Raw genomic sequence first — 57,057 nt, 5'->3', positions numbered from 1 at the left:
CGGAGTCCGGGACACGACGGAGCCCCGGCCGGGGACGTCGACCCCGAAGGTCGTCCGTCCCCGGCCGGGGCTCCGCGCGCGCTCGGCGGCGGTCCGGCGGGCGCCCCGCCTACCGCGCGAGCTCCCGGTCCACCAGGGCCGGTGCGGCGCCGGTGTACCCCTCCGGATCCAGCAGCCGCACGATCTGGGCGTCCGTCAGGTGCCGCTTCACCTTGGGCATCGCGCCCAGGACCTCGGCCAGCGAGCCTCCCGTGCGCTGCGCCTCGGCGGAGGCCCGGGTGAGCAGCTCCTTCGCCTCGGCCTTGCCGAGGCGCGGCGCCAGCACGGCGGACACCCTCTCCGACACCACTTGGCTTCCCGTCAACGTGAGGTTCTCCCGCATCCGTTCGGGCCGTACGACCAGCCCCTCGGCCAGTTCCACGGCGGTGTGCGCGGCGCCTCCGGCCAGCCGCAGGCACTCGCGCAGCAGCTGCCACTCGGCGTGCCACACCCCGGCCGAGCGTTCGTCCTCGCACACCAGGCACTGCGTCACCCCCGCGGCCAGGAACGGCACTTGGAGCGCGGCGCTGCGCATCAGGGTGGCCAGGACGGGATTGCGCTTGTGCGGCATCGCCGAGGACGCGCCGCGCCCCTCCACCGCGGGTTCGCCGACCTCGCCCACCTCGGTCCGGGTCAGCGACTGCACGTCCACGGCGATCTTGCCCAGGGCGCCCGTGACGAACGCGAGGGCCGCCGCGAGGTCGGCCATCGGGGTGCGCAGCGCGTGCCACGGCAGCGGCGGGCGGGCCAGGCCGGTCTCGGCGGCGTAGGCGTCCAGGAGGCGCTCGGTGTAGTCGCCGTGGTCACCGCCTTCGCCGGGCGGGGCGAACTCCAGGTATCCGGCGAGGGTCCCGGCGGCTCCGCCGAGCGATACGGGCAGCCCTCCGTCGAGTACGGCGGCCACCCGGTCGCGGGCGTCCAGCAGGAGCCTGCGCCAGCCGGCCGCCTTCAGCCCGAAGGTGGTGGGTACGGCGTGCAGGGCCAGGGTGCGGCCCGCCATGACGGTGTCGCGGTGCCGGGCGGCGTGGACCGCCAGGGCTTCGGCGGCCCGTTCCAGGTCGGCGCGGATCAGCCGCAGCGTGCGGTCGGCGACCAGCATGGCGCCGGTGTCGAAGACGTCCTGGCTGGTGGAGCCGTGGTGGACGAACTCGGCGGCCTCCGGGGACTCGGCGGCGACCAGCCGGGTGAGTTCGCGGACCAGTGCGACCACCGGGTTGGCGGTCTCGCGCGCGGCCAGCGCCAGGGCCCGCACGTCCAGGCGTTCGGCGCGCGCGGCGCGGCCGATGGCGGCGGCCGCCCCGGCGGGCACGGAGCCGACCTTGGCCTGGGCGCGGGACAGGGCCGCCTCCGCGTCGAGCATGGCCTGCAGCCAGGCCAGGTCCGAGGTGGCGGCCTCGGCGGGCGTGCCGGCCCGGACCGGGGACAGCAGCCCGGAGTCGGGGCCGTACCCGGGCGGCGCCGTGTCCGGCGCGCCCGCTCGGTGGTCGGCGCTCATGCGTTCACCTCGACGGGATCGGTGGGCGAGGACCGGTACCGTCCGGGCGGACCGGCGTGGGCGGGCGGGGCGGGCGGGGCGGCGTGGGCGGGCGGGGCGGGGAGGGCGAGTACGGCGCAGGCGATCGCGTCCGCGTCGCCCAGGGTCTGGGAGTTGACTCCGGGGCGGCTTCCGGCGGCGGTCACCCAGTGCACCGCCTCCGTGGGCACGCCGTAGGCGAACCGGCGCGGGTGGGCACGGCCTGCGGGGTCGAGGAGCCGGTAGGGGCGCTCGGTCACGGCCAGCCCCTTGGTCTCGTACGCGGTGCCGCAGGCGCCCTCGATGCGGTGGCGGGCGGCCTGGCCGCTCTCCAGCAGGTTCCGCAGCAGCGGTTCCGCGGTGCGCGGCAGGTCCGGCTCCGGCAGCCGGGCCTCGACGAGGGCCGTGGCCTCGACGGGGGGCCCGGGAACGGCGTCGGAGGTGACCGTGAACACCGCGGGACCGGCGTCCGCGCCGTCCGCGGCCGGGACGCGCACCCGCACGCCGGGGCCCATGACCTCCACGACTCCGGACTCGATCAGCGCGATGAGTTCCTCGATGCGCGAGGCGGGCGGTCCGATGGAGAGGAACGCGTTGAGCGGGGTGTACCAGCTCTGGAGGTCGTCCCGGTAGGAGGCGCCCTCCAGCTTTCCGTGGTCGACGGCCAGGCGTATCTCGTTGCGCAGATCGCGCAGGACGTCCAGGGCCGCCTTCAGCGGGCCGCGGACGTTGCCGGCCCTGGCCTGGCGGACGTCCTCGGCGAGGTGGCCCAGCAGCCAGGCCCGGTGCTCGGCGCGGCCCGGCAGGGCGCGGCCCCGGTAGGGCCGGGCCAGCGTCTCCCAGTCCCAGCGGTCCCGGGGGGCGATGCCGGCGGAGTCCAGCAGCCGGTCCTCGGACCCGGGGTCCGGGGCGGCGAGGTAGTGCTCGGTGAAGGAGGCGCGCTGCCGCTCCCGGCCCATGGCGCTCAGCAGGGCCCCGTAGTAGACGGCCTCCACCTCCTTGGCGATCAGCGGCCACAGGTCGGTGAGGAAGTGCAGCCGCTCGCCGTCCACCGCCCGCCGGTGCATCCGGTCGATGGCACCGGGGGTGAGCAGCCGCGGCTCGTGGCGTTCGTACGGGCCCTTCTGGTTCTCGCCGCGCGCGTGGTACGGCACCCCGCGCCGGGAGCCGGCGACGATCTTCGGCTCCCGGCCCGAGGGCAGGTAGCGCACCGCGTCGCCCTCGCGCGCGAAGGTGCCGCCGCGGCCCTCGGTGAGCAGCGCGAGCACGTCGAAGCAGTTGAGCCCGAGGCCGCGGACGAAGACCGTTTCGCCCGGCGCCACCACGGAGAAGTCCACGTCCGCGGGGTTCGCGGGGGCGATGTACGTCAGCCCGTGCGCGGCCGCGGCCTCGGCGAGCGCGCGCTCGCCCCGGGTGGGGCCGGCCGGGACGTGGCCCAGGGAGAGGACCACGGCGTCCAGGCCGGTGAGCCGTGTGCCGTCGGCCAGCTCCAGGGTCTGCGGACCGCCGTACGCGGCCGCGTCGGTCAGGGCCACGGCCCGGGTGCGGTGTTCGACGACGGTGACGTGCCCGGGGGCGGCCGCGGTCACCGCGCGGTAGGCGTCCTCGAGGTAGGCGCCGTAGAACGCGCGGGTGGGGTAGTCGTCCGGGCCCAGCCGGCGGGCCTCGGCCAGTGTTTCGGCGGGGAACCGGCCGCGTGAGCCCGCGTCTTCGGCGGTGCGGGCGAGTTCGGCCGCCCACTCGTACAGGCTGGGTCCCTCCTCGACGGGGCCGTCCATCACCACGCTGTGGTCGGTGTAGACGGTGACCTGCGAGGCCACGGTGTTCATCAGCAGCTGGCGCGGCTGCCCGGTGCGCCACACCCTTCCGGGGCCCGGCGCGTACGGCTCGACCACGTGCACGGTCACCGCCCGGTGGGACGGGGACTTGCGCTCGTTGGCACAGAGCCGCTCCAGGACCGCGAAACCGCGCGGCCCCGCGCCGACAAGGGAGACCGTAAGCACCAACACTCCTCACACACAGGTTCCGGCTCGGCCGGGGACGCAGGACGGCGCTTCGTGGGGACGGCGCTTCGTGGGGACGGCGCGGCAGCAGCCGAGTCCTGCTGCCGCGCCGGGGGTTCAGCGGGCGCGCGCGTGGGTGCGCAGCTCGGTCCGCAGGACGCTCACGACCCGCTCGACCTGCGCTTCGGTCAGTTCGGCGTGCATCGGGATGGCCAGGTTGCGCGCGAAGAGGTCGGCCGAGACGGGGCACTTGCGCTTGGACTGGTACACCGGCTGCACGTGGGTGGCCCAGGTGCCGTGTCCGCAGCCGATGTCCTGGGCGCGCAGCGCGGCGGCGAGCCCGGCGCGGTCGACGCGCGGGTCCAGGGTCACCATGTAGGACTGCCAGGCGTGGGTGCGGTCCCCGGGCACGTGCGGGAGCGTCACCAGCTCCTCCCCGGCGAGGAGTTCGCCGTACTGGGCAGCGATGGCGGCGCGGCGCACCAGCAGTTCGTCGATCCGGCCCATCTGCACCCGCAGGATCGCGGCGGCGATGTCCGACATCTTGTAGTTGTAGCCGATGTCGGTGAACTCGGGGATCGGCAGCCCGACGACCTGCGACTGGTCGAAGATGCTGCCGATGCCGAAGGAGGACCGCAGCCGCGCGTCCTGCCCGATGACGGGGTCGGCGGAGAGCAGCGCGCCGCCCTCGCCGCTGCTGGCTCCCTTGCGTCCGTGGAAGGACAGGCAGGCGACCGGCGCCAGCGTGCCCGCCTGGCGTCCCTTGTAGGTGGCGCCGACCGAGCAGGCGGCGTCCTCGACCACGAAGAGTCCGTGGCGGTCCGCGATCGCGTTCAGCTCGTCGTAGTCGGCGGGCAGGCCGACGGTGTCCACGGCGATGATGCCGACGGTCCGCGGCCCGATCAGGCTCTCCACCGCCTGCGGGTCCACGGTGCCGGTGTCGGCGCGCACGTCGGCGAAGACGGGGACGGCGTCGACGTAGCGCACCGCGTGGGCGGGGGCCGGGAAGGTGTAGTCGGCGACGATCACCTCGTCGCCCGGCTCGACGCCGAGGGCGAGCATCGCCAGGTGGAGCGCGGCGCCGCAGTTGCTGAGGGAGACGGCGTCGCCGACGCCGTAGCGCTCGACGAGCTGGGCCTCCAGCGCCTTGCCCTGGGGGCCCTGGCCGGCCGGCCAGCCCGAGGAGAACACCTCGGCGACGGCCGCCAGTTCCTTTTCTCCCAGACTCGCGTGAACGAGGGGAATCCTGTCCATGGTGGTCACCTCTCGTTACGCCGTGCGGTCGGTCGCGGACCGGAGAACCGGAAGGGCGGGCGGTTCGAAGCGCAGGGGCGTGATCTGGTTGACGTCATTGCGTTCGCGCATCGCCTGGATGGCCTCGATGTCCACCGAGGGGCCGGAGGAGAGGATCTCGATGATCTCCTCGAAATAGTGCTCGTGATGGGGCGAGGGGTAGCTCTGGAAGAGCATGCGCGCCGGGGCGTCCGACGCGTTGCGAAATGCGTGCGGGGTGTTCGGGGGGACGAACATGCAGGCACCCTCGGTGGCCCGTACGGCCTTGTCCCCGGCGGCGGATTCCCAGGTGCTCCAGCCGTCCGGCGTGCGTTCGGCAGGCTCGAACGCCAGGAGCTCCAGCTCCCCTTCCAGGACGTAGAAGAACTCCTGCGAATGGGTGTGCGTATGCGCACCGACATCGAAGCCCGGTGGCACGATCACTTCGAATATCGAAATGGAGGAGCCGTCCGCCGCGGTGACCTTGAAGGTCACGTCCTGCGCCTTCGTGACCAGTTTGCGCCCCTGGCCGGGGGGAACGATGAGCCCGCTCATGTGATTGATTTCCTCATAGTCTGTGCGAATTCCCGCTCGGGCACGAGCGGCCCGACGACCTGCGGCAACGCGGAGATTCGCCCCCGTCCCCCGCGAGGCGCCGCCTCTTTCGATTCATGAGTTGCACGAAGAGGATCACGGGGCCGGAACGGATTCGTCAAGGGGCCTTTTCCCTGCGCCTAGAATTCCCCAAGTCGAAGGGGAAGGCCTGCGGGCCGGCCCCGGCCGGTCCTGGTTCCGCCCGGCCCGCCCGGCCCCGCACCATGTATTACAGCCGACGGCCCGCACGCCCGGCAACCGGCGACTTGGCTGCGACTGTTCCCCGGATTGGAATCGGCTTGCGCCAAGCCAATACCAATCCGCCCCTCAGTCCCCGGCAAGCCATTTGACCGAAGATGACCGTCGCAGCTCGGAAAGCCCGAAATCCTGCGGCCTGAATTCACGAGTTCCCGGTGGCCGGATCGGTGACGGCTGCCGCCCGACGAAGTGACTGCCAAGGAGAACGTCTTGTTGAAACTTCCCGCGGAACCAGACCGGCGTGCGCCGCAGGCCCCCACCGGGAGCGCAGACGTGGACCGTGACGCCTGCGACAGGCTCCTGGCCCGGGTCGGCGTGGCGATCGACGGCCTCCTGGCGGCCGAGGCCGAGCACTGGGGGGCCGTCGACGCCCGCGTCGCGGTGCCGGTCGAGGCGGTCGCGGACATCGTGAGGGCGGGCGGCAAGCGCCTGCGGCCGGCCTTCTGCGTGAGCGGCTACCTGGCGGCCGGCGGCGTGGCGGACGAGGGGGCCGCGGGGTACGAAGAGGGCGCGGCGACGGTCGTCGCGGCGGCCGCCGCGCTGGAACTCCTGCACGTGTTCGCCCTCATCCACGACGACATCATGGACAACTCCGACACCCGGCGCGGGACTCCCACCGTGCACGCCAAGCACGCCGCCCTGCACGCGGAGCGCGGCTGGGCCGGCGAGCACCGCCGGTTCGGGGAGGGCATCGGCATCCTCGCCGGTGACCTGGCGCTCAGCTACGCCAACCGGCTCGCCAGCGGGCTGACCGGCCCGGCCCTGAAGATCTGGAACGACCTGGTCACCGAGGTGATCATCGGCCAGCAGCTGGACATCGCCCTCGCCGCCGAGCTGACGGCCGACCCGGCGCTGTCCCGCTGGGTCGCCGTCTGCAAGTCCGGCCGCTACACCATCCACCGGCCCCTCGCGCTCGGCGCGGCCATCGCCGGACGGCCCGGACTCCAGGTCCCGTTCGAGGAGTACGGGGTCGCGGCGGGCGAGGCGTTCCAGCTCCGCGACGACCTGCTCGACGCCTTCGGTGACGGGGCCGCGACCGGCAAGCCCGCCGGGCTGGACCTGGTGGAGCACAAGATGACCCTGCTGCTGGCCCTGGCGGCCACCAAGGACGCGCGGGTGGCGCGGCTCGTGGAGGACGGCAGGAGCGGCGGCTGGGACCCGGCCGAGCTCCGCGATGCGCTGCTCGCCTCCGGCGTCCGCCAGGAGGTCGAGGAGCAGATCGACCAGCTCGTCAGGGCGGCCTGCGCGGCGCTCGACGACGCGCCGCTGGCGGACGACTGGCACAAGCGCCTGGTGCGGATGGCCGAGCAGGTGGCCTACCGCGACCGCTGAGCCGGCGGCGTACCGCGCGAAGGGCCTCCCGGCCGCTGCCGGGAGGCCCTTCGCGCATGCGGGGTCGTGCCGTGCGCCTACTTCCCGCCGAGGGCGGGCTCCAGGTCGGGGGTCTCCACCCGGGGCGCGGGGTCGTCCTCCCGCAGGAAGAGCTTGCTGGGCCACCACATCCAGCGGCCCACGTCCAGGGTCAGCGCCGTGACCAGCACCGAGCGGACGATCATCGTGTCCAGCAGGACGCCGAACGCCACCGCGAAGCCCAGCTCGGCGGCGAACACCAGCGGCAGCGAGGCCATCGCCGCGAAGGTGCCGGCCAGCACCAGACCCGCGGAGGTGATCACCCCACCGGTGGTGGACAGGCCCAGCAGCGCGCCGCGCCGGGTGCCGTGCTCCGCCGACACCTCGCGCACGCGGGTGACCAGGAAGATGTTGTAGTCGATGCCGAGGGCGACCAGGAAGACGAAGGTCAGGAGCGGGAAGGAGGCCTCCGCGCCCGCGAAGCCGAAGACGTGGTTGAAGACCAGGCTGCTCACACCGATGGCCGCGCCGAAGGACAGCACCACCGTGCCCATGAGCAGGACGGGTGCGACGACCGAGCGCAGCAGCAGCATGAGGATGAGCAGCACCACGACCAGCACGATCGGGATGATCACCTTGGAGTCGCGGGCGGCGGCCGTCTGCGTGTCGAGCATGACCGCCGAGCTGCCGCCGACCTGGGCGTCGGCGCCGTCGACCGCGTGGACCGCGTCCCTGGCCTTCTTGACGGTGCTCATCGCGGTGGTGCTGCTCGGGTCGTCCTTGAGCTCCCCGAGCATGACGGCCTCGCCGTCCTTGGCCGTCGGGGGCGTGACGTCCGCGATGCCGGGGACGGTGAGCAGGGCGCTGCGCACCTGCTCCGCCCGGCCGGCCTTGCTGACGACGAAGATGGGGTCGCCGGATCCGGCCGGGAAGTGCTCCGACTGGATCTTCTCACCGACGGCCATCTGCGGGGTGTTGGTGAACTGGTCCTTGTTGGCGAGCCCGTCGGCCTTGAGGCCGAGCACGCCCAGCGCCATGACGGCGAGCGCCAGCGCGGTACCGATCCACACGAGCCGCGGCCGGCCGGAGACGGCGGTGCCGACCCGGGCCCAGATCCCGCTCTCGCCGGTGGCGGGGGACCCGTACGCGGGCTTGACCGGCCAGAAGATCCAGCGGCCGCAGGCCACCAGCAGGGCCGGCATCAGGGTGATCATGGCGAGCAGGCCGACGAGGACGCCGACGGCGCAGGCCGGGCCGAGGCCCTGGGTGGAGTTCAGGGTGGCCAGCATCAGCAGCATCAGGCTGACCGCGACGGTCGCGGCGCTGGCGATGATCGCGGGGCTGGAGCGGTAGAGGGCCTCCGCCATCGCGTCGTGCCGGTCCTCGTGTTTCAACAGCTCTTCCCGGTAACGGGAGATGAGCAGGAGCGCGTAGTCGGTGGCGGCGCCGAACACCAGGACGGTCAGGATGAAGCTGGTCTGCTTGTTGACGACCAGGCCGGCGTTCTTCGCCAGTACGTAGATCACCGCCTCCGAGGCGACCAGGGCGACGCCCACGGTCAGCAACGGCAGCAGGGGGAGCAGCGGGCTGCGGTACGTCAGCAGCAGGATCGCGACCACCACGAGCGCGGTGATCGTCGTCAGGGCCCCGCCCCCGCTGAACGCCTTGATCGAGTCGGCCGCGTAGCCGCCGGGGCCGGCGACGTGGAAGCCGAGGCCGTCGGCGTTCTTCTTGCCGACCTCGGTCATCGCGTCGACGACCGTACCGATGCCCTCCCAGCCCGACTTGTCCTTCCTGACCTGGACCACGGTCTGGATGGCCTTGCCGTCCGCGGACTTCACCGGGCCCTGGGCGGGGCCGACGATGTTGTCGATGCCCTTGAAGGCCTCGACGTCGGCCCGGGCCTTGACCAGGTCGGCATCGGTGACGCCCCCGGACCGGTCGTAGATCACGACCGCGGGCAGGGTGTCGGCGGACATGAACTTCTCGGCCCGCTCCACGACGGCGGTCGACTCCGCGTTGCCCGGCAGCCAGGCCGAATTGTCGTTCTCTTCGACGTCACCGAGCTTTCCGGCCAGCATGAGGGCCGGAACGAGCAGAGCCGCCCAGAGTGCGATGACGACCCATTTTCCCAGCCTTCCACTGGGCAGGGCCGCTATCTTGCGCATCATGTCAATTCCTCGGTCTTCCGTCGAAGGGTAGGTCGAAGGGCAAACAGCGTCGCGGTGGTGCTTCTGAGTCGTGAACAGTCAAGAGGCTAGGGCACGTTGACCCCGCACGAAGGGAGGAGGAGGTCCAAGACCCCCTCCTCCCTTTGGTTATTCAGCGGCCGTGGTGACGTTGAGTGGGCGATTCCTCAAACGCCGCGCGAACGGAAATGGCTCCGGCCCTCAGTTCGCCCCCTGGAGAACGGCCGCCATGTCCCATATACGGGACCGGACATGGCCGAAGGCGAGGAGCACGGGAGCGTCGGTCAGGATGGGAAAGCTGTACGGGAACGGGCGCGGGCCGACCATGTCGGGCGGGCCGCTGTAGCCGCCGTCCGCGTTCTGGTGCGCGAGCAGCCAGGACAGCGCGCGCCCGATGGGCCGTTGATCGTTCCCGTAGCACAGCGTGATCAACCCGTACGCGGTACTGATGTCGTCGCTCGGGTCGCCCGGCTGCATCCCCCAGCCGCCGTCCTCGTTCTGCGTCTCCAGCACCGTGCGCTCGATCCGCTCGGCCATCCGGGCCACGTGGTGGTCCTGCGGTCCCGCGGTGCAGGCGGCGAGGCGCGCGCGGAAGATCGTGTGCAGCCGGCTGCGGCTCCAGCCCGGCTCGAACCCGCCGTCCTCCAGCTGGCTTTCGACGAGGAACGCCAGGGCGCGTTCCCGCGCGGGCAGCGTGCCGGGGTGCGGAGCCAGACCGCAGATGGCCGCGGCCGTCATGCAGGGTTCGGAGGAGGCTCCCGCGACGTACGTGGGGAACCCGCCGTCGGCGCCCTGCACCGCCAGCAGCCCCGCCACCCCGCGCCGCACGGAGTTCCCGTAGGCGATCGGGTCGATGGCCTGGAGGAACTCCAGGGCGCACGAGGTGTCGTCCACGTCGTTCTGCGCCACGATCTCCGACATCGACCAGCCGTCGGTCAGCGTCGCGCCGCGGGAGAGCGAGGCGGGTGCGGCCCCGCCCTGGTGCTCGACGAGCATCCCCGCCATCCGGCGCAGCAGCCCGGTGGGGGCGCCCGCCGCGACCAGGGCCGTACCGGCGGTCGAGGTGCACCAGTTGTGCATCTCCAGGACGAACGGGAAACCGCCGTCGGCCCGCTGGTGGCGCAGCAGCGTCCGCAGGCCGCCGCGCACGGTCTCCTCGTTCCCGGGGAAGCCGGCGAGCCCGTGCAGCACCAGCAGGTGCATCAGGGCGTAGCCCTCCCAGACCGTCGTCGCGGGGGCCGTGGCGGCCAGGGTCTCCAGCGCGGCGGCGGTGACCTTGTTGTCCACCCCCGCGGCGGCGGCGAGGATCAGGGTGACGGAGGCCTGCTGCACGGCGGCCCAGGAGTGCAGGGGGTCGGAGGGCACCTCGTCGGCGACCGCGGCCAGGACCTCGGGCGGCAGCGGGCAGCCGAGCACCGACAGCACCGCGCACACCATCATGCGGCGGCGGGCGGAGATGAACCCCGGGGCGTCGCCGAGCACGCCCTCCGTCAGCCTGGCGACGAGATCGGTGTCACCGGCGGACGTGCGGCCCGTGGCCCGCGCGACGGCGAGCGCCGCGAGGACCCGTTCGAGCGTGTCCGGGGTGTCCTGGTGCGCCCGCAGGAAGTCCAGCAGCCGGTCCCGGGCCGGCGACGGTCCGGGGCCGGCGCCGAAGCCCGTGCGCGTCATCAGCGCGAGGGCGAGCGCCGATTCCAGCACCCGGCTCTGGCACTCCTCGCGCAGCGCGCCGTCGGCGTCGACCCGGCCGGCGACGTGTGCGATCAGCCGGTCCGTGGCCTCGCGCACGTGATCGGGGTCCACTTCGGCGGGCCACGGCATCGGGGCCGCGTACTCCAGATCCGCTATGTACACGGAAGGCTCCTCATCTGAAACGGCATGGGGATCAGCGGACGCCCTGGGCGAACCGGAAGAACGTGTACGGGTCGTACTTGGCCTTGACCGTGCGCAGCCGCTGGTAGTTCTCGGCGTAGTACGAGCGCTCCCAGTCGGGCAGCCGCGCGTCGATGAAGTTCTGGTACGTCTCCCCGTTGGAGTAGGGGTCGATGGCGGCGAAGCCCGCGTCGACCCACCGGTTCGCCGAGGCCTTGGCCTCGTCGGCGACGGGCGCGACGGCGTTCGCGGTCAGGAAGCTGACCGAGAAGAGGCTGTCGCGGTGGACGTACGCGGTGGCGGTGCGGGCCACCGTGTTGGCCTGTCCGCCCAGGGCGGAGATCTGCAGCTGGCGCATCTGGCCGGGCATCCGGTCGCCCTCGAAGACCTCCAGGGCCTTGGCCCAGCCTTCGCGCGGCATCGTCTGCTTGAACAGACGGCTGCGCCAGGCACCGAACGCGGCGCGCGGGACCTTGCCGCCGGGGCTGGTGTCGTCGCGGTGGCACTCGTCCACGGTGAGCTCGGCGCAGCGGTAGAGCTGCATCATCACGTTCTTGTACGGAGCGGTGAACTTCTGCTGGAACACCGGGGGCTTGCCGACGACGGCGAGCAGCCGCGCGATCTCCGCGTCGAAGGCCGGGCCGGTGTCCACGGAGCCGAGGAAGATCGACGCGGTCGGGACGGTGCCGGGAGCGGCGTCGGTGAGGGTGACGTTCATGCCGCTGCCGATCGAGTGCGGCGCGTCGACCAGCCACTTCGCCCAGCCGTCCAGCATCTCCAGCGCCTGTGCGTACGGCCAGACGATATTGATGGCCGCCACGTTGGTGAGGGGCGAGGGGGTGACGTCGTAGGAGGTCACGATGCCGAAGTTGCCGCCACCGCCGCCGCGCAGGGCCCAGAAGAGGTCGCGGTGCTGCTCCGCGGAGGCGGTCACGATGCGGCCGTCGGCGAGGACCACCTTCGCCGAGGTCACCTTGTCCGAGGCCATGCCGATGTACCGGGTGAACAGGCCCATGCCGCCGCCCTGGAAGAACCCGCCCGCCGCGACGGTCGGGCAGTAGCCGCCGGATATGCCCAGCCCGGCCGGCGCGAGGGTGTTCGCGATGTCGACCAGCTGCGCGCCGGTGCCGATCCGCGCGGTGCCGTTGCCGGCGCCGAGGGTGACCTCGTTCAGTCCGGACACGTCGATGACCAGGCCCTGGGTCGTCGAGTAGCCGGCGGCGCTGTGGCCGCCGCTGCGCGCCGCGACCTCGATGTCGTGGTTCTGGGCGAAGGCCAGGCACTTCGCCACGTCGGAGGGGGTCGTGCAGTAGGCCACCGCACGCGGGTTCGCGGCGTCGAACTGCACCTGGTAGAGCTGCTTCGCGCGCTGGTAGTCGGCGTCGGACGGCAGGACCAGGTGTCCGCTGAGCCGCTCCTCCAGCCGGCCCCACCGGATGCCGGACCGGGTCCGGGAGCTCACGGAGGCGGAAGCGGAAGCGGGGAAGACGGCGGACGCGCCGGTCGCGGCGAGGGCGGCTCCGCCGGCGCCGACAAGGAACTTTCTGCGATCGATCATGTGCTGCGCTGCCTCTTCTGCCAGGAGATCTGCATGCCGGATGGGTGAGTGCCGGGGCACTCGGGAGGGCGCTGAGCGCGCCCTCCCCGATGCGGAGCGTCGGTACGGGGCCCTGCTTACGGGGCCTTCTGCTCCAGGACCTGCGAGAGCGCGGCGGCCAGGGCCGCGGCCGGGTCCTCCTCGCCGCCCGCGCTGCGCCAGGCGATGTGGTTGTCGGGCCGGACCAGGACGGCTCCGTCGGAGGCCGTCTGCCGGACGGCCTCCCAGGCGCCGTCGACGTCGGCGTACTGCGCGCCTTCGCCGATGGCCGCCGCCACGACCGGGACCGAGAACGTCTCGGACGCCCGCGCGGCCGCCTCGGACCACGCGCTCCCCTGCGGGCCGGTGATCAGCACGAAGCCGGTGCCGGACCCGGTCAGGTCGTGCGTGGACAGGCGGCGGCCGTCCTGCTCGATCCAGGCGTGCGGCAGCCGGTGTCCCGGGCGGGTGGTGGGCTCGTACACGTCGCCCAGGGCCGCGCGGACCGGCGGGCGGCTGCCGTCGGGGACGAGGGCGCCCGCCTCGTAGGCGAAGCCGATCTCCACGTCGTGCGCCTGGCACTCGCCGCGGTGCGTCGCGAAGATCTCCGCGGCCCGCTGCCGCTGGGCGGCGCCGACCGGGGTCGGGGCGAAGTAGCCGAAGAACACCGGCGTACGGCGCTCCGCCGGGATGTGCTGGCCGAGGCCGATGGCCCCGTCGATGACGACCTGGTGGTGCGAGGCCGCGGACATGGCCCAGCCCAGGTTGAACTGGCCGACCGGCTTGCGCTCCGCCTCGTAGGTGTCGAGGAGGCTGTCGGGAGCCTTGCCGGAGACGACCGCCGCGAGCTTCCAGGCGAGGTTGTGCGCGTCCTGGATGCCGGTGTTCAGGCCGAGCCCGACGGCGGGCGGCTGGCGGTGCGCGGCGTCGCCGGCGAGGAGGACCCGTCCGTAGCGGTAGTGCTCGGCGAGCACCGCCTCCACGGTCCAGCTCGTCACGTCGTGCAGGGTCACCTCCAGCTCGGGCAGACCGAGGACCTCGCGGATCCGGGCGGTCACCGCCTCGGGGTCGGTGCGGTCGATGCCGGCGAGGTGGAGGTGCAGACCCCACTCCTCGCAGTTCTTCCCCCAGGTCGGGCCCATCTCGATGAGGGCGCTGGAGAGGTCCTGGCGGTAGGGGTTGAGGAACCAGGTGATGAGCGAGCCCTCGTTCCACACCTGCGACAGGTCGGCGGAGAAGTAGACCGTCGTGGCGTCGAACAGGGAGGGCAGACCCTGCATGGTCACGCCGAGGGCCGCGCCGACCGTGCGGCCGCCGTCCGCCGCGATCGCGTACTGGGCCACGACCGTGGTGATCTCACCGGTCGCGACGTCGCGGACCTCGGCGGTGACGCGGTCGCCCTCCTCGGAGATCGAGGTCAGCTCGTGGCCGAACAGGACGCGTCCGGGATTGCGGCGCTCCGCGTGCTCGCGCAGGATCGGCTCCAGCCGCACCTGCGGCAGCTTCGCCGACAGCGCGGGGCCGGCCGCCGCGTACGTCTCGCTGAGCTCACCGCCGCCGAAGCCGTCCATCTCGTGGATCAGCCGCTTGTCCAGCGGACCGGCGCCGGTCAGCGTGGTCTGGTAGCGGACCTTGCCGAACTTCTCCAGCGGCGCGCCCTGTTCGAGCACCTCCGCGTCCAGGCCGTGCTGGCGGAACACCTCCATCGTGCGCTGGTTGATGTAGTGCGCCTTCGGCAGCCGCGAGGTGTCCGCGCGGCGCTCCACCAGCACGTGGCCGACCCCGTGGTCGGACAGGAAGGCGGAGGCAGACAGGCCGGTCCCGCCTCCGCCCACGATCAGGACCGGAACTTCGATGGTTCCCATGTTCGTCTTCGTCCTTCCAGAAAAATGACAGCCCGAAATGAGCAATGCGCGCGTGAGGGAATGCCGTTACACCGGTGGTTCGCTCAACGGGCTTTCCAGCGCCCCGTCTTCCAATTGCATGATGTCGAGCACCCCGGGCTGCCACCGGTAATAGGACTGGAGCTTGTAGTACTCGCCGTCGGGCTGGGAGGCGACGGCGTACACGAACTTCGTGGCGGGATCCGCCGCCAGCACGTGCTTCACGAACCGCTCGACCTTCGGGGCGAGCGGGACGGACAGCGAGGTCGGGTCCTCGGTCGCCACGGCGAAGCAGATCCGCTCGACCTTCGGGGAGTCCCAGTTCAGGGTCACGTAGATGCCGAAGGCCTGCCGGCCGAGGGCGAGCATCTGCGCGCTCGGCTCCGCCTGGTCGACCTCGCGGAGCATGGAGCGGACGGCGTCCGGCGCGAAGCCGCCCGTGGGGGGCTCGCCGAAGTACACGTTGACGGTCTTGTTCTTGTAGTCGATTCCGAGGAGACCGACCGTTTCGCCCATGCCGTACCGGTCGAAGAAATCGATGCTCTTTCCGAGGGCGGCCGGCATCGACGCGAGGGCGGCGAGCTTCGATATCGCCTGGAGGTCGGTCCGGGGAAAGACGATCCAGATCTTCTTGAATCCGCGGACGACCCCGAAGTCGATTCCGTAGCTGTCGACCGGGCAGCTGTCCCGGATGTCCGAGAGCAGCGAGCCGACGGGGTGGTCCGTCCGCGGGGTCAGGCCGTGTTCCACGGCGAGCTCGTACGGGTCCACGTCCAGCGGGGTCGTGAACCGGCAGTCGAGCTCGCCCTCGTGCTTCTGGCCCGTTCCGAGCCGGAACGCGACCACGGCCTGCGCGAGGGCGTCGCCGTACATGTCCAGGATGGGCAGGACCTTGTCCCGCGCGCACTCCACGTCCAGCAGGCCGGCCGATTCCTCGATGGCCGCGTAGAGAACCTGCACCGGGCTTTCTTCGGTGCCCCCGGCCGCCTCACTCATGGCTGTCATCATCTTGACGCTTCATGTGGGCAAGACTCGGACACCGATCTTGCCGTGCACTGTTGGGCGACTTGCGGCCGACTTGGCGGGGATCCGCAGGCCGGGGCGGAGGCCGGACCGGGGTCGGGCGCAGGCCGGGCGGGGGCCGGGCGGGGGCCGGGCGGGGGTCGCGCACCCCCTGCGCGGAGGCATGCCGAACTCCCGGCGGACCAGGGGTTCTCCTGCGAGAACCCGTCCGCCGGGAGCGCGACTCGCGGCCCGAGGCCGGCTCAGCCCTGCTTCAGGAGCTTCTCCTGAAGCCGCCGGGACAGTTCCACCCGGCGCGTCTTCATCGTGGCCGTACGCGGCAGTTCGGCCAGCGGGATCTGGATCGGATCGGCCAGCTGCGGGTAGGCGGCGACGGCCTTGCGCCAGCGGCCCCGGTCCAGCGGCACGTCCCCGTGGGTGCAGACGATCGGGACGCCCCGGGAATCGGGCCCCAGGACGACCACGAGCTCGACCAGCTCCTCCAGCCGGTCCAGCACGAGGTCCTCGATCTCCAGGCTGCTGCCCACCCCGGGGATCATGTCGATCTCCCGGTCGAGCATGTGCAGGCAGCCGAACTTGCTGCGGTAGCCGACGTCCCCGGTCCGCCACCAGCCGTCGTGCACGTTGGCGTCGTAGCGCTCCTGCTCACCGTGGTACGTCTTGGCTATGCCGTCCCAGCGGGCGTCGATGAGCCCGGGGTTCCGCGCCGAGGGCCGCTTGCCGTTCTGGCTCACCAGCCGCACCCGCGCGCTGCCCGGCAGCGGGTAGCCCACGCAGCGCCCGTCCATCCGGTGCGCGGACCAGCGGTAGTACGGCCGGCCGACGGCGGGGCCGACCTCGCTCTGCCCGTAGATCTGGAAGAACTGCGCCCTGCGCGCGGAGGCCCCGAGGAGCCGGCGGACCGTCCTCGGGTGGATCGCGTCGAAGGTGCTGCTGAAGTACTTCACCGAGGCGAAGGGCCCGCGGGGATCGTCGGCCAGGTTCTCCCACGCCAGGAAGGAGTTGGGGAGCGCCTCGATCAGCCCGGGCCGGTGCTTCAGGAAGAACTCGGCGACGTCCTCGGGGGCGCCGCGGTTGACCAGCAGTACCGGCATGCCCTTGGCGAGGCACAGGGCCATCGCGGCGAACATCCGGGAATGGCCGAAGGCGATGTGGATGGCGACCGTCTCCCGCTTGCGCATGAGCGCCAGCAGGACCAGCTGCGGCCGCAGCCGGGCGCGCATCGTCCGCGGGGTGTGCACCACCAGCTTGGGGATCCCGGTGGTGCCGGACGTGTGCGTGATCATCGCCGGCTCGTCCGGGCCCTGGAGCGAGGGCCGTACGGCCGGGGAGCCCGCGAGCTCGGCGAGCGAGACCACCCCGGGCGCGGACGCGCCGACGCTGATCACGCCCCGGGTGAGCTCGGCGAGCGGGAGGCCGGCCAGCGCCTCCAGCTTGGGGCCGTCCGTGAGCAGGTACGGCCTGTCGAGCCGCTCCATGAGGGCGGCGAGGGTCGGCGCGTCCAGCGTGTGCGACAGCATGACCGGGACCGCGCCCGTCCGCGCCACGGCGGTGGCCAGCAGCCAGACGTCGAAGTTGGCCGCCTTGTGGACCACCACGTGGTCGCCGGCCTTCACCCCGGCGGCCGAGATCCGCCCCGCGAGGTCCTCCACGTGCCCGGCGAGCTCGGCGACCGTCAGGTGCCGGCCCGCCTCGGGCAGGACGTCGAGATCGTGATCGAGGGTCAGCGGCGTCGATCCGCCGGCGACCGCCGCCCGTTCCGGCACGGACCCGAGGTAGAGCCCCTGCTTGTGTATCGAATTCCGCCTCATGAGACCTCCGTCCAGACCCGCGTCGCTCCGGTGTGCACTGGTCAACGGCGGTCTGTGTCACGACACTTCGGAGCCCCAGCATCCGCCGCCGGACTTGGGCCGAACTGACCCCCGAGTTGGCGGCCACTTGGCCCCGTCAGGACCCGGTGATGTGCTCCGGGCGGACCGGGGTCCGGTTCAGCTCCAGGCCCGTGGCGGCGCGGATCGCCGCGAGGACGGCCGGGGTGGACGACAGGGTCGGGGCCTCGCCGATGCCGCGGACCCCGTACGGGGAGTGCGGATCGCCCATTTCTAGGTAGTCGACCGGGAGCGTCGGCGTGTCCAGGATGGTCGGGAGCAGGTAGTCCGTGAAGGAGGGGTTCTTCACCTTCGCGGTCGCCGGGTCCACGATGATCTCCTCCATGATCGCGACGCCCAGGCCCTGGACGGTGCCGCCCTGGATCTGGCCGACCACGGACAGCGGGTTGAGCGCCCGGCCCACGTCCTGGGCGGTGGCGAGCTCCACGACCTTGACGAGCCCGAGCTCGGTGTCCACCTCCACGACCGCGCGGTGCGCGGCGAAGGAGTACTGGACGTGGCCGTTGCCCTGGCCGGTGACCAGGTCGAAGGCCTCGGTGGGGCGGTGGCGCCACTGCGCCTCGATCTCCACCGCCTCGTCCTCCAGCACGTCCGCCACGGCGGCGAGGACCTCGCCCGCGCCGGTGACCACCTTCCCGTCCTCCAGGAGCAGTCCGGCGTCGGCCCACGCCGCGTGCAGGCCACCGAACTTGCGGCGGCCGATCTCCAGGATCTTCTCCCGGACGAGCCGGCAGGAGTTCTTGATCGACCCGCCGGTCATGTACGTCTGGCGGCCCGCCGAGGTCGAACCGGCCGAGCCGACCTGGGTGTCGGCGGGGTGGATGGTGACCTGCTGGACACCGAGCTCGGTACGGGCGATCTGCGCGTGGATGGTGATGCCGCCCTGGCCGACCTCCGCCATGGCCGTGTGGACCAGCGCCACGGCCTCGCCGTTGATGACCTCCAGGCGCACCTTGGCCGTGGAGTAGTCGTCGAAGCCCTCGGAGAAGCCGACGTTCTTGATGCCGACGGCGTAGCCGACGCCCCGGACGACGCCCTCGCCGTGCGTGGTGTTCGACAGGCCGCCCGGCAGCGCGCGCAGGTCGGCCGCGCCGTCGGAGCTCTCCCACTGGCGCTCGGGCGGCAGCGGGCGCGCCTTGACCCGGCGCAGCAGTTCGGCGACCGGGGCCGGGCCCTCCACGACCTGTCCGGTGGGCATGACCGTGCCCTGCTCCATGGCGTTGAGCCGGCGCAGTTCCACCGGGTCCATGCCGAGCTCCGCCGCGAGCTTGTCCATCTGGGCCTCGTACGCGAAGCAGGCCTGGACGGCGCCGAACCCGCGCATCGCCCCGCACGGCGGGTTGTTCGTGTAGAGGCCGACCGCCTCGATGTCCACGTCGTCGATGACGTACGGGCCGGCCGAGAGGGAGGCCGCGTTGCCGACGACCGAGGCCGTGGAGGAGGCGTAGGCCCCGCCGTCGAGCACGATCCTGCACTTCATGTGCGTGAGCTTGCCGTCGCGGGTGGCGCCGTGCTCGTAGGACAGCTTCGCCGGGTGGCGGTGCACGTGCCCGAAGAAGGACTCGAAGCGGTTGTAGACCATCTTCACCGGCCTGCCGGTGCGCAGCGCGAGCACGCTGGCGGTGATCTGCATGGAGATGTCCTCGCGGCCGCCGAAGGCGCCGCCGACGCCGGCCATCGTCATGCGGACCTTCTCCTCGGGCAGCCCGAGGACCGGGGCGATCTGCTTGAGGTCCGAGTGCAGCCACTGGGTGGCGACGTAGAGGTCCACTCCCCCGTCCTCGCTGGGCACCGCGAGTCCGGATTCGGGGCCGAGGAAGGCCTGGTCCTGCATGCCGAAGGTGTACTCGCCGGTGACGACGACGTCGGCGCGCTCCCGGGCCGCCGCCGCGTCCCCGCGGACGATGGGCTGGCGGTGCACGATGTTCGGGTGCGGGACGTGACCGATGTGGTGGTCGTCGCGGTTCTCGTGGACGAGTACGGCGCCGGGAGCGGTCGCCGAGGCCTCGTCCGTGATGAGCGGCAGCTCCCGGTACTCGATCTTGATCTTCGCGGCGGCGCGGCGGGCCGTCTCCGGGTGGTCGGCGGCCACCAGGGCGACCGGCTCCCCGTGGTGGCGGACCTTGCCGTGCGCCAGGACGGGAGTGTCCTGGAACTCCATCCCGTAGTACTTCACCGGGGCCGGCAGATCCTCGTAGGTCATGACCGCGTGGACCCCGGGCACGGTGAGCGCCTCGGAGACGTCGATGGAGAGGATCTCGGCGTGCGCGACGGTGGACCGCAGGGTCTGCCCCCACAGCATGTCCTCGTGCCACATGTCCGAGGAGTACGCGAACTCGCCGGTCACCTTCAGCGTTCCGTCCGGGCGCAGCGTCGACTCGCCGATGCCGCCCTTGGTGCGGGCGCCCTGGGTGACATCGGTGGGGATGCCGGTGGTGGTGCGGGTGGTGGTGGCGGTGGTGGTGCGGGTGGTGGTGCCAGCCATGATCAGACCACGTCCTTCTGGAGTCCTCGGTTGTCCCGGCGTGCCCGGTGGGCGGCGGCGGGGATCTTCTCGTCACCCGGGCGGCGGCCGAGCTCGCCGGACAGGGCCTCGTCGCCCCTGCCCCTCCGCGGCCCGCTCCCGCCCCCGTCCCCGCCCCCGCCCGGGCCGGTGTCGCGACCCCCGTGCGCGACACGCTGCCCGGCGTGGGCGGCCGGCCCCCCGACCGCATCGGCCCCTCCGGGCCGGCCGTTGACCGTGAGGTTCACCCGCATCTCACGCAACTCTCCTCACTGAGTCGTTCCCCGTTCGCATGTGGCCAGAAGTCGTCGTCGGCCGCATGCGCAGAAGTAGACCGCGGGCCGCACCGGGCGGGGCAGTCACCGATCGCTCAGAACCGGCTTCCCCGACGGCTGTGGGCAAGCGTGCTTTCGTACACCCGCACACCGGTGAGCTGTGCCCATCGGGCCCCAACACCCGCCGGGCCGTGCGAAAGTGGCGATCATGCGGCTACGCGAACTCCTGGACGACACCGAGCTCGGACTGCTCCTGCTCGTGGGCCACGACGAGGACGCCCCGGCCGGTTCCGTGCCCGGTTCCGTGCCCGGCGCCCCGCTCACCTCCCCGCTCGACCGGACCGTCTCCGCCGTCGCGACCAACGATCTGGCCGACCCCGGGCGCTTCCTCACCGGCGGCGAGCTCGTCCTCACCGGGCTCGCCTGGTGGCGCGGGGACGGGGACGCCGAGTCGTTCGTACGCGTCCTGCACCGGGCGGGCGTCACGGCCCTCGCGGCCGGGGAGGTCGAACACGGACTCGTCCCGCACGACCTCGTGCGTGCCTGCCGGCGCCACGGGCTCCCGCTGATCGCCGTACGCCCGGAAACCTCCTTCGCCGCCGTCACCGAGCACGTGCTGCGCCGGCTGCACCGCCAGGACGTCGGGAGCCTGGCCGCCCTGGTCGAACGCCACCGGCGGCTGCTCACCGACCGGGCCGCCCCGGACTCCGTCCTGGACCTCCTGCGCCGCACCCTCGGCCTCGGCGTGCGCGTCCTGTCCGCGACCGGCCGCCAGATCGCCGGGGCCCGGCCGCCGCTGCACGCCGGGACCGCGTCGGCGCTGGCCGCCCGCCACCTCGGCGCCCGCCGCGCGGGCGGGCGGGGCCCCCATCACGTGACGGTCGGCGGCCGCCCCTACTCCCTCGTCCCGGTGCCCGCGCCCCGAGCGGAGCCGGGAACGGGAGCCGCTCCCCCCGCCGCCGGACTGGGCGACTGGCTGCTCGTCGTGGAGGCCGACACCTCGCACTGGCCGGCCCCCGACCGGGAGCTCCTCGACCGCACCGTCGAACTCGTCGCCGACGCCCGCTCCGCCCACGAACGGACCAAGGCGGCCCGCAACGACCTGGCCGACCGGTCCCTCGCCCTGCTGCACAGCACCGTCCCGGCCGAGGAGATCCCCGTCCGGCTGCGCAGCACCGCGCAGTCCGTGGTCAGCGGTGTCGTCCACTGGCCGCGCTGCCAGTTCGTGGTCGCCGCGGGCGAGTGGCACGCGGCCGGCCCCGTCCCCGCCGCGGCCCTGCGCGTCCTCCTGGAGGAGGCCCTGGTCCAGGAGGACGGCCCGGTGCCGGTCTCCTCGGAGGACATCGCCGCCACCGTCGACGGGGACCGGGCGGTCCTCCTCGTCCTGGTCCCCGAGCCCTCGGACGCCCTGCCTGACCCGGCCCTCGACCACGCCGCCCTCCAGCGCAGGCTCTCCGCGGCGCTCGCCCGCTGGCTCGGCCCCCGGGACAGCGTCTGCGTCGGCGTCAGCTCACCCGTGGCCGAGCCGGGCAACGCCCGCCGCTCGCTGGAGCAGGCCCACCACGCCCTGCGGATCGCCCGCGCGGACCCCGAACGGGTGCGGGTCCGCGGCCCGGAGGACCTCACCTCGCACATCCTGACCCTGCTCCCGCTCATCCCCGCCGAAGCCCGCCGGGCCTTCACCGCCCGGCTCCTGGGCCCCCTGCGCGATCACGACGCCCGCCACCGCACCGAGCTCCTGACCACCCTGGAGACCTTCCTCGACTGCGACGCCTCCTGGACCGCCTGCGCCACCCGCCTCCACCTCCACGTGAACTCGCTGCGCCGGCGCATCGCCCGCATCGAACACCTCACGCAGCGGGACCTGTCCCGCCTGGAGACCCGGCTGGACTTCCTGGCGGCCCTGAAATCCGGCTGACCGGGGTTCGTTCGTTCACCAGCACAAGGCCCCTGTCGACGGCCGGAGTCACTAGGGTCGGCTCATGACCGCACTGCCCGACTGGATGCACCCGCCTCGGGTGGAAGGCTGGTTCGCGGAGGACCTCGACCACCTCCCCCACGCACCCCACCACAGCAGCCGGACCTCTTGGTGACCACCGCCCCGTACGACCCCGACCGCACCTGGTTCGTTCCCGAAGAGGTCCAGCTCGTCGTTCAGGTCACCTCCCCCGAATCCGCCCACCGCGACCGCACCGTAAAACTGCGCAAGTACGCGGAGGCCGGCATCCCGCACTACGGGCGCATCGAGGACGAGGACGGGGCACCCGTCGTGCACGCCTACGAGCTCGACGAGCCCACCAGGGCCTACGCGCCCGCCGGAATCTTCCGGGGCACCCTCCGGCGCCCCGTCCCCTTCGAGATCGGCCTGGACCTCGACCGGCTCACCCCGCCCCGCAGCAGCTGAACAGCCGGCGGGACACGCGGAAGGGGCCGGACTCCTCGGAGTTCGGCCCCTTCCCGCCGTCCTGGCCGTGCGCCCCCGGTCAGAGCCGCTTCGCGCTCCGCAGGGTCGCCGCGTAGTAGCCGTTGCCGTCCAGGCGGGAGGTGCCTCCCTTGTCGCCGATGGTCGGGCCGTTGGCCTCTTCGCGGCTGGAGATGAAGATCTGGTGCCCGTCGGTGTCGGTGCCCAGGAACATGCCGGTGTGGTCCAGCCGCTCCCCGGTGCGCCCGTCCAGCTTGAAGAACAGCAGGTCGCCCGGCTGCAGCACGTCGATGGACGAGGGACGGGCGTCGGCGCCGACCCCCTTGAGCGGGATGACGTTGACGCCGACCTTGGAGCGGGCCATGCCGTTCGCGGTGCGCGGCAGGCCGTCGCCGGCGGAGGTGTCCGTGGCCATCAGCGGGTAGCGGGCCCGGTAGCCGAAGACGGTCCGGATGAAGCCGGAGCAGTCCATCGAGCGGGCGCGCACCGCTTCGGGCTTCATCGTGGTCCCGTTGCGGAAGGTGTACGGGATGCCCAGGTAGTCGAAGAAGTCCGACTCCTCCAGCCGGTAGTCGTTGCCGACCGAGCCGTTGGGGTTGATCGGGCCGAAGCTCGCGTCACCGGCGTACGAGACGCCCTCCGCGTCCTTCTTGACCGGGGCCTGGTCGCCGTACTGGAAGGCGATCGCGAAGAGGTCGTCCTCCTCGCTGCCGTGGTACTTCTTGTACCACTCCTGGAACCACTGCTCCTTCTCGGCACCGCTGCGCCAGGTCTCCGGCATCAGCCGCACCCAGTTCTCGGTGACCACCCGGGTCTTGGTGGTGGCCGGCTCCGTGAAGGTACGGCTGGGGCCGGTGAGGGTGGCGGTGCGGGCGCCGTCCGTGAAGGTCGCGAGGATCCCGCCCTTGCCGTCGCGCAGCACGGACCGCTCGGGGTTCTTCAGCCGCTCCCACTTCTGGGCGCCCTCGTCGCCCCCCTTGGACGACGCGGCGGGGGCGTCGACCAGCGACTGGATGGCGGGCGCCTTGGCCTGCTCCTCCTTGCGCAGCTCGATGGTGAAGTAGACGCTGCCGGCCAGCAGTGCGACCACGGTGGCCGCGTGCAGGACGGGACGTGTGCGGCGCTTGGACGTGGCGGTCATCGGTTACTCCGGGCGAGGTCGGTCGAGCGGGCGAAAGGACGGGCGGGGGCGGACGGGGCGGACGGCCGGCCGGGGTCACGCGTGCGGCATGACGCCGAGCAGGATGCCGGCGGTCAGTACGACGTAGGTCATGAGCGTCGCGGAGCCGGTGGCCAGCAGGGTGGCGCCCTTGGGCTGGCGGACCAGCTGGTAGGCGATCAGGCCGGGCACGATGAAGCCGAGGGTCTGGTTCGCGTACAGCAGCGGGAACTTCATCTGCAGCAGGATGACCACGCAGGCCTGGAGGAGCACGCCGATGAGCACGACGGTCGCGAACAGCCGCTTGCCGTAGAGGATCACGTAGCGCTGGGCGACGAGCGTGAGCGCGTACGTCAGGACGGTGACGCCGAGGACGATCGCGGCGCGCTGGAGGTCCTCGATGAGGGTGAGGGCGAGCCAGCCCGGGGTGATCATGCCGCCCGGGGACAGGTTCGTCGTCAGGTAGCAGACGAGGGAGAACAGCAGACCCAGGGCGATGCCGATCGCGGCGATCTCGGGGGTGAGGACGGCGGGGATCAACGGGGTTCTCCTGGGTTAGACCACTGCGGGCGCTGCGGGTTCTCGGGCTGGGGCCGCCGCGGCGGCGGCGGGAGCTGCGGCTGCTGCGGCGGCTGCTGCTGCTGATGCGGCAGGGGGACCGGCTGCGGCTGCTGGAGTTGCGGCCAGGCCGCCGACGTCAGCTCCGGACGGCGCGGCTGCTGCTGCGCGGCCGCCGCCTGCTGGTACTGGTCGTACGACGGGTCGTAGCCCTGCTGCTGCGGCAGGTGCGGCTGCTGCTGGTACTGCTGCTGGTGCTGCTGGTGCGGGTACTGCTGCTGGAACTGCTGGTTCGCGTAGCCCTGGTTCGCGTAGTGGTGCTGTCCCTCGCTGCGCGGGGTCGGGATGTGGGGGTTGCGCATGCGGCGCTCTTCCTCGGCCGCGGGCAGGTTCGCGTACGGGTCGAGGTGCTTGACGTACAGCGCCATGGTCTGGTCGTGCCGCACGTGCTGGGCCGGCGTGCCCGGCGCGGACATGTCCTCGCCGTCCTCCTCGAAGGAGGGCAGCTCGGCGAGGTGCTCCAGCAGGATCTCGCCCTGGCCGTGGATGTTGCCGATGGCCACCAGCGAGGACTCCTGGCCGAGGTGGTCGAGGAGCTCGTGCATGAACTCCTCGCCGTCCCGGTCGCCGCCGAGGTCCACGGCGCGGTCGCGCCACTCGGCGGGGATCGCGTCGATGGCGCTCTTCGCCGGGTGCCCGATGACGAACACCTTGTCGGGCTGGAGGTCGGGCACGATCTGGCCCATCTGGCCGTTGCGCTCGACACGGTCGGGACGGCAGTTGATGACCACGTTCAGCGGGCGCTTGATCGCACCGAGGTCCAGGAGCTGGTTGATGTTCATCAGCGTGGACTCGGGGTCGTTGGCCGCGAACACGTTCGCGAAGCGCAGCCGCTTGTCGCCGGGGCCGATGTAGCGCTCCACGGAGAGCACGCCCGGGTCCGGCGGAGCGTCGTACATGCCCTGCAGCGCGGTCTCCCGGTCGATGCCGAGGAGGTCGGCCACGACGAGCGCGATGGCCACGTTCTCCTTGAAGGTGAACCAGCTGAAGCCGCGCAGCTCCTCGTCGCTGACGATCTCGGGGTCGGCGTAGATGAGCCGGCAGTTCCGGGCGTCCGCCTCCTCCTGGAGGACGTGGAAGCGGTCCTTCTCGGCGGTGACGCAGATGCCGCCGTGCGGCATGGAGCGGGACAGGGAGCGGCCGATGTCGTCCAGGGTCGGGCCCATCTCGGCCACGTGGTCCTCACGGACGTTGCACAGCACGCCGATCGTGGACTGGATCAGCTTTTCCTGATTGAGCTCCTGGAGCGGGGGCATAACAGCCATGCACTCCATGACCAGCGCGTCGGGCTTGTAGGCGGCGGCGCGGCGCACGATGCCGATCTGCTCGACGACGTTGGCGATGCCGAACTTGCGGTAGACCGGCTCCTCGGTGGCGTCGGGGTGGATGAAGCGGGCCGCGGTGCCGGTGGTCTTGGCGACCGTCACCAGTCCGCCGCCGCGCAGTGCGCCCGCGACGAGGCGGGTGATGGAGCTCTTGCCGCGGATGCCGTTGACCAGCACCCGGGTGGGTATTTCTTCCAGGTTGGCGAAGTGCCGCCGCTGCTCGATGACGCCTGCGATCAGCATCACCACGCAGCAGACGACCAGCACGCTGAAGAGAAAGAGCACGGGGTCAGTTCCTTCCGGCCTTGGCAGCCTGGCCGGTCCGGCCGGCGGCGGCGCTCGCGTCCCGCTTGCGCAGCTCCTGGAGCTGCTGCCTGATGACTTCCAGGCTGCGGGTGACGGCGCCGACCTCGTCGTGGTGGCGCGGGTAGAGGACGGTACGGCGGTCGCCGTCCGCCAGGGCTTCGGCCCGCTGCGCCAGTTCGCGCAGCGCCTGGATCACCACGATGTACAGCCAGCCCAGGCAGACCAGCGCGGCCGTGAGGCCGAGCAGACCGGCGAGCACCGTGCGGTTCTGCAGGTTGTACTCGGGGATGGCCAGGCCCTTCGCGGGCTGCCAGCTGACCACGGTCCAGGCCAGCGGCTTGGCGGCGCCGCCGCCCACCATCGGGACCGCGGCGGCGATGGTGACGTCGTCGTTGCCGCCGCGCAGCAGGACGCTGCTGGGGCGCGGGCCCTTGCCGACCTTCTGGTTGGCGCCGGCCGCCAGTGCCCGGATGCTCTCGTTGGGCAGCTGCTGGAAGGCCAGGTAGCCGTTGTTGCCGCCGATGACGCGCTGCTTCTCGTCGATCACCCGGATCTCGCCCAGGCCGGGCCGCTTGAGCAGCGAGTTGAGGAAGTCGATGCGCAGCTCTCCGACCACGGAGGCGCCCTTGAGGCCGGGGGCCGAGGCGAACTCCACGATCGCCGGGGCGTTGCCGGACTCGATCAGGATGACGGGCTCCTCGCCCGCGGCGGGTGCCTTGCCGTGCGGGCGCTTGGGCGCGGCCCCGACCTTGGCGGTGATGGTGCCGTCCGCCTGGAGCACGTACAGGGACTCGTAGCGCTGGTGCTGGGTGAGGGTGCGCTGCAGGATGCCGGTCATCTCGGCGGGGGTGGTGGCCGGGCCGATCAGCGATCCCACGGAGGTGAGGTCGGCGTGGCCCTCGTTGAGGGCGCGGCGGACCCGGTCGGCCATGGTGTCGGTGCGTTCGCGCTGGTCGTGGACGAGCGTCTGCGGTACGGGGACGGAGTCGCCGGCCCGGTTGAGCAGCAGCACCAGGGGCGCGGACCACAGCAGCAGGAGCGCCCCGCAGCTGGCGAGCAGGGCGCGGGCCCCGATCCGGCCGCGGCCGCGGCCCGGGTTGTGGGCCTTCTGGGCCTCGGCGGTCTCGCCGAGGAGCTGGCGGCGCAGCCGCTCCAGGGCGGTGCCGATGCGGGCGGCCTCACCGTACTTGGGGCGGGTGACCGGGCGGTTCAGGTCGCCGCGGCTGAGCCGGCGGCTCTCCAGGAAGAGCTGGAGCAGCGGCCGCTGCACGGTGCCGATGAGCAGGGACACCGCGAGGAGGCCGATGACGAGCAGGGCGGCCGCGGCGACGACCCCGAAGAGGGGGTCGACGGCGGCGGGGCGGTCCTCGGTGACGTTGACGAGGGAGACGACGGTCAGACCGAGGGCGGTGGCGGCGGTGCCCTTGCCCGCCTCGGGGCCGGTCAGGCTGGCGTAGCCGACGACGGTCCGCTCACCGCTGTCGGAGGGGCCGAGCAGGCTGCCGCTGACGCCGCGGAAGCCGCCCGCGCCGGGCTCCTTGGTCGTCAGCGGGTTGACCCTCGTCTTCCGCGCGGCGAGCTTGGCGTACTTCTTGAGCTGCTTGCGGGCCTGCTCGGTGTCTTCCTTGACGTCCTCGGACTGGATCTGCTCGTCGTTGGCGATGCCGTCGCTGCTGAGGATCTGTCCGGTGGGGTCGGTGACCGCGATGGCCCGGAACTTGCCGAGGCTGACGCCGGGGAACCGCAGGCTGCTGGAGGCGACGAGCAGCTTCTGGGGCTGGCCGGGCCAGGACAGTACGGCGAAGGTGAGCAGGCGGGTCTCGCCGTTCTCGAGGCGCACCATGCGCGGGACGAGGCCGTTGGCCCCGGCGAGCTTGGTGTGGTCGATGGCGGTCAGCGGCACGTTCTCGCCGCGCTGGGCCTCCAGCCGTCCCGACTTGACCTCGATGACGGCCGTGCCGCGCCACTTCTGGTAGACGTTGCCGAGCTTGTCGAGCACCGTGTCGGCGGAGACCGGGCTGCCCGCGTTGAAGAGGGTGGCGGTGCGGGAGATGTCGGTGATCGACTCGTCCAGCGAGGCCCGCATCGCGATGGCGCCGTCCTCCGCGAAGTACTGCTGGGAGGTGCGGACCGCCTCGGGGACGGACTCGTTCGCCACCTTGCCGAGGTGGAAGGCGGTGAGCGCGGCCAGAGCGAGCAGCAGCGCGGACAGCGCGGCGATGGGCGGCCGGATGCCGCCCAGCAGCGACATGTCCGCTCTACGGCGGGCCTTCTGCCGCCGCTTCGTGCGCGACGCGGACAACGGGACTCCTGAGAATGTGGGTAAGGGTGCGGGTGCGGGTGCGGGTGCGGGTGCGGTGCTTCGCCGTGCGACGCGTCAGCGTTTCGTCAGGGGCTCCAGTCCGTCCTTGCCGCCACCCCGGTTGAGCAGGGTGCCCTGCGTGCGCTCGTAGGCGAGCTCGTAGCGGGCGCGCCGCTCGGGCGACACCGCGCTGCCGTTCTTCAGCGCCGAGGTGAGCTCGATCAGCCGGTGGTCCTTGACCTGTCCGGTGTCGGGCACCTTCACCGCGGGGTCGGACACCTCGGCCTCCGGCGGCAGCTCCACGAAGGTGGGGACGTAGCGGGCCTGGACGTCCCACCGGCCGTTCTTCTCCGCGAACTCGAACCAGCCGATGACGCCCTCCTCGGACAGTCCGCTGGGCACCTCGTGCCGGGCGAGCTGGTTGCCGAGCCCGTACGCGACCCAGATGTCGCCGACCTTCTCCATGGGCTGGACCACGTGGGCGTGGTGGCCGATGACCAGGTTGATGCCGGTCTTCTCGGAGATCTTCTTGGCGAGGCTCAGCTGGAGCGCGTTCGGGGCGGGCTGGTGCTCGGTGCCCCAGTGGATGCTGAGGATGACGACCTCGGCCCCGGCGGCGCGGGCGGCCTTCTCGGCGGCCGAGATGGCGTCGAGGGAGGTCTTGTTGGCCAGCCAGGGCTTGTTCGCGGGGACCTCGCGGCCGTTGAACCCGCCGGCGAAGGAGATCTGCGCGACCTTGACGCCCTTGACGTCCATGATCAGCGGCGTGCTGCCCTCTTTCTGGCTGCGGGCGGAGCCGGTGTGCTTCAGGCCCGCCTTGTCCAGGGCGTCGAGGGTGTTCTTGACGCCGCCCTCGCCGTGGTCGAGCGCGTGGTTCGACGCGGTCGAGCAGGTGTCGTACCCGAGGTCCTTGAGGGTCGTGGTGACCTGCGGCGGCGCGATGAAGTCGGGGAAGCTCTGGAACGGCCCCTCCGGCTTGCCCAGCACCGGCTCCATGTGGCAGATCGCCAGGTCGGCCTTGCTGATGACCGGCTTCACGGAGGCCATCATCGGGCCGAAGTCCATGCCGCCCTTGCCCGCGGTCTTGCCGTCCTGCTGGGCCTGGGCGGTCAGCTCGGGGTGGATCAGTACGTCACCGGCCGCGGCCACGGTGAACGAACGGCCCTTGGCCCCCACCGCCAGGCGACCCTTGGCGTCACCACCGGATCCCCCGCCTCCGAGGAGTCCACAGCCGGCGAGGGCGGTGGAGAGGAGCAGGGTGAGCGCTCCGGTGCGGAGCGTGACGAGAGAGGCGGATATCTTCACTCGGTCTATCTTTATCCGATCATGACTCCGATCCTCGCGAAACGTATAACGATTAAGGCAACTCTCTGCGCGATCGCAGCCGTGGCCGCGATTGTGGCGTATTTCACGCTGCCCTCCGGGCAACCATCAGGCGAAATGAAGGTGAATTCCAGGCCCTCCGCCGGACCCGAGGTCGACCTGGAAAAGCGGATTACGGGATTCACCCAGTCATTCGGCGAGCGAGGGGGGTACCGGATCCCCACGGCGGAGGAACGCCGGACGGTCACCGAGGGTGTCGCCATGCTTCTGGACGGCGACCAGGAGGGGGCGCACCGACGGCTGGCCGAGGTCGATTTCACCGTGCAGACGTTCACGGACACGGCGAGCGGCCGCCACTTCGCCGAAGTCGCCGACGCGGCGGGCGGTTCGGGCCCCGCGAGCCGGGGCTGGGGCCGGGTGTACGTGGATCTGGACGCCCGGCCGAGCTGGAGCGTGCAGGTGCCGCACCCGATCGCCGACCAGGAGACCGAGCGGCTCGGCGCCCGGGTGCTGCGCGGGTCTCCCGGCGGAGTGATGGTGCTGGCCGGCGCCCACCGCACGGCCGGGGAGGGCGACTCCGCGGATGTGGCGCACCGCACGGATTCGGTGTTCCACCAGGTCATCGAGGAGCTGATGAAGCGCCGCCTGCCGGGGGTGCAGCTGCACGGGTTCGCCAACGAGTCGTTCCCCGAATTCGACGCCGTGGTCTCGACGGGGGCCGGGGACCGGGCGGTGTCCGAGGCCAAGGTCCTGTCCGAGGCGCTGAGCGGCGAGGGCCTGGAGGTCTGCCGGGCGTACGTCCGTAAATGCAAACTGTCCGGAACGTCGAACGAGCAGGGCCAGGTGGCCGCCGACGAAAAGCTCCGTTTTCTCCATATTGAGCTGGCTCGGGCGATTCGGACCGATAACGGCCGCGTCAACGATGTCACCGAGGCGATCACGGTCCTCACCAAGCGCTGGTCCCGCTCCTGACCGGACCGCACGAAAGGGGCCGGCTCCCCCGGGAGCCGGCCCCTTCCTGCTGCGCCGCGTCAGCGACGCGGTGTCACTTCATCCGCTCAGACGTTGAAGCGGAACTCCACCACGTCGCCGTCCTGCATGACGTAGTCCTTGCCCTCCATGCGGGCCTTGCCCTTCGAGCGGGCCTCGGCGACCGAGCCGCAGGCGACCAGGTCCTCGAAGGAGATGATCTCCGCCTTGATGAAGCCGCGCTGGAAGTCCGTGTGGATCACGCCGGCGGCCTCGGGGGCGGTGGCGCCCTTCTTGATGGTCCAGGCGCGGGTTTCCTTCGGGCCGGCCGTCAGGTAGGTCTGCAGGCCCAGGGTGGCGAAGCCGACGCGGCCGAGGGTGGCCATGCCCGGCTCCTCCTGGCCGACCGACTGGAGCAGTTCGAGCGCCTCGTCGTCCTCGAGCTCGATGAGCTCGGCCTCCAGCTTGGCGTTCAGGAAGATCGCCTCGGCCGGGGCGACCAGTGCGCTCTGCTCCGCCTTGAAGGCGTCGTCCGTCAGCTCGTCCTCGTCCACGTTGAAGACGTAGAGGAACGGCTTGACGGTGAGCAGGTGCAGCTCGTGGAGGAGGTCGCCCTGCTCCGTGCCCTTGGTGATGCCGTGCGAGAAGAGGGTGTCGCCCGCTTCGAGGATCTTCACGGCCTTCTCGACGGCCGCGAGGACCGCGATCTTCTCCTTCTGGAGGCGGGACTCCTTCGTCAGGCGCGGCACCGCCTTCTCGATGGACTGGAGGTCCGCGAGGATCAGCTCGGTGTTGATCGTCTCGATGTCGTCCTTCGGCGAGACCTTGCCGTCGACGTGGACGACGTTCTCGTCCTTGAAGGCGCGGATGACCTGGCAGATCGCGTCCGACTCGCGGATGTTCGCGAGGAACTTGTTGCCGAGGCCCTCGCCCTCCGACGCACCGCGCACGATGCCGGCGATGTCGACGAAGTCGACCGTCGCCGGGAGGAGCTTGGCGGAACCGAAGATGCCGGCCAGCACGCCGAGGCGGGCGTCCGGGACGCCGACGACGCCGACGTTCGGCTCGATCGTGGCGAACGGGTAGTTGGCCGCCAGCACGTCGTTCTTGGTCAGGGCGTTGAACAGGGTCGACTTGCCGACATTCGGCAGGCCGACGATTCCGATCGTGAGCGACACGTTGGCGACTTCCCGTAGCTGGAGGGGGCGGCGGCCCGGAGTGGGCCACCGGACAGTTTACTTTCCGATGAGGGGGCCCCGATGTACGCGTGTCCGGGCACGTGATCGGCGGCCTCCCCGCCTAGTTTTGGGGGGTGGAGCGATACAAGGCGCGTACGGTACGTCACCCGGCGGAGCGGGCCCCGGCCCAGCGGGCCGCCCCGAACGCCGCGCAGCGGGCCTCCTCGGCCCCCGGGCCGGCCGCCGGGCAGGCGCCGGTACGGGTACGGCGGCTGCCGCGGCCCCGGCTGACCGGGATCGGCGGCGGGCTCTTCGCCTGCGCCGCGATGTTCCTGATCGGCGGCCTCGACTGGCTGCTGTTCGACGCCTCGCTCTTCGTCTACGGCCTGCTCTTCCTGCCCGTCGCCGCCGCCACCGCCCTGTGGGTGCGGCCCGCCGACCTGATCACCGCGCCGATCACAGCCCCGATCGCCTTCGCCGCCGGGGTGTGGCCCGTGTCCGGCGGCTCCGGCGGCTTCGCCGGCGAGGTGATGGGGCTGGTGTCCGCGCTGTCCCTGCACGCGGGCTGGCTGTACGCGGGGACGCTCGTGGCGGCGCTGATCGCCCTCGTCCGCAAGGCCGTGCTCATCGGCCGCCGCCGCATGCCCCGCCGCGTCGCCTGAGCGGGGCGGGAGCGGGGCACGCGGAAGCGGGGCACGCGGGAGCGCGACGGCGGGAGCGGGAGCGGCCCCGCCGCGCTTACTCCGACGCCGAACGCGCCGCCATCGCCGCGCCCACGATCCCCGCGTTGTTCTGCAGCTCCGCCGGCACGATCCGGGCCCGGACGCCCTCGATCAGCGGCAGGAACTTCTCCGGCTTGCGGCTCACTCCCCCGCCGATGATGAAGAGGTCCGGGGAGAACAGCATCTCCACGTGCGCCAGGTACTTCCCCACCCGGTGCGCCCAGTGCTCCCAGGTCATGTCCCCGTCGTCCTTGGCCTTCACCGACGCCCGCTTCTCCGCGTCGTGGCCCTTCAGCTCCAGGTGCCCCAGCTCGCTGTTGGGCACCAGGTGCCCGTCCGTGAACAGCGCGCTGCCGATCCCGGTGCCCAGCGTGAGCAGGATGACGGTGCCGCCGACCCCGCGCCCCGCCCCGTAGGCCATCTCCGCGACCCCGGCCGCGTCCGCGTCGTTCAGGACCGTCACCGCACGGCCGTCGAGCTTCGAGGAGAGCAGTGCGGCGGTGTCCACGCCGATCCAGGCCTTGTCCATGTTGGCCGCCGACCGGGTCACCCCGCCCGTGACCACCCCGGGGAAGGTCACCCCCACCGGGCCGTCCCAGCCGAAGTGGCGCACCACCTCGACGACGCAGCCGGCCACCCCGTCGGGGGTGGCCGGCTGCGGTGTCAGTACCTTGTGGCGCTCCTGCGCCAGGTCGCCACGGTTCAGGTCCACGGGAGCGCCCTTGATCCCGGAACCGCCGATGTCCACGCCGAAGATCTCCATGGACTCACCGTACGAAAAGTCCCGCCGGAGCGCCCTGCCGGGGAGGGACCTACTTCTGTACGCCCTCGGCCGCGCCCGGGGCAGCGACGAGCTCCGCCGCCTCCGCGCGCAGGTCGCGGCGCAGTTCCTTGGGCAGGGAGAACACGATGGACTCCTCGGCCGTCTTGACGATCTCCACGTCCCCGTACCCGCGGGCGGCCAGCCATTCCAGCACCTCGTCGACCAGCACCTCCGGCACCGAGGCGCCCGAGGTCAGACCGACGGTGGTGACGCCCTGGAGCCAGGCCTCGTCGATCTCGCTCGCGAAGTCCACGAGGTACGAGGCCTTCGCGCCGGCGTCGAGGGCGACCTCGACCAGGCGGATGGAGTTCGAGGAGTTCTTGGAGCCGACGACGATGACCAGGTCGCAGTCCTTGCCCATCACCTTGACCGCTTCCTGGCGGTTGGAGGTGGCGTAGCAGATGTCGTCGCTGGGCGGCGAGACGAGCAGCGGGAACTTGGTCTTCAGGGCGTCGACCGTCTCCATCGTCTCGTCGACGGACAGGGTGGTCTGCGACAGCCAGACGACCTTCGACTCGTCGCGGACGGTGACCTTCTCCACGTCGTGCGGGCCGTCCACGATGGTGATGTGGTCGGGGGCCTCGCCGGAGGTGCCGATGACCTCCTCGTGGCCCTCGTGGCCGATGAGGAGGATGTCGAAGTCCTCGTTCGCGTAGCGGATCGCTTCCTTGTGCACCTTGGTGACCAGCGGGCAGGTGGCGTCGATCGTCGCGAGCTTGCCGCGGGCCGCCTCCTCGTGCACCACCGGGGCCACGCCGTGCGCGGAGAACATCACGATGGAGCCCTCGGGGACCTCCTCGGTCCGCTCCACGAAGATCGCGCCCTTGTTCTCCAGGGTCTTCACGACGTACTTGTTGTGCACGATCTCGTGCCGTACGTAGACCGGCGCGCCGTACTGTTCGAGGGCCTTCTCGACGGCGATCACGGCTCGGTCCACGCCCGCGCAGTAGCCGCGCGGGGCGGCGAGCAGAACGCGGCGGGATGCGGGAGCGGGGGCGTCAGCAGTCATGGGCTCCATCGTACGGGGGTCTCCAGCAGGCCGGGGGTCCCCCGTTCGGCACAAACTGGGGCGAACATCCATACCGGTCACACTCCCGGAGGAAAGATGGCGTCCGCGACGGATCCCAGTACGCCGCCCGGCCCGCCCGGCTCGTCCGGCCCGCCCGGCGGCCCGTCCGCCGTGCCCGGCAGCTCGCTCCGGCGCAGTCTCGGCTTCCGGGACCTGGTGGTCTACGGGCTGCTCTTCATCGCCCCCATGGCCCCGGTCGGGGTCTTCGGCACCCTCGACGCCAAATCGCACGGCGCCGTCGCCCTCGTCTACCTCGTCGCGACGGTGGCGATGGCCTTCACGGCCTTCTCCTACGCTCAGATGGTGCGCGTGGCCCCGCAGGCCGGCTCCGTGTTCACGTACGCCCGCAAGGGCCTCGGCGAGGGGCCCGGGCTGATCGCCGGGTGGATGGCGATGCTCGACTACCTGCTGATCCCGGCGGTCGCGTACCTGTTCTCCGGGATCGCCATGAACGCCCTGGTCCCGGAGGTCTCCCGGTGGGTGTGGACGGCCCTGGCGGTGGTCGTGACCACCCTGCTGAACCTGTGGGGCGTACGGGCCGCCGCGCGGGTGGGCTTCGCCGTGCTGGCCATGGAGATCGCGGTCCTGCTGGTGTTCCTGGTCTCGGCGGTGACCGTGCTGATCCGGGGCGCGGAGCACCGCGGCTGGCTCTCCCCCTTCACTGGGGACGGCTCGCTCGGCGGGTTCTCCACGGCCGCCGTGCTCGGCGCGGTCTCGGTGGCGGTCCTGTCCTACCTGGGCTTCGACGCCATCGCCTCCTTCGCCGAGGAGGTGACGGGGGGCAGCGCCAAGGTGGCGCGGGCGGTGCTGTTCTGCCTGGCGCTGACCGGGGTGCTGTTCATCGCCCAGACCTATCTGGCGGCCCTCCTCAGTCCCCTGACGGCGGCGGAGCTGGCGGCCGACCCGGGGAAGCAGGGCCCGGCCTTCTACACGACCGTCGAGGCCTCCGTGGGGATGTGGCTGCACGACCTGGTCGCCGTCAGCAAGGCGATCGGGGCCGCCTTCGCCGCGCTGGCCGGACAGGCGGCGGCGGGCCGGCTGCTCTTCGCGATGGCCCGCGAGGGGCGGCTGCCCCGCGCGCTGGCCCGCACCTCGCACGGGACCCCGCGTCCCGCCCTGCTGGTGGCGGCGACCGTCACGCTGATCGCGGCCGTGTGGGCGGCCCGGCGCGACGACGGGCTGGACCACCTGGTCTCGGTGGTGGACATCGGGGCGCTGGTGGCGTTCACGCTGCTGCACGCCTCGGTGATCGGCTGGTTCGTGGTCAAGCGGCGCGAGGGGCCGCCGAACTGGTTCAAGCACCTGGTGATCCCGGTCCTCGGCGCCGCCGTGACCGTCACGGTGATCGTCGAGGCCTCGTGGACGGCGCAACTGGTGGGGGCGGTGTGGCTGCTGGTGGGCCTGGGCATCCTGGTGGCCCAGCGCGGGCGACGCGGGGGCGGTCAGGGCTCCCGGCCCGGCGCCGGTGTCGGTTCTGGCGGCTAGCCTGCGTGCATGGGTCTGAATTCGTCGGCTGACGCGCCGCTGCCGGTCGGTCAGGTGTCCCGGCTCATCGGGGGCTGGATCGACCGTCTCGGCCAGGTGTGGGTGGAAGGGCAGATCACGCAGCTCTCGCGGCGGCCGGGAGCGGGGGTGGTCTTCCTGACGCTGCGCGACCCCTCGCACGACATCTCCCTGAGCGTGACCTGCTTCCGGCAGGTCTTCGACGAGGTCGCGGACTCCGTGAGCGAGGGCGCCCGCGTCGTCGTACTGGCCAAGCCCGAGTGGTACGCCCCGCGCGGGCAGCTGTCCCTGCGGGCCACCGAGATACGGCCCGTCGGCATCGGCGAGCTGCTCGCCCGGCTGGAGCGGCTCAAGCGCTCCCTCGCCTCCGAGGGGCTCTTCGCGCTGGACCGCAAGAAGCCGCTGCCGTTCCTGCCGCAGCTGATCGGGCTGGTGGTGGGGCGGGCCTCGGCGGCCGAGCGCGACGTGCTGGAGAACGCGCGGCGCAGGTGGCCGGCGGTCCGCTTCGAGGTCCGCAACGTCGCCGTCCAGGGGGTGCACGCGGTGCCCCAGGTGATCCAGGCGGTCAAGGAGCTGGACTCCCTGCCCGAGGTCGACGTGATCATCGTGGCCCGCGGCGGCGGCAGCGTGGAGGATCTGCTGCCCTTCTCCGACGAGGAGGTCGTACGGACCGTCGCGGCGGCCCGTACCCCCGTGGTCTCGGCGATCGGGCACGAGCCGGACTCCCCGCTGCTGGACCTGGTCGCGGACCTGCGGGCGTCCACGCCCACGGACGCGGCGAAGAAGGTGGTCCCGGACGTCGGCGAGGAGCTGGAGCGGGTGCGCCAGCTCCAGGGCCGGGGGCTGCGCGCCGTGCGCGGGCTGCTCGACCGGGAGGAGCGGGGGCTCGCCCACGCGCTCGCGCGGCCGGTCTTCGTCCATCCCCAGCGGATGGTGGAAACCCGGGAGGCGGAGGTGGACGCGCTGCTGGCGCGCTCCCGCCGGACCCTGGGGCACCTGCTGGACCGGGCCGATTCGGAGCTGGCGCACACGCTCGCCCGGGTGGTGGCGCTGTCCCCGGCCGCCACCCTGGAGCGCGGGTACGCGGTGCTCCAGCGGGCCGACGGGCACGTGGTGCGCTCGCCCGGGGACGTGGCGGAGGGCGACGTGCTGCGGGCTCGGGTGGCGGAGGGGGAGTTCCCGGTGCGGGTCACCGCCGCCGGGGAGCCCGCGTAGGCGGGCCGCACCACCGGCAGTTCACTTCACACTGCCGCAACATATTTCGTTGTACTACACAGTTAAGGTGGGAGCGGGAATGGCCGAGACCGATACGGCGCTGGGGTACGAGCAGGCCCGGGACGAGCTGATCGAGGTCGTCCGCAAGCTGGAGGCCGGCGGCACCTCGCTGGAGGACTCCCTCGCGCTCTGGGAGCGCGGCGAGGAACTCGCGACGGTGTGCCGCCACTGGCTGGAGGGGGCCCGCGCCCGGCTCGACTCGGCACTGGCGGCCCGCGAGGCGGCGGAGGGGACCGGCGGAGCCGGCCCGGAGTGATCTCGCTCACCCGCTCACAGATTTAGTTGAAATTTCACCTATCTCCGTCGTACTGTTCAGGACATCGCTTCAGCAGTCCCGCACAGAAGAAGGCTTTCCCGATGTCTCTCGTTCTCGACGCCGCCGCTCAGGACCTCCTCTTCCGCGAGGCCCGCACCGCCAACACGTTCTCCGACGAGCCGGTGACCGAGGAGCAGGTCCAGGCGATCTACGACCTGGTGAAGTTCGGCCCGACCGCCTTCAACCAGACGCCGCTGCGCATCACCCTGGTCCGCTCCCCCGAGGCCCGCGAGCGCCTCGTGAAGCACATGGCCCAGGGCAACCAGGCCAAGACCTCCGCCGCCCCGCTGGTCGCGATCCTGTCCGCGGACAACGAGTTCCACGAGGAGCTCCCGCAGCTGCTCCCCCACTTCCCGCAGGCCAAGGACGCCTTCTTCTCCGAGCGCCCGGTCCGCGAGCAGTCCGCGCTGGTCAACTCCGCGCTGCAGGCCGCGTACTTCATCATCGGCGTCCGCGCCGCCGGCCTGGCCGCCGGCCCGATGACCGGCCTGGACTTCGCCGGCGTCCAGAAGGAGTTCCTGGACGCCGACCACACCCCGCTGATGGTCATCAACATCGGCAAGCCGGGCGAGGACGCCTGGTTCCCGCGCTCCCCGCGCCTGGAGTTCGACCAGGTCATCACGACCGTCTGAGCCCAGCGCCGCAGGCAGTGAACGCGAAAAGGCCGCGCCCCCCGGATTCCGGGGGGCGCGGCCTTTTCCCGTCGTGCCGTGCGCGTCGCGCGTCGCGCGTCCAGCGCCGCGGGCTACGGGCTACGGGCTACGGGCTACGGGCTACGAACCCTGCTTGAACTCCAGCGCCGCGGCCATCGCGCCGAGCTGCTCGAAGGAGGCCGTCCCGGTCACCACGGTGACGTAGCCCTGCTCGTGCCGGACGAGGGCGTCGTACTTCTCGCCGTCCCACTTCTCCCAGACCTGGTCGCCGACCTGCTGGGTCTGCCCGGTGGCCGTCGCCTTCCGGGTGACCTTGGCGATGTACTTGTCCGAGGCGTCCGCGGACTGCTCCACCGCCACGTACTGCTGCGACGGGTCCAGGAAGCCCAGGTGCCAGGCGCTGGCCTCCTTGCGCGCGTAGCCCACCGAGGTCGCCCGCCACTCCGGCGGCAGCCCGACGGGCACCGCCACGGGGTACGGGGCCGCGCGCCGGGCCGTGAGGCTTTCGACGCGGTAGTCGACCACCCGCGTCGGATCGGCCTTCTCGTCATGTGGGATGACCAAATAGATCCCCCCGACCACGACCCCGATCACCGCCAGCGACCGGACCATGTCCACGACCGTCTGCTTGCCCTTCATACCTGCCACCCCACCATGGTCCCGCATGGCTCCCGGCGATCACCGCCGGGGTCCGTACGGCACGCCCGGCGCGGCGCAAGATGTCCGCTCAGGACAAACCGCTGACCGATATGGCGCTCATACGTGACCCGGTCTGCTCAATATGTCGACGTACCGATAGAGTCCAGGGACCCTCACTCCCGGCCGTCGCCGTACAGAAAGGTGCGCTCCGATGACCGAGCACAACCTGCCGCCCCAGCTCGAAGTCTCTCCGGAGGCACCCGACCGCAACCTGGCCCTGGAACTCGTACGGGTCACCGAGGCCGCCGCCATGGCCGCGGGCCGCTGGGTCGGACGCGGTGACAAGCTCGGCGCCGACGGCGCCGCCGTCAACGCGATGCGCACCCTGATCTCCACCGTCTCGATGAACGGCGTCGTCGTCATCGGCGAGGGCGAGAAGGACGAAGCGCCGATGCTCTTCAACGGCGAGCGGGTCGGCGACGGCACCGGTGCCGAGGTCGACATCGCCGTGGACCCCATCGACGGCACCACCCTGAACGCCAAGGGCATGCCGAACGCGATCGCCGTCCTGGCCGCCGCCGACCGCGGCACCATGTTCGACCCGTCCGCGGTGTTCTACATGGAGAAGCTGGTCACCGGTCCCGAGGCCGCCGACTTCGTCGACATCAACGCCCCGGTCTCCGTCAACATCCGCCGCGTCGCCAAGGCCAAGAACATGGCCGTGGAGGACGTCACCGTGATCATCCTCGACCGCCCCCGTCACGAGGGCATCGTCAAGGAGATCCGCGAGACCGGCGCGCGCATCAAGTTCATCTCCGACGGCGACGTCGCCGGCTCGGTCCTGGCCGTCACGGAGGACAGCGGCATCGACCTGCTGCTCGGCATCGGCGGCACCCCCGAGGGCATCATCTCGGCCTGCGCGATCAAGTGCATGGGCGGCACCATCCAGGGCAAGCTGTGGCCCAAGGACGAGGCCGAGCGCCAGAAGGCGATCGACGCCGGCCACGACCTGGACCGCGTCCTGTTCACGAACGACCTGGTCTCCGGCGACAACGTGTTCTTCGTCGCCACCGGCATCACGGACGGCGAGCTGCTGCGCGGCGTCCACTACCGCTCGGAGACCGCGACGACCTCCTCGCTGGTCATGCGCTCGAAGTCGGGCACGATCCGCCAGATCGACTCCACCCACCGCCTCTCGAAGCTCCGCGCGTACAGCGCGATCGACTTCGACCGCGCGAAGTAGGCAGGACGCCGGCGGCGGCACCGCACGGCACGGCACGGCAACACGGAAGGGGCGCTCCCGCGTGCGGCGGGGGCGCCCCTTTCCGTATGCCCGTATGCCCGGATGTCCGGATGTCCGCATCTCCGGACCGCTCCGGCGGGCCGCGAGGTTGCGGGCGGGGCTACGAGGCTTCGCGCAGCTCCCCCGCCCGGCGGCGCCGGCGGGCCAGCACCACCCGGCGCTCGGCGGCCGTGAGCCCGCCCCAGACGCCGTACGGCTCGGGCTGGATCAGCGCGTGCTCCCGGCAGGCGACCATGACGGGGCAGCGGGCGCAGACGCGCTTGGCGGCGTCCTCGCGGGACAGCCGGGCGGCGGTCGGCTCCTTGGACGGGGCGAAGAACAGCCCGGCCTCGTCGCGCCGGCACACCGCGTCCGCGTGCCATGGACCGTCCTCTTCCCTGGCCGGCACCCGAGGCTTCGGTACGACCGCCGCCGGGCGCCCCTGAAGACTCTGGACGGCGGCTACCTGCAGGGACTGGCGCGGCGGATGCGGCACGGTCTACTCCTGACGACGTATACGCGAGCGAGAGAGGCGACGCACCTGTCCCTACCCGCTGTGCGCGCCCCTATGCACCGTGTGCCGCCGATCCGGCCGGTACGACCGAAAGGTGCTCCCGCCCGGGCCCGCTCCGCACGCCCCCCGCGCGACGTCGGCGTGACGTCCGCGCGCCCCCGCCCGGCCCCGCCCCCGTCACCCGGACGTCACGCCGCGGCCGGCGTCCAGTCCGGGCGCCGGCCCAGGAAGGCGAGCAGCGCACCGGCCGGATCGGCGTCCGGATCGGGCGCGGGAACGAGCGCCGGGGCGTACGCGAACCCGCGCAGCGGCTCGGCGAGCACCCGGGCGGCCGGGCTCAGGGCCGCCGCGAGGGCGGGGCTCAGCGGGGAGGCCTGGCCGGTGGCGACCGCGAGGTCCCAGGCGTGCACGGCGGCGTCGAGGGCGGCCGCCGCGACCGCGGTCTCGGCGGGGAGCGCGAAGGGGGGCAGCGGCACGGCCACCTCCGCGGTCCCCGGCAGCACCCCGGCGAAGGCCGCCGCGGCGGCGGCGAGCGCGGGCTCCAGCAGCTCCGCGGGACTGCCCGTCAGGGTGCCGGTGGGCGCGAAGGGGTCCTCGGCCGGTCCGGGCCCGCCGGTGAGGCGGCCCGCGTAGGCGAGCTGGTCGCCGGCGGCGTGCTGGAGCACTTGGCCGACATTCCACTGGTCGCACGGCGTCGGTGCGCCGAGGGCGCCGGCCGGTAGGGCGGCCGCGACGGAGCGCAGCGCCTCGTATGCCTGGTCGAGCAGGTCCCACTTGGATACGGTCATGGGCCGACCCTACGGTCACCTACCGGCCAAAGGGGCCTATTTCAGGGCCAGTTGCCCGCGCGCCGCGCTACCGGGCGTCCTCCCGGCCCTTGCGGAGCCGGTTCGCCAGGTCCACCAGGCGGGCGCCGGGCTTGGGGCGGGCCTCGATGTTGCCCAGCAGGGCGAAGCCGCGGACGATCACGACCGGGGCCTGTGGGTCGGTCTCGCCCCGGCCCTCGCCGCGCACCTCGAAGTTGCCGAGGACCCCGCTGCCGTAGCCGCGCAGGGTGACGTTCTCCGGGACCAGGATCTCCACGTTGCCGAGGATGCTGGTCACGCTGATCTCGGTGACCTGCTGCTCGAAGACCGCCTGGGTCAGGTCGATGCCGATGTCGCCCATGACGGAGACCGCGCGGGTGTGCGCGCCGGGCCGCCAGCGGCCCTTGCGGGAGGAGCTGCTGCACACGGCAACGACCGTCTCGACCGGGGCGCCCGCCGGGGCGCCGCCGGTCCGGTACGCCGCTTCCTGGCGGGTTCCGGCGCCGGGCGCGGGGAGGTCCCGTACGAGCACGTCCAGCTCGCCGACCGTCTTCAGCGCGTACAGCGAGTCGAGCCGCTCGGAGTGCTCCTCCGCGGTCAGCCGGCCTTCGGCGACGGCGTCGGCGAGGATCTGCGCGATCCGGTCCCGGTCGGCGTCGGAAGCGCGCAGCCCGGGGGCGTGCGCGGGGGCCGGCGCGGGGGCCGGCGCTGATGAGGGCTGCTTTTCCAGGTCCACGCGCCCCAGCATAGCGAGACACGATAGATCGCGATACTGGGCAGTGAGCCTTACCTCACAACAAAAGCCACCGGAAGAGGTCCTACGCTGGATACCGCGCTGCCAAACGGTCGTCAGCGCCGTCTGCCGAGTGAGGGAATGACTGCCGTCATGCCAGAGTTTGCGTACACCGACCTGCTGCCCCTGGGCGAGGACTCCACCCCGTACCGGCTGGTGACCTCCGAAGGCGTCTCCACCTTCGAGGCCGACGGCCGTACGTTCCTCAAGGTCGAGCCGGAGGCGCTGCGCAAGCTCGCCGAAGAGGCCATCCACGACATCCAGCACTTCCTGCGCCCCGCGCACCTCGCGCAGCTGCGCCGCATCATCGACGACCCCGAGGCCTCGGCGAACGACAAGTTCGTCGCGCTCGACCTCCTGAAGAACGCGAACATCGCGGCGGCCGGCGTCCTGCCGATGTGCCAGGACACGGGCACCGCGATCGTGATGGGCAAGCGCGGCCAGAACGTCCTCACCGAGGGCGCGGACGAGGCGGCCCTCTCCCGCGGCATCTACGACGCGTACACCCGCCTGAACCTGCGCTACTCGCAGATGGCCCCGGTCACCATGTGGGAGGAGAAGAACACCGGCTCGAACCTGCCCGCGCAGATCGAGCTGTACGCGACCGACGGCGGCGCGTACAAGTTCCTCTTCATGGCCAAGGGCGGCGGCTCCGCCAACAAGTCCTTCCTCTACCAGGAGACCAAGGCGGTCCTCAACGAGGCCTCCATGATGAAGTTCCTGGAAGAGAAGATCCGCTCGCTCGGCACGGCGGCCTGCCCGCCGTACCACCTGGCGATCGTGGTCGGCGGCACCTCGGCGGAGCACGCCCTGAAGACCGCGAAGTACGCCTCCGCGCACTACCTGGACGAGCTCCCCACCGAGGGCTCCCCCCTGGGCCACGGCTTCCGCGACGAGGCCCTGGAGCAGCAGGTCTTCGAACTCACCCAGAAGATCGGCATCGGCGCGCAGTTCGGCGGCAAGTACTTCTGCCACGACGTCCGCGTCGTCCGCCTCCCCCGCCACGGCGCGTCCCTCCCGATCGCGATCGCCGTCTCCTGCTCCGCGGACCGCCAGGCCACCGCGAAGATCACCGCCGAGGGCGTCTTCCTGGAGCAGCTGGAACGCGACCCGGCGCGCTTCCTCCCGGAAACCACGGACGAGCACCTCGACGACTCGGCGGACGTCGTCTCGATCGACCTGAACCAGCCGATGGAAACGATCCTCGCGACCCTCACCCGGCACCCGGTCAAGACCCGCCTCTCCCTGACCGGCCCCCTCGTGGTGGCCCGCGACATCGCGCACGCCAAGATCAAGGAACTCCTCGACTCCGGCGCGGAGATGCCGCAGTACCTGAAGGACCACCCGGTCTACTACGCGGGCCCCGCGAAGACCCCCGCGGGCTACGCGTCGGGCTCCTTCGGCCCGACCACGGCCGGCCGCATGGACTCCTACGTCGAGCAGTTCCAGGCGGCGGGCGGCTCCAAGGTCATGCTGGCCAAGGGCAACCGCTCCCAGCAGGTCACCGACGCCTGCGGCAAGCACGGCGGCTTCTACCTCGGCTCCATCGGCGGCCCGGCGGCGCGCCTCGCCCAGGACTGCATCAAGAAGGTCGAGGTCCTGGAGTACGAGGAGCTCGGCATGGAGGCCGTCTGGAAGATCGAGGTCGAGGACTTCCCGGCCTTCATCGTGGTCGACGACAAGGGCAACGACTTCTTCCAGAACCCCGCCCCGGAACCCACCTTCACCCACATCCCGGTCCGCGGCCCGGGCCTGGCGTAACACCTCGCGGCACCGGGGCGGGCGGACGTCCCGCCCCGGCAGGCGTGACGCATCGACACTTCACGGGCGACCCCCGGGCCGCTACTGCGAAAGGACCGCGAAGCCGGACTCCTGGAGGAGGGCCGTCAGGTGGCGGGCCTCCGTCGGGGTGGCGCGGTAGCCGTCGCGGACGGCGGCCAGGAGTTCCTGCATCGTCAGGCCGAACTCGTCGCGGAGGGCCTTCAGGGCCGTGGCGGGGGCGCCTCGCAGGAGGAGTGTGACCGTTCCTTCGGCCGCCACCACGGCCGCACGGACCTCCGCCGGAGGCCGGCCGCGGCCTTCGCCGCGGTTGCACGTGTCCGGGGCACCGAAGCCGCAGGTATCGCACTCCCACTCGGACCTCCACAGCAGCCGGCCGCGCTCGATCAGCTGCCACGCGTGGAAGACGCAGCGCGGGCAGGGCTCGCAGTATGCGATCAGCATCATCGGCTCCGGCATGGCGACACCCTGCCCTGCCCGGCAGGGCGCCCGCATCCGGTTAACGTCGGGGACACGAGCCCGCGTCTGGGTGTTCACCCCGGTTTGCAAGGATTTCCGCATGGCAGCGACGACCGACCTCCCCCCGGCCCGCGGCACGCGGGTCATCGCCCATCGCGGGGCTTCGCACGAGCATCCCGAGCACACCATGGCCGCGTACCGGCAGGCCATCGCCGACGGGGCCGACGCGCTCGAGTGCGATGTGCGGCTCACCGCCGACCACCGGCTGGTCTGCGTGCACGACCGGCGGGTCGAGCGGACCTCGGACGGGCGCGGGGTCGTCTCCGAGATGACGTACGAGCAGTTGCGCGCCCTCGACTTCGGGGCGTGGAAGGGGGCGGGCCACGCCGGGGCGCGGGTGCTGCTCTTCGAGGACCTGCTCAAGGAGGCGCTGGCCGCGCCGTACCCCGTCGGGCTGGCCGTGGAGACCAAGCACCCCACCCGGGCGGGCGGCCGCCTGGAGGCCGAGCTGGTGCGGCTGCTCGGGGAGTACGGGCTCGCCGACGGCGGAGCCGGCCGCGTCGAGGTGATGAGCTTCTCCCGGTCCGCGCTGACCCGGATGCACCGCCTCGCGCCGGGACTGCCCGCCGTGTACCTGATCGAGCGCAGGATCCGGCCGGTCCGGCCCCCGTACGCCACGCACGCGGGCCCGGGCATCGAGCTCGTACGGCAGGACCCGGGTCTGGTGGGCCGGCTGAGGGCGAAGGGGCTCCGGGTGCGGGTGTGGACCGTGGACGAGCCGGAGGACGTGGAGCTGTGCGTCCGCCTGGGCGTGGACACGCTCATCACCAACCGGCCCCGGGACGTGCGCAAACTGCTGCTGGACATGTGAGCACCCGGCCGGGGTGCGCCGGCCGGGCGTGGGGGGCGGGTGGTGTGCGGGACGTCGGACCCACGGGGGTACGGGTCCGCGGGAGGTTGCGGCGGTGGCGGTTACGCGAAGCGCTGGCTGGACGAGCCGTTGCAGGTCTGCAGGCGCAGCGGCTCGTGCGCCGCGGCCACCGTCAGGCACATGCCCGGGGCGGCGGCGGGCCGGTAGGTGGCTCCGTCACGGACGAACTGCTGGTTGGCGCCGCCGTGGCAGTTCCAGATGATCATCGCGGTGCCGTTGCCGTAGGTGGCGCCGGGCGCGTCCAGGCAGCGGTCGTGGGTGAGCTCGACGTGGAGGGACTTCTTCGCGGAGTCGTACCACCAGCCCTGGTTGCGGCCGCCGTGGCAGTCCCAGCCGACGACCTTGGTGTTGTTGGCGCTGGAGCTGCCGCTGGAGTCGACGCAGTTGCCCGTGGCCTCGTTCTTCAGCGGCTTGTACAGGTCGTCCCAGGCCCCGGCCTGCAGGACGGGGTTTCCGGTGCTCGCCGGGTCGGCGCAGGAGGCCTCGCGCAGGCCGGAGGCGTAGAGCTGGGTCAGGCAGGACGCGAAGGCGCCGTGGCCGCGGTAGTTGGGGTGGAAGGACTGCCGGGCGGTGTTCTCGTCCCACGGGAAGTGGTCCCCGAGGTCGAGGTAGAGGCCGCGGGCCCAGGTGTCCTCCATGCAGACCTCGTGGCCCTGGAAGAGCCGCGAGTTGTCGAGGTAGGTCGCGCCCGCGGCGAGGGCGGCCGCGCGCATGCCCTTCTCGAAGGTGGGCACCGCGTAGTTGCGGCCCCAGGCGGCGTCGGAGTCGTAGCCGGCGCAGCCGCCGGGGAGCTTGCCGGGGAAGTCGGGGTTGTCGTTGAAGTCGGGGCCGATCGGGCTGGGGTAGCCCATCACGACCAGCTTGTAGTCGGAGTCGGCGTAACCGGCGTCGCGCATGACAGACTTGAGGTCGCCGATCGTCGACTGCACCTTGGGCTTCAGCCCGTCGACGCGCGCCTGCCAGCCCGGACCGTACTTCGGTTCGCAGGTGCCCTGGCTGAGCACCCAGCGGGTGACGCAGTCGGTCATGACCGGGCCGAACTGCAGGTCGTCGTTGGCCCCGGCGACGAGCACCACCATCTTGATCCTGGTGTTGCGGGCCTTGATGGCGAGGCTGTCGCTCTGCACCAGTTCGTCGGCGTACTGCTTGCTGCCGCCGATCTTGATGTTCCCGGTGTAGCCGCCGGAGCAGGCCGCGTTGAAGGTGTAGTCCGCCGCGATGCCGGTGCGGTGGATCGCCGAGTCCGGGGAGCGGTGGCACTGGTTGGACGCGGTGTTGGTCGCGGGGTCGTAGTTGCCGACGCCCTCGCCCGAGATCTCGCTGTCGCCGAGCGAGATCAGGCCGGTCTTGCGGTCCGCGAGCGGGCGGATCGCGGGGTCGCCGTAGATCTTGACGGCCTCGGCGGCCCGGATGGCCTCCAGTTCGGGCGTGAGCGGGGCGACCGCGGCGCCGGCGGACCCGGCGGTGGCCGTCGCGGTGGTCGCGGTGGTCGTGGTGGTCGCCGCGTGGGCCATGGGGGTGATGGCGGTGACGCCCCCGAGGGCGGCCGCGGCCGCCGCGACGGCGGCGAAGGTAGATCTGAGCCTGATCCTTGATGGTGTACGGGCACGTGCCATGAACGCCTCCCCGATCTCGGTGTTACCCCCGGTATTTACTGGCCGGTAGGCGAGTTGGGAACAGTCCGAACAAGACAATTGCTCAACTTTTTGAGGAGGCACCACAGATGACAGACGACCAGTTCCGCATCGAGCACGACTCCATGGGTGACGTACGGGTCCCCGCCCACGCCAAATGGCGAGCTCAGACCCAGCGCGCCGTGGAGAACTTCCCCGTCTCCGGACAGCGGCTGGAGCGCGCCCACATCGAGGCGCTGGCCCGGATCAAGGCCGCGGCGGCCACCGTCAACGCCCGGCTCGGCGTGATCGACGCGGACATCGCCGCCGCCATCGCCTCGGCGGCCGACGAGGTCGCCGCGGGCCGCTGGGACGAGCACTTCCCCGTCGACGTGTTCCAGACGGGTTCCGGCACCTCGTCCAACATGAACGCCAACGAGGTGATCGCCACCCTCGCCACCGAGCGGCTCGGCCGCGCCGTCCACCCCAACGACCACGTCAACGCCTCGCAGAGCAGCAACGACGTCTTCCCCTCCTCCATCCACATCGCCGCCACCGCCGCCGTCACCGGAGAGCTCATCCCCGCCCTGGAGCACCTGGCCGGGGCGATGGAACGCAAGTCCGCCGAGTTCTCCCAGGTGGTCAAGGCCGGCCGGACCCATCTGATGGACGCCACCCCGGTCACCCTGGGCCAGGAGTTCGGCGGGTACGCGGTCCAGCTCCGCTACGGCGTCGAGCGGCTGCGCGCGGCGCTGCCCCGGCTGGCGGAACTGCCGCTGGGCGGGACCGCAGTGGGCACCGGGATCAACACCCCGCCCGGGTTCTCGGCGGCCGTGATCGCCGAGGTCGCGGCGGCGACCGGGCTGCCGCTGACCGAGGCCCGGGACCACTTCGAGGCCCAGGGGGCCCGGGACGCCCTGGTCGAGACCTCCGGAATGCTCCGTACGGTCGCCGTCTCGCTCACCAAGATCTGCAACGACCTGCGCTGGATGGCCTCGGGCCCGCGCACGGGATTGGCCGAAATCAATCTCCCGGATCTCCAGCCGGGGTCCTCGATCATGCCCGGCAAGGTCAATCCGGTCATCCCCGAGGCCGCCCTGATGGTCGCCGCCCAGGTGATGGGGAACGACACCGCGGTCGCCGTGGCGGGCGCCGCGGGCAACTTCGAGCTCAACGTGATGCTCCCCGTGATGGCCCGCAACCTCCTGGAGTCCATCCGCCTCCTGGGCTCCGTCAGCCGCCTGCTGGCCGACCGCACCATCGCCGGAATCACCGCCAACACCGCCCGGGCCAGGGAGTACGCCGAGTCCTCGCCCTCCGTGGTGACCCCGCTGAACCGGTACATCGGCTACGAGGAGGCCGCCAAGGTCGCCAAGAAGTCCCTCGCCGAGCGCAGGACGATCCGGGAGGTCGTCCTGGAGGAGGGCTACGTGGACCGCGGCGACCTCACCCTGGAGCAGCTCGACGAAGCGCTGGACGTGCTGCGGATGACCCACCCCTGACCCATCCCCGGCCCGGCGCGCCCGCCCCGTCCCGGGGTCCGGATCCGGTCGTTTCCCGCCCTCGGACACCTCGGTGACCTGCAGCGCGGCGATCCTGCGGACCCCCGCCCTAAGATCTGCCCATGACAGGTACCGGAGGCCGCGGGGGCGGCAGTGCGCGCGGCTCGGCGCGGGGTTCCGCGCGACGGGCGGAGCCGGACGGCGCGCAGGGCGTCCGCTGGGCGCCCGGGGACCAGATCCTCTGGCGCTACCGCGATCACGCGCCCGACGCGAAGGGCGCCGTCCACATCTGCCGGCCCGTGACCGTGGTGACCGACACCGACGAGCTGCTCGCGGTGTGGATGGCCCCCGGGACCGAGTGCGTCAAGCCGGTGCTCGCCGACGGGACCCCGGTCCACGAGGAGCCGCTCGCCACCCGGTACACCGCGCCGCGGACCACCGTACGGTCCCGCTGGTTCGGTGCCGGGGTGCTGAAGCTGGCCCGGCCCGGGGAGCCGTGGTCGGTGTGGCTGTTCTGGGAGCACGGCTGGCACTTCAAGAGCTGGTACGTGAATCTGGAGGAGCCGCGGACCCGGTGGTCCGGCGGCATCGACTCCGAGGACCACTTCCTGGACATCTCCGTCTACCCTGACCGCAGCTGGAAGTGGCGGGACGAGGACGAGTTCGCACAGGCCCAGCGGTCGGGTCTGATGGACGCGGAACAGGCCCAGCGCGTCCGCGAGGCCGGCCGCGCGGCGGTGGACGTGATCAGGGCCTGGGGTCCGCCGTTCTCCGAAGGCTGGCAGGATTGGCGGCCGGACCCGGCCTGGGGCGTACCCGCCCTGCCGGAGGACTGGGACCGCACTCCGGCGCATATGACCTCATGAGACCCTTGATGCGCCCCCGGGGGGCAATCGTAGGATCGTCCTCCGCCGGGGCGTCGGCGGTCAATTGTCGCCAGCAGCACCGCATTTGACCTAGGCCGACGCGATGACGAGAGGTAACGAGCGGGACGCGGAAACGCGGGGTGATGGTGTCCCCGCCGCTGAGCGGGTATACCGCGACTGAACCGAGTTGAGTGCAGCGCACATCGAGCGCAAACGGACGGAATGCCACGCGTGACGGAGTACCCCACCTCTCAGGAGGGCCCCCAGCCGGTTGCCTCCGGCGGTCGGACCGACGAGCCCGGCCACGGCACGGAGGAACTGGGCCACGGCAAGGCCCCGCTTCCGGCGGCCGAGGCCGTGCGCACGCATGCGCAGCCCCAGGCGGCGGACCTGCCCCGCCCCCGCGCCACCGCGGAGGCGCCGTCCGCCTCCGAGGGCGCCGGGGAGCCCGGCGACCCCGCCGCCGCGCCAGGCCAGGGCGCCGCGCGGGTCCGGGCCGGCCGTGACGAGGCCGCGGCCGCGGAGGCCGGCGCCGCGCGCAGCCGCGACGGCGAGGCGGCCCGCGTGGCGGCGGGACGGCCCGACACGCCCGGGCAGTCGGCCGCCGGACAGGCCGCCGCCGCGCAGATCAGCGGCATCGGGTCCGACGCGACCATCGCGCGGCGCGAGGGCGACCGGCTGCGGTTCGTCGGAGCCGCCACCCGGCGGATCGCGCGCGGCATCGACCTCGACGAGATCGTGCTCGGCCTGTGCCGGGCCACCGTGCCCACCTTCTCCGACGCCATCCTCGTCTACCTGCGCGATCCCCTGCCGGTCGGCGACGAGCGGCCCGTCGGACCGGTCGTTTTAAGGCTCCGCCGAACCGACCGGCTCCGGCCGATCGACGAGTTCACCGGGGCCGCGGCAGGAGCCGGATCCGGGACCGCCGCCGGCCTCGCCGGCGCGATGACCCCGGACGGGGAGCTCGACTTCAGCCAGCTCGCGCTGGTCGGCCCGCAGGGTGACCTGCCCGCGGCCGAGCTGTGCGAGATCCGCCCCGGCGGGGCGCTGGCCGAGGTGCTGCGCGGCGTACGGCCCGTCTTCGGGTCCTCCGCCGCCGCCCGGGCCGCCCTGCCGGAGCTGCTGGGCGCCGACCACCCGGTCCCGCGCGGCCAGCGGGCCATCCTCGCGCCGCTGCGGGGCCGCCGCCGCGTCATCGGCGCGGCGGTGTTCCTGCGCACCCCGGAGCGGCCGGCCTTCGAGACGAACGACCTGCTCGTCGCCGCGCAGCTGGCCACCCACACCGCGCTGGGCATCGACAAGGCCGTGCTCTACGGCCGCGAGGCCTACATCGCCGACGAGCTCCAGCGCACGATGCTGCCCGACAGCCTCCCCCAGCCCACCGGGGTCCGGCTCGCCAGCCGCTACCTGCCCGCCGCCGAGACGGCCCGGGTGGGCGGCGACTGGTACGACGCCATACCCCTGCCCGGCAGCCGGGTGGCACTCGTCGTCGGCGACGTCATGGGCCACTCCATGACCTCCGCCGCGATCATGGGGCAGCTCCGTACGACGGCCCAGACGCTGGCGCAGCTCGACCTGCCGCCCGCCGAGGTCCTGCACCACCTGGACGAGCAGGCCCAGCGCCTGGGCTCGGACCGGATGGCCACCTGCCTCTACGCCGTCTACGACCCGGTCTCGCACAGGATCACCATCGCCAACGCCGGCCACCCGCCGCCGGTCCTGCTGCACCTGGGCGGCCGCGCCGAGGTGCTGCGCGTGCCCCCCGGCGCCCCGATCGGCGTCGGCGGCGTGGACTTCGAGGCCGTGGAGCTGGACGCCCCCGCCGGGGCCACCCTCGTGCTGTACACCGACGGGCTCGTCGAGTCCCGGCTGCGCGACGTGTGGACCGGCATCGAGCAGCTCCGCGAACGCCTCGCCACCACCGCGCAGCTGACGGGCCTGGACCACCCGCCGCCGCTGGAGGCCCTGTGCGACGACATCCTGGACATGCTCGGCCCCGGTGACCGGGACGACGACATCGCGCTGCTCGCGGCCCGCTTCGACGGGATCGCGCCGAGCGACGTGGCGTACTGGTTCCTGGACCCGGAGGAGACCGCTCCGGGGCGGGCCCGCCGGTTCGCCCGCCGCGCGCTGGCGCGCTGGGGGCTGGAGGAGCTGGAGGACTCGCTGGAGCTGCTGGTCAGCGAGGTGGTCACCAATGCCGTGCGATACGCCGAGCGGCCGGTGACGCTGCGCCTCCTGCGGACGGACGTACTGCGCTGCGAGGTCGGCGACGACTCCCCGCAGCTGCCGCGCCAGCGCCGGGCCAGGGACGACGACGAGGGCGGCCGCGGCCTGTTCCTGGTCAACCGGATGGCCCGCCGCTGGGGTGCCACCCGGCTGAGCAGCGGCAAGGTCGTCTGGTTCGAGCTCGCCCTGCCGCCCGCGCCGCCCGCACCACCGGGCGCGCCCGGCAAGCCGGACGGCCGCTGACCGGACCCGCAGGAAGCACCACTGCCCCGCAGGCGCGAAGCCGCGGGGCAGTGGTGCGTACGGGATACGGGCCGCGCGGCGTCTACCGCTCGGGCTCCTCGTCCTGCGGCGGGGGCTTCGGCGAGTTCGACTTCGACGAGGACGCGGTCGGGCTCGGCGTCCTGCTGGGCGTCTTGCTGGGCGTCCCGCTCGGCGTCCCGCTGGGGGTCTCGCTGGGCGTGCGGCTCGGCGTCCGGCTCGGCGTCGGGGTGCTGCTCGGCGCGTGCGAGCTCTCGGAGCCGCTCGGCGTGCCCGACGGGGAGTTGCTGGCGGTCGGCGTCTGGACCCTGCCCATGTCCGCCTCCTCCAGGTCGAAGGAGCGCGTGTTGACGCCGTTCAGCGCGGCGAGGGTGTACTCCTTCCAGATCGCGGCCGGGAAGCTGGAGCCGCCCGCGCGGCCGCCGCCGGCGGTACCGGTCAGGGTGGTCTGCTTGTGCGTGCCGGGCTCCTCTCCGAACATCGCGACCACGGTGACCAGTTCGGGCGTGAACCCGGTGAACCAGGCGGAGTAGTTGTTCTCGGAGGTGCCGGTCTTGCCGGCGGCCTCGTAGGCCGAGCTCCGTACGGCCTTGCCCGAGCCGTTGTCGACGACGCCGGTGAGCACCTTGGTGACGGTGTCGGCGGTCTTGCGGCTGATGGCCGTGTCGCCGACGGCGCGCACCGGCTTGTACTCGCGGCTCGCGTGCTTGGCGGACTTGATGATGCTCGGCGTGATCTTCTTGCCGTGGCTGTCGAAGGTGGCGTAGACGCCGGCCATCTCGACGGTGTCGGCGCTCATGGTGCCGAGCGACATCGCGGGCCTGTCCTCGGGCCAGCCGTCGCGGTCGACCATGCCGAGCTGCAGGGCGGTCTTCTTCGTCTGCTTCGGCCCGACGTCCACGATCATCTGGGCGTACACGGAGTTGACCGAGTAGTTGGTGGCTTCCTGCACCGTCATCATCGGGTCGCCGTAGTTGCGGTCGTCCTGGTTCTGCGGGCTGAACGGGGTGTCGCTGCCGACCACGGGGCGCTTGCTCGTGCCGTCGTAGAGGCTGCTGGGGGTGATCGGCTTCCCGTCCCGCGTGCTCGCCTTGGTCTCCAGGGCGGAGGCGAGCACGACCGGCTTGAAGGTGGAGCCCGGCTGGAAGTCCTTGCGCAGGGCGTTGCTGGCCCACTGCTCGCTCTGCCCGGTGCCGCCGTACATCGCGACGATCGCGCCGGTCTTCGGGTCCACGGAGGTGGCGCCCGCCTGCACGGCGGCGTCGACGGCGCGGCCCTTGCGGTCGAGCTTGGACTCCAGCTCGTCCTGGACGGCCTTCTCCAGCGCCGCCTGCTTCTTCGGGTCAACGGTGAGGGTGATGTCCCAGCCGCCGGCCTTGAGCTGGGCCTCGCTCATGCCGGTCTGCCGCTTGAGCTCCTCGTCGGCGGCCTGGATCAGGTAGCCCTTCTGGCCCTCCAGGCCGGGGAGCGCCTTGGGCTTGATCGGCTCCTGGAACTTCATGTCCTTGCGCTTGGCCGCGTCCAGCTTGCCCATCTCGACCATGTTGTCGAGGACGGCGTTGAAGCGGATCATGACGAGGCGCTTGCCGTTCGGGCCGGCGGTGGCCCAGTCGTACTGGCTGGGGGCCTGCAGGACCGCGGCCAGGTACGCGCCCTGCTCCAGGGTCAGCTTCTCGGCGTCGACCCCGTAGTAGGCCTGGGCCGCGGCCTGGATGCCGTAGGCGTTGCGGCCGTAGAAGTTGGTGTTCAGGTAGCCCGCGAGGATCTCGGGCTTCTCCTTCGACTGGTCGACCTTGAGGGAGATGATCAGCTCCTTCAGCTTGCGGGTCGCCGTCTGGTCCTGCGTCAGGTAGAAGTTCTTGACGTACTGCTGGGTGATCGTCGAGCCGCCGGCCTTGCCCTTGCCGGTGACGGTGTTGAACAGGCCGCGGCCGATGCCCTTGAGGTCGATGCCCCGGTCCTCGTAGAAGGACTTGTTCTCGATCGCGATGAACGCCGTCTGCACGTCCGCCGGGATCTTCTGGATCGGCACGATCTGGCGGTTCTTCGCGCCGACGCGGGCGATGACGGTGCCGTCGGCCAGCTTGTAGACGTTGTTCTGGGTCAGCGCGTCGGCGTTGGGGTCCGGCTCGTCCACGTAGAAGTAGAGGCCGACCAGTGCGGCCATGCCGAGCAGGACGGCCCCGAAGAAGGTTCCGAGGACCTTCTTCCAGGTGAAGAAGCGGCGTATGCCGGCGGGCTTGCCGCCCTGCTTCCCGCCCCTGCCCTTGACGCGCCCGCGCGGCGCTCGCCGCGCACCGCGCTGCTGCTGCGCCCTTCGCGCTTCTGCTCGGCCCATCGCTCCCGCTCCGCTCGATAACCCCCCGACGTCAGCTCAGAAAGCTAACACCGGAGGCTGTGACAAAAACCGGCCATCGGGTGCGCATAGCGGGCAATTCGGACGTGACAATGAGCACCCACCCCACCGGAACCGACGCGAACGGAGCCCCGGAGGTTGCCGGACCCGGGCTCGCACTCCCGCCCGAGCCAAAAAACTGATATCACTTTGCTAAGCGGCCCGACCGGCCGTCAGTGACGAAACGGGGCAGACGATGACGAACACCACGGGTGGAACCGAGAGCGGCGTACGGGAGTTCCCCGCGCGGAGCGTGGGCGGCGCACTGGCGCTGCTGCTCGGCCTGGCGGGGGTGGCCGCCGGGGCGGGCCTGATCGCGCTCGGCTCGGTGTCCGGCACCGACGCGGCCAAGGCGAGCCTGATCGCGGCGGGGGTCGTCCTGACCCTCGCCGCCCTCATCGCGATGGGCGGACTGAACACGGTCGCGCCGGGCGAGGCCCGCGTGGTCCAGCTGTTCGGCCGCTACCGCGGCACCATCCGCACCGACGGACTGCGCTGGGTCAACCCGCTGACCTCCCGCCGTCGGCTGTCCACCCGCGTGCGCAACCACGAGACGGCCGTCATGAAGGTCAACGACGCCTACGGCAACCCGATCGAGCTGGCGGCCGTGGTCGTGTGGCGGGTCGAGGACACCGCGCGCGCCGTGTTCGAGGTCGACGACTTCACCGAGTTCGTCGAGACCCAGACCGAGGCGGCCGTCCGGCACATCGCGATCGAGTACCCCTACGACGCCCACGAGGACGGCGGCCTGTCGCTGCGCGGCAACGCCGAGGAGATCACCGAGAAGCTCGCCGCCGAACTGTCCGCCCGCGTCGAGGCGGCCGGCGTCCACATCATCGAGTCCCGCTTCACCCACCTCGCGTACGCCCCGGAGATCGCCTCCGCGATGCTCCAGCGCCAGCAGGCCGGGGCGATCGTCGCGGCGCGCAAGCAGATCGTCGAGGGCGCGGTCGGTATGGTCGAACTCGCCCTGACCCGACTCGCGGAGCAGGAGATCGTGGACCTCGACCCGGAACGGAAGGCGGCGATGGTGTCCAACCTGATGGTGGTCCTGTGCGGTGACCGTGCGGCCCAGCCGGTCGTCAACACGGGCACGCTCTACCAGTGAGCCCCGACGGCGGTACGGAGCCCCCGGGGCCCGGTGCGACCGGGGAGCCGGCGGCGGGAGCGGGAGCGGAAGCTGCGGCTGCGGCTGCGGCTGCGGCGCCCAAGTCCGGGCGCCCGGCCCGCAAGCAGGTGCTGCTGCGGCTCGACCCGCAGGTGCACGACGCGCTCGCGCGGTGGGCGGGCGAGGAACTGCGCAGCGCCAACGCGCAGATCGAGTTCCTGCTCCGCCGCGCCCTGGCCGAAGCCGGCCGCCTCCCCGGCGGGGCGGGCCCCATCCCGCCCCGGGGCCGCCCCCGCGCCTCTCCGGATTCCTGAGGCCGCCTCGGTACGCTCTGCGCGTCACCCGGGGGGTCTCTCACCGAATACGAGGCTCGGATGAACTGGAGCGACGGGAAGCCCGGACCGGCCCCGGAGGAAGCGGCCGGAGCGGGCGCGGCGGCGGAACCGGCATCGGGAACGGACGCGGCATCAGGACCGGCCGCGACGGCGGAAGCGGCGGCGGATCCGGCATCGGCAGCGGCGGCGGAGTCGGCCCCCGCGCCGGGAGCCGGTCCGGCACCGGCCGCCGGGGCCGCAGCGGCCCCGGGCGCCGGAGCCCGTCTGCGCCATCCCCTCGTGCGCAAGGCGGCCACCTCCCTCGCGGTGGCCGCGGCCTGTTCCGGGCTGATCTGGACGGCGCTCTCCCTCACCGGGACCCCGTACGACTCCAAGCCGGCCGGGGCCGCCCCGGCAGCGGCATGCGCGTACACCCCGACCACCACCGGCGCGGGCGGCGTACCCGTGCACGATCCCGCGCACGCCCGCCCGTACACGGCCGAGCTGGTCACCGACCAGGGCCGGATCACCATCGAGGCGTTCACCGAGGCCGCCCCCTGCGCCACCACCTCGTTCGCCTTCCTCGCCGGGAAGAAGTACTTCGACGGCAGCGCGTGCCACCGGATCACCACGAGCGGGATCTTCGTCCTCGAATGCGGCGACCCCGCCGGCAAGGGCACGGCCGACCCCGGCTACTACTTCCCCGACGAGAACCTGGACGGCGCCGCCTACCCGGTGGGCACCGTCGCCCTGTCCAAGGCCCGGCCGGGCCGCAACGGCAGCCAGTTCTTCCTCAGTTACGCCGACCCGAAGGTCCGCATGCAGCCCGACTGGACCCCCTTCGGGAGGGTGGTCGGCGGACTGGACGTACTGCGCGGGATCGCCGCGAAGGGCACGGCGGACGGGTCGGCCGACGGCCGGCCCAAGGAGCCCGTGGTCTTCCGGTCGGTGACGGTCCACCGGACGGACCGGAGCTGACGGACTCCGGCCCCAGGGCAGCCGCACCGGCCCGTCCGCCCGCCCATCCGCCCATCAGCCCGCCCATCCGCCCATCCGCCCGCGCGCGTCAGGACCTGCGGTGCAGCAGGACGAAGCCGTCCTGCTGCACCGCCGTCCGGTACCCCTGGCTCCGCGCCCGGTCGAGGGCGATGGACTCCTGGATCGCCGACTGCGGCCACCGCCACTGCGGCGCGACCGTCGTGTCGACGACGATCCACTCGGGATCCGGCCGGCTGTCCCCCCAGCCGAAGAGGCTGACGCCCGTGCGGTCGGCGAGGTGGGGCACCAGGTACGTCGACGCCTGGACCGTGGCACCGTCCGGGATCGCGTCCATCACCCGGTGGGCCGCCACGACATGGGGATCG

At 72.1% G+C, this 57,057-nt stretch carries 45 protein-coding genes and 1 pseudogene (1 of these 46 only partly in view); 18 read left to right on the top strand and 28 right to left on the bottom strand.

Annotation, left to right across the window (positions count from 1 at the left end; genetic code table 11):
- Nucleotides 1-109 precede the first annotated feature (109 nt).
- The 4 genes from ACWCP2_RS20805 to ACWCP2_RS20790 form a co-directional block, all read right to left on the bottom strand.
- A complete protein-coding gene (locus ACWCP2_RS20805) occupies nt 110-1,534 on the bottom strand; it encodes a class-II fumarase/aspartase family protein (protein WP_450910070.1) in 1,425 nt (474 codons plus the stop codon).
- Nucleotides 1,531-3,555, bottom strand: a complete 2,025-nt coding sequence (locus tag ACWCP2_RS20800; protein ID WP_450910069.1) for an FAD/NAD(P)-binding protein — start codon at nt 3,553-3,555, stop codon at nt 1,531-1,533. Before ACWCP2_RS20800 ends, ACWCP2_RS20805 begins: the two co-directional genes overlap by 4 nt.
- A 117-nt stretch (nt 3,556-3,672) precedes the next feature.
- Nucleotides 3,673-4,809, bottom strand: coding sequence for a DegT/DnrJ/EryC1/StrS family aminotransferase (locus ACWCP2_RS20795; protein WP_450910068.1), 1,137 nt, complete (start codon nt 4,807-4,809; stop codon nt 3,673-3,675).
- A gap of 15 nt (nt 4,810-4,824) precedes the next feature.
- Nucleotides 4,825-5,382, bottom strand: coding sequence for a cupin domain-containing protein (locus tag ACWCP2_RS20790; RefSeq protein ID WP_450910067.1), 558 nt, complete (start codon nt 5,380-5,382; stop codon nt 4,825-4,827).
- Between the two features lie 570 nt (nt 5,383-5,952).
- On the opposite strand from ACWCP2_RS20790, the gene ACWCP2_RS20785 reads away from it, so the two are divergent.
- Entirely contained in the window at nt 5,953-7,011 is a 1,059-nt protein-coding gene (locus ACWCP2_RS20785) for a polyprenyl synthetase family protein (protein WP_450910066.1), read from the top strand.
- A gap of 77 nt (nt 7,012-7,088) precedes the next feature.
- On the opposite strand, the gene ACWCP2_RS20780 is transcribed toward ACWCP2_RS20785, so the two are convergent.
- The 8 genes from ACWCP2_RS20780 to ACWCP2_RS20745 form a co-directional block, all read right to left on the bottom strand.
- Nucleotides 7,089-9,200 (bottom strand): MMPL family transporter, encoded by a 2,112-nt coding sequence (locus ACWCP2_RS20780; RefSeq protein ID WP_450910065.1) that lies wholly within the window; start codon nt 9,198-9,200, stop codon nt 7,089-7,091.
- Between the two features lie 219 nt (nt 9,201-9,419).
- Nucleotides 9,420-11,072, bottom strand: a complete 1,653-nt coding sequence (locus tag ACWCP2_RS20775; RefSeq protein ID WP_450910064.1) for a prenyltransferase/squalene oxidase repeat-containing protein — start codon at nt 11,070-11,072, stop codon at nt 9,420-9,422.
- Between the two features lie 31 nt (nt 11,073-11,103).
- On the bottom strand, nt 11,104-12,648 hold the full coding sequence (locus ACWCP2_RS20770) for an FAD-binding oxidoreductase (RefSeq protein ID WP_450910063.1): 1,545 nt from the start codon (nt 12,646-12,648) through the stop codon (nt 11,104-11,106).
- 116 nt (nt 12,649-12,764) lie between these two features.
- The gene (locus tag ACWCP2_RS20765; protein WP_450910062.1) at nt 12,765-14,531 is read right to left on the bottom strand and encodes an FAD-dependent monooxygenase; all 1,767 of its coding nucleotides are present in this window, start codon (nt 14,529-14,531) and stop codon (nt 12,765-12,767) included.
- Between the two features lie 66 nt (nt 14,532-14,597).
- Nucleotides 14,598-15,545 (bottom strand): aromatic prenyltransferase, encoded by a 948-nt coding sequence (locus tag ACWCP2_RS20760; RefSeq protein WP_450910061.1) that lies wholly within the window; start codon nt 15,543-15,545, stop codon nt 14,598-14,600.
- A 269-nt stretch (nt 15,546-15,814) separates the two neighbouring features.
- Entirely contained in the window at nt 15,815-17,383 is a 1,569-nt protein-coding gene (locus ACWCP2_RS20755) for an AMP-binding protein (RefSeq protein ID WP_450910060.1), read from the bottom strand.
- A gap of 136 nt (nt 17,384-17,519) precedes the next feature.
- A complete protein-coding gene (locus ACWCP2_RS20750; RefSeq protein ID WP_450910059.1) occupies nt 17,520-19,946 on the bottom strand; it encodes a xanthine dehydrogenase family protein molybdopterin-binding subunit in 2,427 nt (808 codons plus the stop codon).
- A gap of 2 nt (nt 19,947-19,948) precedes the next feature.
- Complete coding sequence (locus ACWCP2_RS20745) at nt 19,949-20,218, bottom strand: hypothetical protein (protein WP_450910058.1); 270 nt, start codon at nt 20,216-20,218, stop codon at nt 19,949-19,951.
- Between the two features lie 229 nt (nt 20,219-20,447).
- On the opposite strand from ACWCP2_RS20745, the gene ACWCP2_RS20740 reads away from it, so the two are divergent.
- Nucleotides 20,448-22,157 carry a PucR family transcriptional regulator gene (locus tag ACWCP2_RS20740; protein WP_450910057.1) on the top strand — a complete coding sequence of 570 codons (1,710 nt, stop codon included), beginning with the start codon at nt 20,448-20,450 and terminating at the stop codon, nt 22,155-22,157.
- A gap of 64 nt (nt 22,158-22,221) precedes the next feature.
- Nucleotides 22,222-22,643 (top strand): annotated as a pseudogene (locus ACWCP2_RS20735) (Uma2 family endonuclease).
- Between the two features lie 79 nt (nt 22,644-22,722).
- Here ACWCP2_RS20735 and ACWCP2_RS20730 read toward each other — a convergent pair.
- From ACWCP2_RS20730 to ACWCP2_RS20710, 5 genes are all read right to left on the bottom strand, one after another.
- The gene (locus ACWCP2_RS20730; RefSeq protein WP_450910056.1) at nt 22,723-23,802 is read right to left on the bottom strand and encodes an NlpC/P60 family protein; all 1,080 of its coding nucleotides are present in this window, start codon (nt 23,800-23,802) and stop codon (nt 22,723-22,725) included.
- Nucleotides 23,803-23,877: 75 nt separating this feature from the next.
- Nucleotides 23,878-24,360, bottom strand: a complete 483-nt coding sequence (locus ACWCP2_RS20725; protein WP_450910055.1) for a poly-gamma-glutamate biosynthesis protein PgsC/CapC — start codon at nt 24,358-24,360, stop codon at nt 23,878-23,880.
- Nucleotides 24,357-26,048: a poly-gamma-glutamate synthase PgsB gene (gene pgsB / locus ACWCP2_RS20720; protein ID WP_450910054.1), complete on the bottom strand. Its 1,692-nt coding sequence runs from the start codon at nt 26,046-26,048 to the stop codon at nt 24,357-24,359. The genes ACWCP2_RS20725 and pgsB overlap by 4 nt, the downstream gene beginning before the upstream one ends.
- Nucleotides 26,049-26,052: 4 nt before the next feature.
- Nucleotides 26,053-28,371: a HAMP domain-containing protein gene (locus ACWCP2_RS20715; protein WP_450910053.1), complete on the bottom strand. Its 2,319-nt coding sequence runs from the start codon at nt 28,369-28,371 to the stop codon at nt 26,053-26,055.
- Nucleotides 28,372-28,446: 75 nt separating this feature from the next.
- The gene (locus ACWCP2_RS20710) at nt 28,447-29,676 is read right to left on the bottom strand and encodes a CapA family protein (protein WP_450910052.1); all 1,230 of its coding nucleotides are present in this window, start codon (nt 29,674-29,676) and stop codon (nt 28,447-28,449) included.
- A gap of 21 nt (nt 29,677-29,697) precedes the next feature.
- Here ACWCP2_RS20710 and ACWCP2_RS20705 point away from each other — a divergent pair, with 21 nt between their 5' ends.
- Nucleotides 29,698-30,666, top strand: coding sequence for a hypothetical protein (locus ACWCP2_RS20705; RefSeq protein ID WP_450910051.1), 969 nt, complete (start codon nt 29,698-29,700; stop codon nt 30,664-30,666).
- 86 nt (nt 30,667-30,752) lie between these two features.
- Here ACWCP2_RS20705 and ychF read toward each other — a convergent pair whose 3' ends face one another.
- Nucleotides 30,753-31,841: a redox-regulated ATPase YchF gene (gene ychF / locus ACWCP2_RS20700; RefSeq protein ID WP_266880893.1), complete on the bottom strand. Its 1,089-nt coding sequence runs from the start codon at nt 31,839-31,841 to the stop codon at nt 30,753-30,755.
- Between the two features lie 134 nt (nt 31,842-31,975).
- Here ychF and ACWCP2_RS20695 point away from each other — a divergent pair, with 134 nt between their 5' ends.
- Nucleotides 31,976-32,503, top strand: a complete 528-nt coding sequence (locus ACWCP2_RS20695; RefSeq protein WP_450910050.1) for a DUF6542 domain-containing protein — start codon at nt 31,976-31,978, stop codon at nt 32,501-32,503.
- A gap of 76 nt (nt 32,504-32,579) precedes the next feature.
- On the opposite strand, the gene ppgK is transcribed toward ACWCP2_RS20695, so the two are convergent.
- Complete coding sequence (gene ppgK, locus ACWCP2_RS20690) at nt 32,580-33,326, bottom strand: polyphosphate--glucose phosphotransferase (protein ID WP_450910049.1); 747 nt, start codon at nt 33,324-33,326, stop codon at nt 32,580-32,582.
- 49 nt (nt 33,327-33,375) lie between these two features.
- Entirely contained in the window at nt 33,376-34,404 is a 1,029-nt protein-coding gene (locus tag ACWCP2_RS20685) for a 4-hydroxy-3-methylbut-2-enyl diphosphate reductase (RefSeq protein WP_450910048.1), read from the bottom strand.
- Between the two features lie 87 nt (nt 34,405-34,491).
- Here ACWCP2_RS20685 and ACWCP2_RS20680 point away from each other — a divergent pair, with 87 nt between their 5' ends.
- The 4 genes from ACWCP2_RS20680 (at nt 34,492) to ACWCP2_RS20665 (ending at nt 38,181) form a co-directional block, all read left to right on the top strand.
- Nucleotides 34,492-35,940 carry an APC family permease gene (locus ACWCP2_RS20680; protein ID WP_450910047.1) on the top strand — a complete coding sequence of 483 codons (1,449 nt, stop codon included), beginning with the start codon at nt 34,492-34,494 and terminating at the stop codon, nt 35,938-35,940.
- Nucleotides 35,941-35,949: 9 nt separating this feature from the next.
- Entirely contained in the window at nt 35,950-37,173 is a 1,224-nt protein-coding gene (xseA, locus tag ACWCP2_RS20675; RefSeq protein WP_450910046.1) for an exodeoxyribonuclease VII large subunit, read from the top strand.
- Nucleotides 37,174-37,252: 79 nt separating this feature from the next.
- On the top strand, nt 37,253-37,489 hold the full coding sequence (locus ACWCP2_RS20670) for an exodeoxyribonuclease VII small subunit (protein ID WP_450910045.1): 237 nt from the start codon (nt 37,253-37,255) through the stop codon (nt 37,487-37,489).
- 101 nt (nt 37,490-37,590) lie between these two features.
- The gene (locus ACWCP2_RS20665) at nt 37,591-38,181 is read left to right on the top strand and encodes a malonic semialdehyde reductase (protein ID WP_450910044.1); all 591 of its coding nucleotides are present in this window, start codon (nt 37,591-37,593) and stop codon (nt 38,179-38,181) included.
- Between the two features lie 141 nt (nt 38,182-38,322).
- On the opposite strand, the gene ACWCP2_RS20660 is transcribed toward ACWCP2_RS20665, so the two are convergent.
- Nucleotides 38,323-38,841 carry a DUF4245 domain-containing protein gene (locus ACWCP2_RS20660; RefSeq protein WP_450910076.1) on the bottom strand — a complete coding sequence of 173 codons (519 nt, stop codon included), beginning with the start codon at nt 38,839-38,841 and terminating at the stop codon, nt 38,323-38,325.
- Between the two features lie 211 nt (nt 38,842-39,052).
- On the opposite strand from ACWCP2_RS20660, the gene glpX reads away from it, so the two are divergent.
- Entirely contained in the window at nt 39,053-40,084 is a 1,032-nt protein-coding gene (gene glpX / locus ACWCP2_RS20655; protein WP_250742766.1) for a class II fructose-bisphosphatase, read from the top strand.
- Between the two features lie 160 nt (nt 40,085-40,244).
- Here the strand turns inward: glpX and ACWCP2_RS20650 are convergent, their stop codons facing one another.
- From ACWCP2_RS20650 to ACWCP2_RS20640, 3 genes are all read right to left on the bottom strand, one after another.
- Entirely contained in the window at nt 40,245-40,619 is a 375-nt protein-coding gene (locus tag ACWCP2_RS20650) for a WhiB family transcriptional regulator (protein WP_374213444.1), read from the bottom strand.
- 206 nt (nt 40,620-40,825) lie between these two features.
- Nucleotides 40,826-41,425, bottom strand: coding sequence for a TIGR03086 family metal-binding protein (locus ACWCP2_RS20645; RefSeq protein ID WP_450910043.1), 600 nt, complete (start codon nt 41,423-41,425; stop codon nt 40,826-40,828).
- A 67-nt stretch (nt 41,426-41,492) separates the two neighbouring features.
- On the bottom strand, nt 41,493-42,179 hold the full coding sequence (locus tag ACWCP2_RS20640) for a DUF1707 SHOCT-like domain-containing protein (protein ID WP_450910042.1): 687 nt from the start codon (nt 42,177-42,179) through the stop codon (nt 41,493-41,495).
- Between the two features lie 150 nt (nt 42,180-42,329).
- On the opposite strand from ACWCP2_RS20640, the gene ACWCP2_RS20635 reads away from it, so the two are divergent.
- Entirely contained in the window at nt 42,330-43,997 is a 1,668-nt protein-coding gene (locus ACWCP2_RS20635) for a fumarate hydratase (RefSeq protein ID WP_450910041.1), read from the top strand.
- Nucleotides 43,998-44,078: 81 nt separating this feature from the next.
- Here ACWCP2_RS20635 and ACWCP2_RS20630 read toward each other — a convergent pair whose 3' ends face one another.
- On the bottom strand, nt 44,079-44,474 hold the full coding sequence (locus ACWCP2_RS20630; protein ID WP_450910040.1) for a hypothetical protein: 396 nt from the start codon (nt 44,472-44,474) through the stop codon (nt 44,079-44,081).
- 100 nt (nt 44,475-44,574) lie between these two features.
- Here ACWCP2_RS20630 and ACWCP2_RS20625 point away from each other — a divergent pair, with 100 nt between their 5' ends.
- Entirely contained in the window at nt 44,575-45,345 is a 771-nt protein-coding gene (locus tag ACWCP2_RS20625; protein WP_450910039.1) for a glycerophosphodiester phosphodiesterase, read from the top strand.
- Between the two features lie 101 nt (nt 45,346-45,446).
- On the opposite strand, the gene ACWCP2_RS20620 is transcribed toward ACWCP2_RS20625, so the two are convergent.
- A complete protein-coding gene (locus ACWCP2_RS20620) occupies nt 45,447-47,021 on the bottom strand; it encodes a ricin-type beta-trefoil lectin domain protein (RefSeq protein ID WP_450910038.1) in 1,575 nt (524 codons plus the stop codon).
- 107 nt (nt 47,022-47,128) lie between these two features.
- On the opposite strand from ACWCP2_RS20620, the gene ACWCP2_RS20615 reads away from it, so the two are divergent.
- The 3 genes from ACWCP2_RS20615 to ACWCP2_RS20605 all read left to right on the top strand — a co-directional run bounded on the left by ACWCP2_RS20615 (nt 47,129) and on the right by ACWCP2_RS20605 (nt 51,858).
- Nucleotides 47,129-48,520 (top strand): class II fumarate hydratase, encoded by a 1,392-nt coding sequence (locus ACWCP2_RS20615; RefSeq protein WP_450910037.1) that lies wholly within the window; start codon nt 47,129-47,131, stop codon nt 48,518-48,520.
- 122 nt (nt 48,521-48,642) lie between these two features.
- Nucleotides 48,643-49,386 (top strand): cytidylyl-2-hydroxypropylphosphonate hydrolase, encoded by a 744-nt coding sequence (gene fomD / locus ACWCP2_RS20610; protein WP_450910036.1) that lies wholly within the window; start codon nt 48,643-48,645, stop codon nt 49,384-49,386.
- Nucleotides 49,387-49,617: 231 nt separating this feature from the next.
- Entirely contained in the window at nt 49,618-51,858 is a 2,241-nt protein-coding gene (locus tag ACWCP2_RS20605) for a SpoIIE family protein phosphatase (protein WP_450910035.1), read from the top strand.
- Nucleotides 51,859-51,940: 82 nt separating this feature from the next.
- On the opposite strand, the gene ACWCP2_RS20600 is transcribed toward ACWCP2_RS20605, so the two are convergent.
- Nucleotides 51,941-54,214 (bottom strand): transglycosylase domain-containing protein, encoded by a 2,274-nt coding sequence (locus ACWCP2_RS20600; protein WP_450910034.1) that lies wholly within the window; start codon nt 54,212-54,214, stop codon nt 51,941-51,943.
- 253 nt (nt 54,215-54,467) lie between these two features.
- Between ACWCP2_RS20600 and ACWCP2_RS20595 the strand changes: the two genes are divergently transcribed.
- The 3 genes from ACWCP2_RS20595 to ACWCP2_RS20585 are packed head-to-tail and all read left to right on the top strand — an operon-like array spanning nt 54,468 to nt 56,671.
- Nucleotides 54,468-55,379 carry an SPFH domain-containing protein gene (locus tag ACWCP2_RS20595; RefSeq protein ID WP_450910033.1) on the top strand — a complete coding sequence of 304 codons (912 nt, stop codon included), beginning with the start codon at nt 54,468-54,470 and terminating at the stop codon, nt 55,377-55,379.
- Nucleotides 55,376-55,693 (top strand): AT hook motif protein, encoded by a 318-nt coding sequence (locus ACWCP2_RS20590; RefSeq protein WP_450910032.1) that lies wholly within the window; start codon nt 55,376-55,378, stop codon nt 55,691-55,693. The genes ACWCP2_RS20595 and ACWCP2_RS20590 overlap by 4 nt, the downstream gene beginning before the upstream one ends.
- 60 nt (nt 55,694-55,753) lie before the next feature.
- Nucleotides 55,754-56,671, top strand: a complete 918-nt coding sequence (locus tag ACWCP2_RS20585) for a peptidylprolyl isomerase (RefSeq protein WP_450910031.1) — start codon at nt 55,754-55,756, stop codon at nt 56,669-56,671.
- Nucleotides 56,672-56,759: 88 nt separating this feature from the next.
- Here the strand turns inward: ACWCP2_RS20585 and ACWCP2_RS20580 are convergent, their stop codons facing one another.
- Nucleotides 56,760-57,057: the end of a DUF2079 domain-containing protein gene (locus ACWCP2_RS20580; protein ID WP_450910030.1), read on the bottom strand. 1,220 nt of this gene lie beyond the right edge of the window; only the last 298 of its 1,518 coding nucleotides appear in the window; its start codon lies beyond the right edge, outside the window; its stop codon occupies nt 56,760-56,762.

The organism is Streptomyces sp. NPDC002104 (genome assembly GCF_053593795.1).
The sequence above is the reverse complement of the archived record's forward strand: the minus strand, read 5'-3'. Positions and strand labels throughout refer to the sequence as shown.

What these genes read in the sequence shown, in the direction of transcription:
- ACWCP2_RS20615 (WP_450910037.1), top strand. Translation starts at nt 47,129, where the DNA reads ATGACAGACGACCAGTTCCGCATCGAGCACGACTCCATGGGTGACGTA.
- ppgK (WP_450910049.1), bottom strand. Translation starts at nt 33,326, where the DNA reads ATGGAGATCTTCGGCGTGGACATCGGCGGTTCCGGGATCAAGGGCGCT.
- ACWCP2_RS20635 (WP_450910041.1), top strand. Translation starts at nt 42,330, where the DNA reads ATGCCAGAGTTTGCGTACACCGACCTGCTGCCCCTGGGCGAGGACTCC.
- ACWCP2_RS20670 (WP_450910045.1), top strand. Translation starts at nt 37,253, where the DNA reads ATGGCCGAGACCGATACGGCGCTGGGGTACGAGCAGGCCCGGGACGAG.
- ACWCP2_RS20765 (WP_450910062.1), bottom strand. Translation starts at nt 14,531, where the DNA reads ATGGGAACCATCGAAGTTCCGGTCCTGATCGTGGGCGGAGGCGGGACC.
- ACWCP2_RS20740 (WP_450910057.1), top strand. Translation starts at nt 20,448, where the DNA reads ATGCGGCTACGCGAACTCCTGGACGACACCGAGCTCGGACTGCTCCTG.
- ACWCP2_RS20795 (WP_450910068.1), bottom strand. Translation starts at nt 4,809, where the DNA reads ATGGACAGGATTCCCCTCGTTCACGCGAGTCTGGGAGAAAAGGAACTG.
- ACWCP2_RS20730 (WP_450910056.1), bottom strand. Translation starts at nt 23,802, where the DNA reads ATGACCGCCACGTCCAAGCGCCGCACACGTCCCGTCCTGCACGCGGCC.
- ACWCP2_RS20645 (WP_450910043.1), bottom strand. Translation starts at nt 41,425, where the DNA reads ATGACCGTATCCAAGTGGGACCTGCTCGACCAGGCATACGAGGCGCTG.
- ACWCP2_RS20585 (WP_450910031.1), top strand. Translation starts at nt 55,754, where the DNA reads ATGAACTGGAGCGACGGGAAGCCCGGACCGGCCCCGGAGGAAGCGGCC.
- ACWCP2_RS20705 (WP_450910051.1), top strand. Translation starts at nt 29,698, where the DNA reads ATGACTCCGATCCTCGCGAAACGTATAACGATTAAGGCAACTCTCTGC.
- ACWCP2_RS20620 (WP_450910038.1), bottom strand. Translation starts at nt 47,021, where the DNA reads ATGGCACGTGCCCGTACACCATCAAGGATCAGGCTCAGATCTACCTTC.
- ACWCP2_RS20745 (WP_450910058.1), bottom strand. Translation starts at nt 20,218, where the DNA reads ATGCGGGTGAACCTCACGGTCAACGGCCGGCCCGGAGGGGCCGATGCG.
- ACWCP2_RS20770 (WP_450910063.1), bottom strand. Translation starts at nt 12,648, where the DNA reads ATGATCGATCGCAGAAAGTTCCTTGTCGGCGCCGGCGGAGCCGCCCTC.
- ACWCP2_RS20680 (WP_450910047.1), top strand. Translation starts at nt 34,492, where the DNA reads ATGGCGTCCGCGACGGATCCCAGTACGCCGCCCGGCCCGCCCGGCTCG.
- ACWCP2_RS20750 (WP_450910059.1), bottom strand. Translation starts at nt 19,946, where the DNA reads ATGGCTGGCACCACCACCCGCACCACCACCGCCACCACCACCCGCACC.
- ACWCP2_RS20755 (WP_450910060.1), bottom strand. Translation starts at nt 17,383, where the DNA reads ATGAGGCGGAATTCGATACACAAGCAGGGGCTCTACCTCGGGTCCGTG.
- ACWCP2_RS20660 (WP_450910076.1), bottom strand. Translation starts at nt 38,841, where the DNA reads ATGAAGGGCAAGCAGACGGTCGTGGACATGGTCCGGTCGCTGGCGGTG.
- fomD (WP_450910036.1), top strand. Translation starts at nt 48,643, where the DNA reads ATGACAGGTACCGGAGGCCGCGGGGGCGGCAGTGCGCGCGGCTCGGCG.
- ACWCP2_RS20630 (WP_450910040.1), bottom strand. Translation starts at nt 44,474, where the DNA reads ATGCCGGAGCCGATGATGCTGATCGCATACTGCGAGCCCTGCCCGCGC.
- ACWCP2_RS20665 (WP_450910044.1), top strand. Translation starts at nt 37,591, where the DNA reads ATGTCTCTCGTTCTCGACGCCGCCGCTCAGGACCTCCTCTTCCGCGAG.
- ACWCP2_RS20760 (WP_450910061.1), bottom strand. Translation starts at nt 15,545, where the DNA reads ATGAGTGAGGCGGCCGGGGGCACCGAAGAAAGCCCGGTGCAGGTTCTC.
- ACWCP2_RS20600 (WP_450910034.1), bottom strand. Translation starts at nt 54,214, where the DNA reads ATGGGCCGAGCAGAAGCGCGAAGGGCGCAGCAGCAGCGCGGTGCGCGG.
- ACWCP2_RS20595 (WP_450910033.1), top strand. Translation starts at nt 54,468, where the DNA reads ATGACGAACACCACGGGTGGAACCGAGAGCGGCGTACGGGAGTTCCCC.
- xseA (WP_450910046.1), top strand. Translation starts at nt 35,950, where the DNA reads ATGGGTCTGAATTCGTCGGCTGACGCGCCGCTGCCGGTCGGTCAGGTG.
- ACWCP2_RS20685 (WP_450910048.1), bottom strand. Translation starts at nt 34,404, where the DNA reads ATGGAGCCCATGACTGCTGACGCCCCCGCTCCCGCATCCCGCCGCGTT.
- ACWCP2_RS20625 (WP_450910039.1), top strand. Translation starts at nt 44,575, where the DNA reads ATGGCAGCGACGACCGACCTCCCCCCGGCCCGCGGCACGCGGGTCATC.
- glpX (WP_250742766.1), top strand. Translation starts at nt 39,053, where the DNA reads ATGACCGAGCACAACCTGCCGCCCCAGCTCGAAGTCTCTCCGGAGGCA.
- ACWCP2_RS20790 (WP_450910067.1), bottom strand. Translation starts at nt 5,382, where the DNA reads ATGAGCGGGCTCATCGTTCCCCCCGGCCAGGGGCGCAAACTGGTCACG.
- ACWCP2_RS20805 (WP_450910070.1), bottom strand. Translation starts at nt 1,534, where the DNA reads ATGAGCGCCGACCACCGAGCGGGCGCGCCGGACACGGCGCCGCCCGGG.
- ACWCP2_RS20780 (WP_450910065.1), bottom strand. Translation starts at nt 9,200, where the DNA reads ATGATGCGCAAGATAGCGGCCCTGCCCAGTGGAAGGCTGGGAAAATGG.